Genomic DNA, 56,783 nt, shown 5'->3' with positions numbered 1-56,783 from the left:
CGCGTACCAGGAGGCGGCGCTCGCCGGGGCCGTGCACCGCGCGCTGGTGACGCTGACCCCGAGCCGGAAGGAGCAGCTCGACGCCACGCTCAAGGAGACCCTCGACGCGATCCCCGACGGCCCGGCCGAAGCGCGGGGCGTCACTGCCGGAGAGCGACAGGCGGACCTCGTCCTCGCGTCGAGGCAGGGCGACGGGCTCGACCCCGCCTCGGTCAACGCCCCCTATCCGGTGAAGCCCGCGGCGCCGGGGGTGTGGCAGCCGACGCCACCGGCCCATGCGCCGGCGATCCAGTACGGCAACCGTCTCGCCGAGCCGTTCCTGCTCAGGACGCAGAGCCAGTTCCGGCTCGGCCCGCCGCCCGCCCTGGACTCGCGGCGCTATGCCGCCGACCTCGCGGAGGTGCGGGCGTACGGCGCCGTCGACAGTACGGTGCGCAGCGCTCACCAGACCGGGACGGCCACCTTCTGGCTCGGCTCATCCCTGACCCTCTACACCGAGCCGCTGCGTGTGGCGCTCTCCCGCACGGACCAGGGGATCGCCGGGCAGGCGCGGCTGGTCGCGCTGTTCCACGTCGCGCTGGTGGACACGCAGATCGCCACCTCCGACAGCAAGTACGCCTACGAACGCTGGCGCCCCGTGACCGCGATCCGCACCGGCGGCATCGACCCCGATCCCGACTGGACGCCGCTGCACACCACTCCCGCGCACCCGGACTACCCGAGTGGCCACACCACCTACGCGGGCGCCGCGCAGACCGTCCTGTCGGCGCTCGTGGGCCCGCGAACCGCTCCGTTCGCCCTGACCAGCCCCACCGCGCCCGGGGTGACCCGGACCTACACCACGTGGAAGCAGCTCTCGGACGAGAACGTCGACGCCCGGGTCCTCTCCGGCATCCACACCCGGTCGGCCGACGAGGCGGGGATCGCGCTCGGCACGGACGTGGCACGGTACGTCCTGAAGAACCCGGGACGCCTCCTCGCTCCGCGCTGACCCGGCGCACACGCCCCGCTTTCCGGCGGCACACTCGCCCCCCCGGCGGCACACTCGCCCCCCCCCGGCGGCGCACCCGCACCGCCGGGGCACGCCGCCAACGGGCCGCGGGGGAGGGCGGCCCACGCCGTCCGTCCAGCCGTTCCACCTGCTGGACCGGCGTTGACATCCGTGCGTGCGGTTGTCTTGACTACCGCACGGAACGGTCATGAGCGTCAGCGAGAAGCCCTGGCTTGCTGACCGGCAACCCTCCCCCCGCGGTGGGGTGCCCCAGGTGACGACCCGGCCGATGATGTTCGGTAAGCGCGAGGCCCCTGGGGCCGGAACGGTGACGGTGACGCCATGGACGCAGCCCCCCGGACGGCGACGCGCCGCCCCCAGGGCCGCGTACAGCCGTACGCGAGCCCGCTGCCCCCGCTCGTCGCCGATCGTGCCGTCGACCTGCTCCGCGTGAACAGCGCGCTGTGTACCACGCCGGGCGGCCGCGCCCGCTGCCGAGGCTGACACCTCCCCGCGGCCCCGCACCTCCTGACGCACACCGCACCCGCGCGGTGTGCCGTCGCCCTCCCCGCCCCCGGTACCCCGCCGGCGTGTGCGCCGCCGCGCGCCGCCGTGCTTCCGGGGTGCTCCCACCCAGCCGGAGCCCACCATGAGTGAACCCCCTGGTGCCGCCGTCGCCCTCGCCGAGGCGCCGAGCACCGACGGACCGTCAAAACCCCTGCGAGCGCAGCGTGTTGTGCCGTTGCGGCGGCCAGGCCGCTGGATCGTCACCGCGGTCGTGCTCGTTCTCGTCGCCCAGTTCGCGCACGGACTGGCCACCAACCCCTTCTACCAGTGGGACCGCTGGAGCTACTGGTTCCTGCGCCCCAGCATCCTCGACGGTCTGCTGATCACCCTCGAAGTCACCGCCTACAGCGCGGTCCTCGGCCTCGCCGGCGGCATCGTCCTCGCCCTGGGCCGGCTGTCGAGGAGCCCGGTGCTCCGCGCGGTGAGCTGGACCTACATCTGGGCCCTGCGCTCCATCCCGCTCATCGTGGTGCTGCTCTTCCTCTACAACGTCAGCGCCCTGTACGAGACGCTGAGCGTCGGCATCCCCTTCGGCCCGGCCTTCTTCTCCTTCGACGGGTCGCGACTCGCCACCGACATGGCCGTCGCCGTCGTCGGCCTCAGCCTCAACGAGGCCGCCTACGCGGCCGAGGTGGTGCGCGGCGGCATCCTCTCCGTCGACCAGGGCCAGCACGAGGCGGCCGCGGCGCTCGGCCTGCCCAAGCGCTACCAGTTCCGCAGGATCGTCCTGCCGCAGGCGCTGCGCTCGATCGTCCCGAACTACGTCAACCAGCTCATCGGCCTGATCAAGGCCACCTCGCTGGTCTTCTACGTCTCCCTGCTCGACCTGTTCGGCTCCGCGCAGACCATGGGCTCCACCTACCCCGGCGACATCGTGCCGCTGCTGCTGGTCGTCACCGTCTGGTACCTGATCCTGACCAGCGTCGTCTCCGTCATCCAGTTCTACGTCGAGCGGCACTACGCCCGCGGTGCCACCCGGGAGCTGCCGCCGACGCCGCTGCGGAGGCTCCGTACCGGCGTCACCGAGCTGCGGGCCCGCATCCGCCGGGAGGCCGCCGTATGACCGCCACGCCGCGCGAGGCCCCGGCGGACGCCCCGGCCGCCACCGTCGAGGTCCACGACGTGCACAAGTGGTACGGCACCCACCTGGTCCTCGGCGGCATCGACCTGACCGTCCGCCCCGGTGAGGTCACCGTCGTCCTGGGCCCCTCCGGCTCCGGCAAGTCCACCCTGCTGCGGATCATCAACCACCTGGAGAAGCCGGACATCGGTCACGTCAGCGTCAACGGCGAACTGATCGGCGTGAAGCGGCGGGGCGGCCGGAGGAGGACGGGGGTCCCCACGGCCGAGGACCGGGGGAGGCTGAAGGAGCTGAGCGAGCGGACCATCCTCACCCAGCGCGGCCGCATCGGCTTCGTCTTCCAGAACTTCCACCTCTTCCCCCACCTGACCGCCCTGGAGAATGTGGCCGCGGCCCCCGCCGCCACCGGCCGGCTCGGCAAGGCCGAGGCGCGGGAACTCGCCCGCGAACTCCTCGGCCGCGTCGGCCTCGCCGACAAGGCCGGTGCCTACCCCCGCCGGCTCTCCGGCGGGCAGCAGCAGCGCGTCGCCATCGCCCGCGCCCTCGCCCTGCGCCCCGGCGTCATCCTCTTCGACGAGCCCACCTCCGCCCTCGACCCGGAACTGGTGGGTGAGGTCCTCGCCGTCATCAAGGACCTGGCGGCCGGCGGCACCACGCTCGTCATCGTCACCCACGAGATCGGCTTCGCCCGCGAGATCGCCGACCGGGTCGTCTTCCTCGACGGCGGCAGGATCGTCGAGCAGGGCCCGCCCTCCGAGGTCCTCGACAGACCGCGGCACGAGCGGACCCGGGACTTCCTCAGCAAGGTCCTCTGACCACCCCACCCCAGTGACAAGGAACGGCCATGCGCACCCACCTCACCCGACACGGCCTGATACGCGGCCTCACCGCGGCGATCACCGTCGCCTCCCTCGCCACCGGGCTCGCCGCCTGCGGCGGTGACAGCGACGCGGCCACCTCCACCGACGCGGCCACGGCAGGGGAGGTGGTCATCGGACGGGTCTCCAACGGCGCCGCCACCCGGACCACCGTCAAGGTCTCCGAGGTCGAGTCCATCAGCGCCGCGCTGCCCGCCGACGTCAGGAAGAGCGGCAAGCTGGTGATCGGCGTGGGCGCCCTGCCCGACGGGTCCCCGCCGCTGGAGTACGTCGGCGACGACCAGAAGACCCTCACCGGCTCCGAGCCCGACCTCGGCCGCCTGGTGGCCGCGGTGTTCGGGCTCAAGACCGAGATCAGGAACTCCACCTGGGAGAACCTCTTCGTCGGCATCGACAGCGGCAAGGTCGACGTGGCCTTCTCCAACGTCACCGACACCGAGGAGCGCAAGAGGAAGTACGAGTTCGCCTCCTACCGGAAGGACGACCTCGCCTTCGTCGTGCCGAAGAAGAGCACCTGGAACTTCGACGGCGACCACGAGGACCTCGCCGGAAGGACGATCGCCGTCAGCTCCGGCACCAACCAGGAGAAGATCCTCCTGGAGTGGAAGGACAAGCTGGCCGAGGAAGGCAAGAAACTCACCGTCAAGTACTTCCAGGACAGCGCCAGTACCTACCTGGCCCTGAACAGCGGCAAGGTCGACGCCTCCTTCGGACCCCACCCCGGCGCCGCCTACCACAACCGCCAGACGGCCGGCACGCCCCACGCCACCCGCACCGCGGGCACCTACTCCGGTGCCGGCGCGAGCCTGCAGGGCCTGATCGCGGCGACGGCGAAGAAGGGCAGCGGCCTCGCCGAACCGCTGGCCGCCGCGATCAACCACCTGATCAAGAACGGACAGTACGCCCAGTGGCTCAAGGCGTACGACCTCACCAACGAGGCCGTCGCCACGTCCGAGGTGAACCCGCCCGGCCTGCCGCTCGACAACTCCTGACCGCCGTGTGGCGGGGCCGCACCGGCGCCCCGCGACGACGTCCCCGCCGCTCGGACACCCCGAGCCGCCCCCCCCGGAGACCGCCTGACCATGTCCGTCACCACCCTCGGCGATCCGAGCCGCCGTCCTGGAAGAAACGGCATCCCCGCGCCGTTGTGCTTGTCGAAGGCGATGACATGGAGGTGGGCCGGGTGACGACTGCCCCGCGTGCCGTGCGCCTCCACGGCCGGCCCCACATCGACCTCCAGCGCGTGGCCGGCGCCCTCTGTCGCTCCTGTTCCTGACCCGTTCCCAGCGCCGTGCGCCCCGTTCCCGCGGGCCGGCGATCCCCTACGGACCTCCAGGAAGGCACCCTCGTGTCCTCAACTCCCCCCGCCCAACTGCACCTCGCGGTCGCCCTGGACGGCACCGGCTGGCACCCCGCCTCCTGGCGCGAGCAGGCCGCCCGCCCCCGGGACCTGTTCACCGCCGGGTACTGGGCCGATCTGGTCGCCGAGGCCGAGCGCGGCCTGCTCGACTTCGTCACCTTCGAGGACGGCCTCGCCCTGCAGTCCTCCCGGTACGGCGAGCCGGACGGCCGTACGGACCAGGTGCGCGGCCGGCTCGACGCCGTACTGACCGCCTCCCGCGTCGCCCCCCTCACCCGTCACATCGGCCTGGTGCCGACGGTGACCGCCACGCACACGGAGCCGTTCCACATCTCCAAGGCGATCGCCACCCTCGACTACGTCAGCACCGGCCGCGCGGGCCTGCGGGTGCAGGTCTCCGCCCGCCCGCACGAGGCCGCCCACTTCGGCCGCCGCGCCTTCCCGCCCATCACCACGGCGGAACTCCAGGATCCCGCCGGACAGGAGCGCCTCACCGAGCTGTTCGACGAGGCCGCCGACTACATCGAGGTCGTACGGCGGCTGTGGGACAGTTGGGAGGACGACGCGGAGATACGCGACGTGGCCACCGGGCGCTTCATCGACCGGGACAAGCTGCACCACATCGACTTCGAGGGCAAGCACTTCAGCGTCAAGGGCCCGTCCATCACCCCGCGCCCGCCCCAGGGCCAGCCGCTGGTCACCGCCCTCGCCCACCAGGCCGTTCCGTACCGGCTCGTGGCCCGCCAGGCCGACGTCGGCTACGTCACCCCGCACGACGCCGACCAGGCCCGCGCCCTCGTCGCCGAGATCCGCACCGCGCAGGAGAGCGCCGGACGGGCGGACGACCCCCTCCACGTCTTCGGGGACGTGGTGGTCTTCCTGGACGACGAGCGGACCGCCGCGGAAGACCGCCGCGCTCGCCTCGACGCCCTCGCGGGGGAGCCGTACACCAGCGATGCCCGGATCTTCGCCGGTACGCCCGCGCAACTCGCCGACCTGCTCCAGGAGTTCGCCGAGGCGGGGCTCAGCGGCTTCCGGCTGCGGCCGGCCGTCGCCGGTCACGACCTGCCCGGCATCACCCGCGCCCTGGTCCCCGAACTCCAGCGCCGGGGTGTCTTCCGCACCGCCTACGAGGCCGGCACCCTGCGCGGCCTGCTGGGCCTCGCCCGCCCCGCCAACCGCTACGCCGCGACCGCCTGAGCCGGAAGGACCGCACCCGCCATGAGCAAGCCGCTGAAGCAGATCCATCTGGCCGCGCACTTCCCCGGCGTCAACAACACCACCGTGTGGAGCGACCCGAGGGCCGGCAGCCACATCGAGTTCAGCTCCTTCGCCTACTTCGCGCGGACCGCCGAACGCGCCAAGTTCGACTTCCTGTTCCTCGCCGAGGGCCTGCGGCTGCGCGAACAGGGCGGGGAGATCTACGACCTGGACGTCGTCGGCCGCCCCGACACCTTCACGGTCCTCGCCGCGCTCGCCGCCGTCACCGAGCACCTGGGCCTGACCGGCACCATCAACTCCACCTTCAACGAGCCGTACGAGGTGGCCCGCCAGTTCGCGAGCCTCGACCACCTCTCCGGCGGCCGCTCCGCCTGGAACGTCGTCACCTCGTGGGACGCCTTCACCGGCGAGAACTTCCGCCGCGGCGGCTTCCTCCCCCAGCAGGAGCGCTACTCCCGCGCCAAGGAGTTCCTGGCCACGGCGACCGAGCTGTTCGACTCCTGGGGCGCCGACGAGATCCTCGCCGACCAGGCCACCGGCGTCTTCCTGCGGGACGCGAAAGCCGGCTCCTTCGTCCACAGCGGGCGGCACTTCGACATCCACGGCCAGTTCGACGTCCCGCGCTCGCCGCAGGGCCGCCCCGTCGTCTTCCAGGCCGGCGACTCCGAGGAGGGCCGCGAGTTCGCCGCCTCGTCCGCCGACGCCATCTTCAGCCGGCACGCCACCCTGGAAGGCGGCAAGGCCTTCTACACGGACGTCAAGAGGCGCCTCGCCACGTACGGCCGCCGCCACGACGAGCTCCTGATCCTGCCCGCCGCCACCTTCGTCCTCGCCGACACGGACGAAGAGGCCGGGGAACTGGCCAAGGAGGTGCGCCGACAGCAGGTCAGCGGTGCCACCGCCATCAAGCACCTGGAGTTCGTCTGGAACCGGGACCTGTCCTCCTACGACCCCGAGGGCCCGCTGCCCGACATCGACCCGGACGTCGGCACCGACCACATCTCCCAGGGCCGCGCCCAGGTCCGGATGTACCGCGACCCCCTGGCCACCGCCCGCGAGTGGCGGGAACTGGCCACCGCGCACCACTGGTCCATCCGCGACCTCGTCATCAACACCGGCAACCGGCAGACCTTCGTCGGCTCCCCGGCCACCGTCGCGAGGACCATCAACGACCACGTCCAGGCCGATGCCAGCGACGGCTACATCCTCGTCCCGCACCTCACCCCCACCGGCCTGGACGCCTTCGCCGACAAGGTCGTCCCGCTCCTGCAGGAACAGGGCGTGTTCCGCACCGAGTACGCGGGCACGACGCTCCGCGACCACCTCGGCCTCGCGCACCCCGACTCCGTGGACGACCGGGTGGCATCGTGAAGTTCCTCGCGATCACCCTGATCGTCCACCGCCCGGACCCCGTCACCGGCGTGCCGAAGCCGACCCACGAACGCTTCCGCGAGGTGCTCGACAGCGCGCTGCTCGCCGAGGAGCTGGGCTTCGACGGCTTCGGCGTGGGGGAGCGCCACGAGCGGCCGTTCCTCTCCTCGTCCCCGACCGTCGTCCTCAGCCACGTGGCCGCCCTGACGCGGCGGATCCGCCTGTTCACGGCCGTCACGACGCTCAGCCTGCTGGACCCGGTGCGCGCGTACGAGGACTACGCCACCCTCGACCACCTGTCGGGCGGACGCCTCGACCTGATCATCGGCAAGGGCAACGGCGCCGCCCAGCGCGACCTGTTCCACGTCACGCCCGAGGACCAGTGGGACCGCAACGCCGAGAGCTACGAGGTCTTCCGGACCATCTGGCGCCAGGACAAGGTCACCGCCGACACCCGCTTCCGCCCCCCGCTGACGGACGCCGAGGTGTGGCCGCGGCCCTACCAGCGGCCGGTCCGGGTCTGGCACGGCAGCGCGACCAGCAAGGAGTCGGTCGACCTGGCCGCCCGCTACGGCGACCCGCTGTTCTCGGCGAACGTCACCCACCCCATCGAGCCGTACGCCGAGCTGATCCGCCACTACCGCGAGCGCTGGGAGCACCACGGCCACGACCCGGCACGGATCGCCGTCGGCGCGGGCACGGCGGGCGTCCACGTCGCCCCCACCTCCCAGCAGGCCCTCGCCGCGTACCGGCCGGTCTTCGAGGCCAACCTGGCCTTCTTCGAACAGGCGGGCCTGCCGGTCGTCTTCGAGACGCTGGAGGACTTCGTCGAGCGCAGCTCCGCGCTGATCGGCAGCCCGCAGCAGGTCGTCGACAAGGTGCACCGCTACCACGAACAGTTCGGCCACACCGTGCTGCATCTGCCCGCCGAGGCCGGCGGGCTGCCGGAGGACCGGCACCGTGCCTCCCTGGAGCTGTTCCAGTCCGAGGTCGCCCCCGTGCTGCGCCGCGAGATCCCCGACCCGCCGTTCGCCTGGGCACCCGTGCTCCCGGCGCCCCCGCTCATCCAGGAGTCCGCCCGTGTCTGACACCGCCCTCGGCGTCCTCGACCTGGTCCCGATCCCCTCCGGCGCGACGGCGGCCGATGCCCTGCGCAACTCCGTCGACCTCGCACAGCGGGCCGAGCGCCTCGGATACGCCCGCTACTGGTTCGCCGAGCACCACCTCAACCCCGGCGTGGCGGGCACGTCCCCGGCGGTCGTCCTGGCCCTGACCGCATCCGCCACCTCCACCATCCGGCTCGGTTCCGGCGCCGTGCAGCTCGGACACCGCACGGCGCTGTCCACCGTGGAGGAGTTCGGCCTGCTCGACGCGGCGCACCCGGGCCGCTTCGACCTGGGCCTCGGCCGCTCGGGCGGCCGCCCGCCGGAGCAGCCGGCCGCACCGCTGCCGACGGCGACCCCGGTCGTCGACGGCCGCACCCCGAACGGCCTGGTGATCCCGCCCCGCTTCTCCTTCGCGCACCTGCTCGCCTCACCCCGCGTCGCACTCCAGCGCAGGCTGCTCCTGCTGCCGGGCGCCGAGTCACCGGACTACGCCGAGCAGATCGACGACCTCCTCGCCCTGCTCGCCGGCACCTACCGCTCCCCGGAGGGCGTCGAGGCGCACGTCGTGCCGGGGGAGGGCGCCGACCTGCAGGTGTGGATCCTGGGCAGCAGCGGTGGTCAGAGCGCCGCCGTCGCGGGCCGCAACGGTCTGCGGTTCGCGGCGAACTACCACGTCAGCCCGGCCACGGTCCTGGAGGCGGTGGAAGGCTACCGGTCCTTCTTCCGGCCTTCCGCGTTCCTCGACAAGCCGTACGTCAGTGTCTCGGCGGACGTCGTCGTCGCCGAGGACGACGCCACCGCCCGCACCCTCGCCACCGGCTACGCCCTGTGGGTCCGCAGCATCCGCACCGCCGAGGGCGCCATCGCGTTCCCGACGCCGCAGGAAGCGCGCGCCCACCCGTGGACCGAGGAGGACCGGGCCCTCGTCCAGGACCGCCTCGACACCCAGTTCGTGGGCGCACCGGGCCGGGTGGCCGACCGGCTCGAACAGCTCCAGGAGGCCACCGGCGCCGACGAGCTGCTCATCACGACGATCACCCACGACCACGCGGACCGCGTCCGTTCGTACGAACTGCTCGCGGAGGAGTGGCGCCGACGCGGACACGCCCTCCAGCCGGGCTGACGCCCGGAACCACCCCCCGACCGGCCGCACGCGCCGCTCCGGCGCGGCCCGCCCCGCCGCCCGCGCCCGACCACGGCCCGCACACGAAACGACGAACCGAGAGGTCCTCCCATGGCCACTGTTCTGTCCGTCTCCGGTAGCCCCTCCGCCACCTCCCGCACCGCTCGGCTGCTGCGCCACCTGGACGCGCGGCTCGTCGCGCAGGGGCACGAGGTGACGGCTCTGGACGTCCGCACCCTGCCCGCCGAGGCGCTGCTCGGGGCCGACTTCGGCCACCCGGAGATCGTCCGGGCCACCGCCCTGTTCGAGCGGGCGGACGGAGTCGTGATCGGCACCCCCGTCTACAAGGCCGCCTACTCCGGGCTGCTGAAGTCCCTGCTCGACCTGCTCCCGCAGTACGGCCTGGCGGGCAAGACGGTCCTGCCGCTGGCCACCGGCGGCTCCCCCGCCCACGTCCTGGCCATCGACTACGCCCTGCGCCCGGTCCTCGCCTCCATGGGTCCCGCGCACATCACGCCGGGATGGTTCACGCTCGACAAGGACATCACGGTGGGGGAGGACGGCACACTGACCGTCGCGCCCGGCTCGGCGGAGGCCCTCGCCCAGGTGACGGACCAGTTCTCGGCCGCGCTGGGCGGCCGTACGACGCTGCTGGCGGCCGCCGGGTGAGCGGGGACGGGCGGCGCGGGCTCCCACCGCGACGTCGGAGCGGCCGCCGCCCGGGCCGGCCGCGAGCCGTGACCGTGCCCACGCGGGTCTCGGGCACGGTCTAGCCGACGAGCTCCCGCACGAGCGCGGCCACTTGCTCCACCTCGATGAGGAAGCCGTCGTGACCGTACGGGGACTCGACCACCCGCACGCGATCCGCCCCGGGTATCCCGGCCGCCAGCTCCGCCTGCTGGGACAGCGGGTAGAGGCGGTCCGAGTCGACGCCCGCCACGAGGGTCCTGGCCGTCACACGGCTCAGGGCGGCGCGCGTACCGCCTCGGCCGCGACCGACGTCGTGACGGTTCATGGCCTCCGCCAGCGTGACGTAGCTGCCCGCGTCGAAGCGGCGCACGAGCTTGGCGGCGTGGTGGTCGAGGTAGGACTCCACCTGGTACCGGCCGCCGCTCCAGGGGTCCTCCGTGCCCTGCGGCGCCCGGCCGAAGCGGACCTGGAGCTCCCGTTCGCTGCGGTAGGTGACGTGGGCGAGGCGACGAGCGAGGCCGAGTCCCGCGTGCGGGCCGCGTCCGGGGCCGGCGTCGTGGTAGTCGCCGCCGCGCCAGTGCGGGTCGCCGCGGATGGCATGGAGCTGGACGCTCGCCCAGGCGATCTGCTCGGCGCTCGCCGCGGCCGCCGTCGCGAGCAGCAGGAGCGCCCGCGTCCGCCCCGGGTGCGACACGGCCCACTCCAGCGCCCGCATCCCGCCCATCGACCCGCCGACGACCAGGGCCCAGCGGTCGATGCCCAGCGCGTCGGCCAGGCCCGCCTCGGCGGCCACCTGGTCACGCTGCGTCAGGCGGGGAAACCCACCACCCCAGCGGCGTCCGCTCGGGGAGAGGGACACCGGCCCGGTGCTGCCCTGGCAGCCGCCGAGCACGTTCGGGGCCACGACGAACCAGCGGCCCGTGTCGAGGGCGCGCCCCGGGCCGATGAGCCCGTCCCACCAGCCCGGGGTGGGGTGCCCAGGCTCGGCGGGCCCGGCGACGTGGCTGTCACCGGTCAGGGCGTGCAGGACGAGGACCGCGTTGGCACGGTCGGGAGCGAGCCGCCCCCACGTCTCGAACGCGAGCCGTACGCCCGGGAGTTCACCGCCGGCCTCCAAGGGAAGCGGCGCGTCACGCTCGTACCACTGGCGACGCCCGGGCGGGTCCCCCTCCCGCCAGGCCCCGGAGGCCGGCGGGAGGGGGACCTCGGACGGCGTCAGGACGGTGTTCAGGACGCGCCCTTCGCCGCGCGGAACCCCGCCTCCAGGTCGGCCTTGAGGTCGGCGAGGTGCTCGATGCCGACCGACAGGCGCACCAGGCCGGGGGAGGTGCCGGTGGCCGCGAGCTGCTCCTCGTCGAGCTGGCTGTGCGTGGTGGACGCCGGGTGGATGATGAGGCTGCGCACGTCACCGATGTTGGCGAGGTGGCTGAAGAGCTCCACGGCGTCCACGAACCGCTTGCCCGCCTCGACGCCGTCCCGCAGCTCGAAGGAGACCACGGCGCCGGCACCGTTCGGCAGGTACCTTTGCCCCGCCGCGTACCACTTGCTCGACGTGAGCCCCGGATAGTGCACGGCGGCGACCTCGTCCCGCTCCTCCAGCCACTCGGCCAGGGCCTGGGCGTTGGCGGAGTGGCGCTCGATGCGCAGGCTGAGTGTCTCGACGCCCTGCAGGAGCAGGAAGGCGGAGTGCGGGGAGAGGGCGGGACCGAGGTCGCGCAGCAACTGCACGCGGAGCTTGACGGCGAACGCGCCCGGTCCCAGCGCGGGCCAGTACCGCAGCCCGTGGTAGCTGGGGTCGGGCTCGGTGAAGTCCGGGAACCGCTCGGCGTGCGCCCCGAAGTCGAAGGTGCCCCCGTCGACGACCACGCCCGCGATGGCCGTGCCGTGCCCGCCGAGGAACTTCGTCGCCGAGTGGACGACGATGTCCGCGCCGTGCTCGACGGGCCGCAGCAGATAGGGGGTCGGGACCGTGTTGTCCACGATCAGCGGCAGCCCCGCCGTGTGCGCCACGTCCGCGACCCCCCGTACATCGAGCACGTTGCCCCGGGGATTGCCCAGCGTCTCCGCGAACAGGGCCTTGGTGTTCGGCCGGATCGCCGCCCGCCACGCCTCGAGGTCGTCCGGGTCGTCCACGAACGACACCGTGACGCCGAGCCTCGGCAGCGTGTGCCGGAACAGGTTGTACGTGCCGCCGTACAGCGACGTACTGGAGACGATGTGGTCGCCGGAACCCGCCAGCGTCAGGATCGCCAGGGTCTCCGCCGCCTGGCCGGAGGAGAGCGCCACGGCCGCGACACCGCCCTCCAGGGCCGCCACGCGCTGCTCGAAGACGTCCTGGGTGGGATTGTGGATACGGGTGTAGATGTTGCCGGGCTCGGCCAGTGCGAACAGGTCGGCGGCGTGCTGCGTGTCCCGGAAGACGAACGACGTCGTCTGGTAGATCGGTGTCGCCCGGGCCCCGGTCGTCGGGTCGGGCGCCGCCCCGGCATGGATCTGCTTGGTCTCGAACGACCAGGCCGAGGTGTCGGGCCCGGTGGGCGGCTCGTCGGGGGTGTGGCCGGCGGTGACGGAGTCGATGGGCTGGCTCATGGTGGTGCTCCCTTGCGCGGAAGGCGGGGTCGTCCCCTGGTGCGGGGGTGCGGGAAGGCGCGAAAGAACCACAGGGCTGTCCGTCACGCCCGGAGCGCGGGCGGCGGCTGACCCTGTGCGGAGGGAGGGAACTGGTCGGGACCGGAGCGCGGACTCAGCTCACGGCCGGACAACACGTGGTGGTGACACGCCCGTAGTCAACGTGGCGGCGGGTCACGAGCACGGTCATGGAGCCAGACAATCACATGAGGGCGGGCGCGCACCAGCGCCCCGAGGCCATCGGCGGGGACCCGGCCCGCGGCGGTGCCGCTGCGGGTGGTCCGCCGCGGGATGCGCTGATGCCGCCGCTCCCGCGCGGTAACCGGCGAAGGCGGCCCCGCCGGAGGGATTCCGGAAGGGCCGCCTCGTACGCGCTTGCCGCTCGCCGGCGGGCGTCGACCGCTCGTCAACGGACGTCGACGTAGTCCTCGCTCCCGTGGTCCGCGTAGTGGGTCGAGGCCGTGTCCGTGTACCGCATCTGCCAGGTGCCGTCCTGCTTCGCGGTGAACTTCTTGCTGAACGTGCCGTCGCTCAGCGTCGTGGTGCTGCCCAGCTCCTTCCACGCGGAACCGGCGGCCTTGGCCTTGAACCAGACGCGGACCTTGTGCCCGGCGTACGGCCGCCAGGTGGAGCCCGGCTTGTGCATCAGGCCGCCCTTGGCGGTGAGCGTCGCGCCCTTGCGCACGCCCTCGGGCGAGACGCCGTCGTTCCAGATCTTCGTGTACGTGCGCCCCAGCGTGACGCCCGTACCGGTCACGCCCGCGTTGACGAGGCGGAGCCGCCACCGGGCGCCGGAGTCCGCCTTCTTCGGCGAGGACGCCTTGAAGGAGGCGCCGTACGCGGCGTCGAAGGTGCCCGTGCTCGTCCAGGACCCGCCCGAGGAGCGGCGGTCGATGGAGATCTTCGCCTTGGTGCCCGCCGGGTACGAGCCCTCCGTGACGCCGAGCTCGCCGGTGAAGGTGACCTTGCGGTACTTGTCCACCGTGCCCTTGACCTTCGACAGCTTGCTCGTCCGGGAGGGCCCGGCCACCGTGAAGGAGTGCGGGGCCGGCGCGGTGAACCAGTTCGACTCGGTCGGCCGGACACTCACCCGCCCGCCCTGCACGACGGTGTACCCCGTGGCCAGGACGCCGTCCTCGCCGGTCGTCACGACGCTGTCGGCGCCGGAACCGGTGCCGATCCGCACCTCCGCGGCGAGGGGCTTCTCGGTGCCGTCGTCCGCGACACGGGTGAGCTTGCCCCGGACGGGGATCTCACTGCCGTACGGGGCGGTGACCGTGCCGGTGGGGGCGTCCACCGTGAACTTCAGTTCCTGCTTGCGGAAGGGCAGGCTCAGCGACGCGTACTGCTCGTCGAACATGTACTCGAACTTGGTGGTGGCGGGGCTGTTCTCGTCGTAGTACTCGGTGGTGGTGAAGCGCCCCGCGTCGTTCGTCCACACCCACCCCTGGGCACGGGTCTCCTGGGCGCGGTAGTAGATGCCCACATCGGTGAACGGCTTGACCTCGTGGGTGCGCGGGTCCTCGGCCACCAGCGATCCGGACACCTTGACGGTGCGGTGGTCGTAGGAGGCCCACGGGCGGTCGCTGCTGAGGGTCAGCCTGGGGTTGAGGCCGTAGTTGAGGTAGCCGGTCGACTGCTGGACGACCTCGTTCGCCTGTCCTTCCCTGGCCACGACGTCGATCACGTAGGAGCCCATGGCGGGCAGGGTGACGGGCTCGGACCGGAAGACGCTCTCGTAACAGTCGCTCGTCGCGGGGCACTTGTCGGTGCCTACGAGACGGACGCTGGCGAGGACCTCGGACTTGTTCTTCTCGTGGATCTTGAGCGTGACGTCCTCCGGGCGGAAGCCGGAGGACATGTGCTCGTAGGAGGCGTAGATCTTGCCGCCCTCCTGCACCGTCTCCGTCCGGCCGCGGGAGTCGCCGCCGCCCGCGTGCGCCGCGGGCACGGCGATCAGCGTGGCAGAGGAGGCCACGAGGCTCGTGGCCAGCACTGCCGTGAACTTCTTCAAAGCTCCCCCATCGGGTGTTGCCAGTGTGTCGCGCGTTCGACCCGTGGAGGGAGTGAATGGTTGTACGGACAACCACCCTCACGCGCGGGTCGACACCGCGGGCGTCTCGGCGCCGGTGCCGGTGCCGGTGCCTCTTTAATCGTGTTGACCGCTCCCGGTCGGCAGTGCTGGAGTCGAGGCGTGGACAGCATCCCCGCCAACCGGCGGTTCTGGAACCGGATCAGCAGCGCCTACCAGGACGAACACGACCCGCGCATCGGCGCCACACCCCGCCTGTGGGGCATGTACTCCCTCCCTGACGCGCACCTGCGGGCCCTGGGCGACGTCACCGGCAAGCGCGTCCTCGAACTCGGCTGCGGCGCAGGCCAGTGGTCCAGGGCGCTCGCCGCCGAGGGCGCCACCGTGGTCGGGCTCGACCTGTCCGAAGCCCAGCTCGCCGCGGCCGCGAGCGCGATGGGCGCGGCCCGCTACCCGCTGGTGCAGGGCGCCGCCGAACAACTCCCCTTCGCCGCCGACAGCTTCGACCTGGTGTTCTGCGACTTCGGCGGGCTGAGCTGGGCGCCCCCGCACCTGGCCGTCCCGCAGGCCGCCCGCGTCCTGGGCCGCGGCGGGCGCCTGGTGTTCAACGTCGCAAGCCCCTGGTTCGAAGCCTGCTACGACGAAGCCGCCAGCCGCGTGACCACGACGCTGCGGCAGGACTACTTCGGGCTGCACACCATCGCCGAGGATGACGGCGCGACCAGCTACCAGCTCACCTACGGCGACTGGGTCAGGGTCCTGCGCGGCGCGGGCCTCGTCATCGACGACCTCATCGAGCCGCGGCCCGGACCCGGAACCCCCAACGGCTACAACGAGACCGACCCACCCGACTGGGCACACCGCTGGCCGGCGGAACTTCTCTGGGTGACGCACAAGCCGTAGGTTCCGCCGCGCCGAAGACGCCCGGGACACTGTCGGCGACGCCGTGCACTGGCGCGAACTCGGTCCGGCGTGCCACGAGGGCGTGGCACGCGGCGACGAGCGGTGCCCGCTCCGCTCCGGCCTGCACACGAGCCTGGTACGCGCCCTTGCGCGGGCCACCTGAGTACGCGTGCTCACACCGAGGTGGTCACCGCGCCCATCCGCCACGCCACCGCCCCTTCCTAGGGTGCTCGTATGCCCGAAGAGACCACGCCCAGCCCTGCACCCGCCCCTGACGCGCCCGAGCCCGGGGCCCCCTCCGGCTCCTTCGGCGCGGGATGTGGCGGCGTCATACTCGTCGGGGTGCTCCTCGTGGCCGGCACGCTCGCATGGAATTCCTGGGCGGCGACGGACTTTCCCCGCGTGGCGCCCGCGGAGATGGCGGACCGTGCCGTCCAGCGTTCCCAGGAGGCCTACACCGTCATGGGCTTCAAGCGCACCATAGAGCCCGGGGTCAGGGACGCCGGCGTCAGCACGCAGAACACGCTCAGCTCCAACTTCTGCTACGACAACGGCCTGTTGGGGATCGAGGACAAGATCGTCGACGGCGCCTACTCGATGAGTCACACGTGGGCACTGGACCACGTCCCGGCGAGCCAGGCGGTCCCCGGCCTCCGCCGCCTGCACCGGTACCTCGGGGGCGAGGGCTGGCGGGTCACGTCCTACCGCGAGGGCGAGCGGGGCGGGTCCTGGGACCTGTTGGTCCAGCGGCACGACGGCGAGGAGCGGATGTCCTTCTCCTGGTACCCGGACCGCGAGTACTTCACCGGCGGCACCTCCGTGCCCTGCGCCTACGACCCCAAGTGGAAGGACGGCCACAGCGGCCCCGCCGGGGACGACGAGAGCCCACCCGCCCTCGGCCCCGCACAGCGAGACTGAGAACCCCCACCTCCCTGGCGCCGACCGCACCACACGATGCTGGGCGACGACCCGGCTCAGCGAGCGCCTGCCGGGACCGGGACCGCGTGCCACTGCGGCCGCCACCGCGCCGGTTCATCGCAGGAGCTGCCCTCCGACGAGCGCAGTCGGCCGTGGCGCACCGAGGATCAGCTCACGCGGCAGTGCCAGTTCGAAGCGCTGCTCGAGTACCGCGAGAGAGGCACGGTGCGCCGTGTCCCTCTCGGTTTCCTCCGGGATTCCGGCGGCGACGATGTCAGCGCGGACGAGGTCGGCGCCGGGGCCGGTGACCTCCTGCGACCAGGTGTGCATTTACATGTCGAAGCCGCACACATAGCGGTCGTCGTGGAAGTAGGCGAACTGGGGTGGCGGGACCTTCGGGTTCTGCTGAACTCACTGCGTGTCTCCGTTCTCCGGTGTGGCGCGCCCTGCGGTCGGTCGTGTGATCGGCCCTGAGCCGCACGTGCTGGGTGCGTCAGTATCGTGCTACCGGTGTCGCCCCCGATCGTCGGCTTCCGGGCGTTGCATCCCTGGCCGGCCCCGGCGGCCCGGCCGCCCTCTCCCTGCTCCTCCGGACCTGGAGGACCGCGAGGCTCCTCCGGATCTGGGAGACCGTGAGCTCGTCGGCGGGACCGGCGCTTCGCCGTAGGGGCCAGTGCCCTCGCATCGACGACGGCTCGGTTACCGCCGCCGCGTGCTTCGTGCGGGTTCTCCTCTCCTGAGGTCTTGACAACTCGATTGGTCTGGACCAACTTTGCGCGGAGCGGCGGTGGCCACCGTCGTCGCTTGTGTGCTCCACCTCTTCCCCCCAGGAGGCACCCCGTGAGCCGTGTACGTCAGGACAGACCCGGCGTCCGCCGGAGGATCAGCGCGGCAATGGCCGTCGGCGCGGCCGCCGCGCTCGCCGTCACCGCGCTCGCCGCGCCCGCGCAGTCGGCGGACACCGGCGCGGCCGGCGCCAAGGCCGCGAGCACCAAGGCCGCCGGTGCCGTGGCGGCGGACGTCAACGTCGCCAAGAACGCCGGGTTCGAGGCGGACCTGAGCAACTGGACCTGCGCCGCGAACAGCGGAGCCGCCGTCACGTCCCCCGTGCACGGCGGCGCGAAGGCGCTCAAGGCCACCCCGTCCGGCCAGGGCACCGCCGAGTGTTCGCAGATCGTCGCGGTGAAGCCGAACTCGACGTACAAGCTCAGCAGTTGGGTCCAGGGCAGCTACGCCTACCTCGGCGCCCGCGGCACCGGCACCACCGACGTGTCGACCTGGACGCCGGGCACCTCCTCCTGGCAGCAGCTCTCCACCAGCTTCACCACCGGCGCGAACACCACCTCGGTCACCGTGTACACCCACGGCTGGTACGGGCAGAGCGCGTACTACGTGGACGACGTGAGCGTCTTCGGGCCCGACGGGGGCGGCGGCCCCGACCCGGTCGAGATACCGCCCGTCCCGGCCGGGCTCGCGGCGGGCACGACGACGCCCACGTCGGTGGAGCTGTCCTGGACGCCGTCGTCCACGGCGACGGGGTACACCGTCTACCGCGACGGCACGAAGGTCGCCTCGGCCGGCGGGGCCTCGGCGACCGTCACCGGGCTCACGCCGGAGACCACGTACAGCTTCCAGGTGAGCGCCTCGAACGCGGCGGGCGAGTCGGCGAAGTCGGCCCCGGTGTCCGTACGGACCCCCAAGGGCGACGGCGGCGGTGACGGCACCGTGCCCCGGCACGCGCTGACCGGCTACTGGCAGAACTTCGACAACGGCGCGACCGTGCAGAAGCTGCGGGACGTGTCCTCGCAGTACGACATCATCGCCGTGTCGTTCGCCGACGCCACCAACACGCCGGGCCAGATCACCTTCAACCTGGACCCGGCCGTCGGCTACGCCTCCACCGCCGACTTCAAGGCGGACATCGCCGCGAAGAAGGCCGCGGGCAAGTCCGTGATCCTCTCGGTCGGCGGCGAGAAGGGCACCATCTCCGTCAACAGCGACGCCTCCGCGACCGCGTTCGCCAACAGCGCCTACGCGCTGATGCAGGAGTACGGGTTCAACGGCGTCGACATCGACCTGGAGAACGGGATCAACCCCACCTACATGACGAAGGCGCTGCGCCAGCTCTCCGCTAAGGCCGGCCCGAAGCTGGTGCTCACGATGGCGCCGCAGACCATCGACATGCAGTCCACGTCCGGGGGGTACTTCCAGACGGCGCTGAACGTGAAGGACATCCTCACGGTCGTCAACATGCAGTACTACAACAGCGGTTCGATGCTCGGCTGCGACGGCAAGGTCTACAGCCAGGGCAGCGTGGACTTCCTGACCGCGCTCGCCTGCATCCAACTGGAGGGCGGCCTCGACCCCTCGCAGGTCGGGATCGGCGTCCCGGCGTCGACGCGCGGCGCGGGCAGCGGCTACGTGGCCCCGTCGGTCGTGAACAACGCCCTCGACTGCCTGACCCGCGGCACCGGCTGCGGCTCCTTCAAGCCGTCGAAGACGTACCCGTCGCTGCGCGGCGCCATGACGTGGTCGACGAACTGGGACGCGACGGCGGGCCACGTGTGGTCGAACGCCGTCGGCCCGAAGGTGCACAGCCTTCCGTAGCGGAGGAAGTGAACGAAGCCCCGGAGGGGCCGACGGGCCGGGTCTCGGTCCGTCGGCCCCTCCGGGCGCATGCGGGCCGGGCCGCCCCCGGACCCTAGGGCGAGGGCCGCCCGGCCCGGGCGGGTGTCAGTGCTCGCGTACCCGCACCACCCTCAGGCCCGGCGCCTCGCGGATGTCCTTCTCGCAGAACCGCCAGGTCACCCAGCGCTCGGCGGAGAACAGGCGCGTCTGGTCCGCGTGGTGCGGCGAGCCCGGGTCCGACGACTGGGAGTACGTGAGGAGGGTGCGGGCCCGCGGACAGGGGGAGGCGTCCCAGCCGACGGCCTGGATGTGGCTGGAGCCGTGTCTGACCTCGGTGTAGCCGCCGGCCCGCGGCTGCCACGTGGCCTCGATCATGTTCCACACGCCGAGCGTGTTCGGGCCGCCGTGCACGGGCAGCCGCTCGCCCCCACGTACCAGGAACTGGTGGTCACCGAGGCGGGCGTCCAACGGGATGCCCGCCGCGCGCAGCTCCGCCACGGCGTCCGCGAGCGCGGTGGCGAAGCCCGGCGCGCCGGTGTCGAGCGTTCGCGGTGTGCGGACCGGGTCGGCGGCGCTGAACGGCACCTTCCACCGCTGCGCGCCCGGCACCCTCGCGGTGAACGCGCGCCAGAACCGGTCGAAGAGCAGCGCGCCCCGCGAGACCGTGTCCATCGTGCGGTCCCATGCCTCGATCACGCCGCAGGCCTCGCGCACGTCGACCGGCCGGCCGTCGCTGCCCGGCGCCGAGCCCCCGGGCAGCGCCGCGCAGGCCCGCGCGACGTCGGCCGCGGCCAGGTGCCCCGCGGGCACCCGGTTCGCGAACTGCTGCCGCTGGAGGTCCGCCACCGTCAGCCCGCCCCTGCGCGCCATCGCGGACACGTCCTCGACGGCCCCGCGGGTACGCAGCGAGCGCTCCGTGCCGACGGTCCCGAAGATCCGCTCGTACCCGGTCAGCGGCCGGTCGGCGTTGGCCAGCCACGGGCTGTCGTTGGAGTTCTCCGCGTACGGCGCGTCCGTGAGCGTGGGCATCCGCGACGGGCCGAAGACACCGGGCTGGAGGGCGTCCTTGTCCCTGCCGAGCGCGCACGCGCGCCGCGCGCCGTCGAGGACGGCCACCCCGGACGCCGGGTACGTCTGCTTGCCCAACGGCGTGGAACAGCGCGCCGCGAGGCCGTCGGTGACACGCGGCAGGACCTGCGACTGGGTGTACAGCGTGCGCCCGTCGCGGTCGGCGGCGACCGTGTTGACCCACGGCAGGCCCTGCCGCTCCCGCAGCACGCGCCGCACGTCCCGGACGGAACGGGCCGCGCCGAGGCGCAGGCCGACGTCACCGGCGCGCAACTGCGCCGCGTTGGGGTCGTTCAGGGCGTACGCCGTACGCGCCGTCCAGTCCAGCGCGAGCTGCGAGCCGAGCGAGGTGACGACCGGGCCGTAGCGGGTCCACCACTGGGTGCGGGTCACCGGGGCGCCGCCCCGCACCGGCACGGTCACCGTGCGCCGCGTCATCCGCTCCCGCTCGCCGTCGACGAGGTACGCGGTCGGGTCGGCGGGGTCGAGCGTCAGCTCGTGCAGGGTGAAGGGGACGCCGGTGGACACGGTGTGGCTCCACGCCACGTGCCGGGTGAAGCCCACGTTGACGACGGGGGTGCCGAGCAGCGCGGCGCCCGAGACGTTCAGCTCGCCCGGGATGGTCTGCTGCGCCTGCCAGAAGCGGCGGCTGCCGTGCCAGGGGTAGTGCGGGTTGCCGAGCAGCAGACCGCGGCCGGACGCGGTGGTCCGCCCGCTGAACGCCACCGCGTTCGAGCCCATGTCGGCGCCGTCCGCCCCGGCGGCGAGCAGCCGATGCGCCGCCTGGGCGGCCCGCCGCGGGTCGGGCGCGCGGCGCGTGTCCGCGACGGCCGGGGGACGGGCCGCGGTGATGCCGTCCGAGAAGCGGCCCTGCCCGCCGAGGACCGACACCGCGTAGGCGAGGCGGGCCGCGTCCAGCGCGGACACCGGCCGCACCCAGTCGGCCCGCGCGCAGGCCGGATCGGTGACCCGGTGCTGCCGCAGCCACGCGTTGTACCCCGCGGCGTAGCCCCGCGTCAGCTCCTTGAGGGCGCGGCTCGGACCGCGCGGCGCGGGCTGCCGCATGAGCTTCTCCACGGTGCCCGCCTGCCGTACGCCCCGGAAGTACAGGTCGCTGGAGAGGTTCGTGGCCGCCGACGACAGCTCGCCACCCGGGTCGCCGTCAGGACCGAAGTGGCGCGAGCGCTCCCCGCGGACGGTGACGAAGCCCCGCGCGAGCACGCACACCTGGTCGGCGGCCTGCGCCCAGCCGGTGCCGAAGCCGAGGTTCGCGTGGTCCTCGGCGAGGATGTGCGGGACGCCGTACTCGGTGTAGCGGATCGTGGCCGAAAGACCACCACCGGAGGGCCGCTCGGCCCGGTCCGGCGCGGCCGCCGCGATGGCCGGAAGCAGTGCCGACACCGTGAGGAACGCCGTGCCGACCGCCACGGCGGATCTGGTACGCAAGCGCATCGTGCCTCCCAACTGGCGTGAGGGAAGGGGCGGTTGGAGCGTACAAGTGGCAGGCGGACGTGTCTGGAGGGGTGCGTGGGGGAGTGGCCGGAAGGCGAGGGTGGCGAGGGCGGTGCGCGGGAGGTGGCACCGACGCGGACGGCGCGGGCGGTGCGGACGTCCGGAACAGGCAAAGAAGGGTGTCCCGTACGGGACAGACAGGACAGGCGTCGCGGGATTGACTTCCCGCCAACCACCCGATGAACGAGCCGAGGGAGTCCGTGCCATGCCTGAGCAGCCGAAGAACGAGTTCTGGAAGAACCTCAAGCCGATCGAGAACTCGTTCAAGCCGGACGCGCTGCCGGAGGTCTACCTCTCCGACGCCGCCACCGACGACGACCGCTACTACGCGCCCTTCACCGACACCGTCAGCTCCCGCCCGCTGTGGATCAACGTGAAGGACAACACCTGGTCCGACATCCTGCGGGCCAAGGAGGCGGGCCTGGTCAACCGCCACTACCACCCGCACGAGGTGTTCGCGTACACCATCTCCGGCAAGTGGGGCTACCTGGAGCGGCCCTGGACGGCCGGTGCCGGTGACTTCGTGTACGAGGCCCCGGGCGAGGGCCACACCCTGGTCGCGTACGAGAGCGAGGAGCCGATGAAGGCGCTGTTCATCGTCAAGGGCCCGCTCATCTGGCTGGACGAGGACGGCGAGCCCACCGGCTTCTTCGACGTGCACGACTACATCGAGATGTGCCGCCGCCACTACGACGAGGTCGGCATCGGCGCCGACTACGTCAACTCCCTGTTCCGCTGACCGGCAGCGTCCGGAACCCGAGTCCCGAACCCGACATGAGGTCGCCATGACCAGAACACCTTCCCGGTCCGGCGCCGCGGCGCCGGACCCGGTGGCGGCACCCGGGGACGCCGAGGCCCGCCGCTACGAGCACCGTCTGCTGCTCGTCCTCTTCGCGGCCTTCGGCTTCGTCTTCTTCGACCGCCAGGCGCTGACCTTCCTCGCCCCGTTCATCTCCGACGACTTCCACCTCTCGCACACGGCCCTGGGCGTCCTGTCCGGCGTGCTGGCGCTCACGTGGGCGCTGTCGGGCCTCGTCTGCGGCAGGCTGGCGGACCGGTACGGCCGCCGCCCGGTCCTGATCGCCGCCGTCGTGCTGTTCTCCTGCTTCTCCGCCGCGGGCGGCCTGATGACCGGCTTCGCCGGTCTGCTGATCGCCAGGGCCCTGATGGGCCTGGCGGAGGGCGCGGTCCTCCCGCTGGCGCAGTCGCTGATGGTGGAGGCCTCGCGGGAGCACCGGCGGGGCCTGAACATGGGCCTGCTCCAGGGCTCGTCGGCGGGGCTGCTCGGCGGCGTCGTCGCCCCGCTGGTCGTGGTCTGGATCGCCGAGCACCACGACTGGCGGACGGCGTTCCTGGTGACCATCGTCCCCGGGCTGCTGATCGCCGTGTGGATCGCGCGCTCGGTGCGCGAGCGCCCGCCCGTACCGGTGCTCCCCGGCGTGCCGGACGCCACCGCGCGGGAGGAGGCCGCACCCCCGCTGCGCGAGGTGCTGCGGGAGGTGCTCGCGCACCGCAACATCGTGCTGTGCGTCCTGGCGGCCTGCTTCTACCTGACCTGGTTCACGGTCATCATCACCTTCACGCCCACCTACCTGGAGGACGAGAAGGGCTTCTCCTCCGGCACGATGAGCCACGTCATGACCTGCTTCGGCGTGGCCTGGGTGCTGTGGGGCTTCCTGACCCCGGCGGTGTCCGACCGGATCGGCCGGCGGAGCGCGCTCATCGCCTTCACCGTCGTGGCGGCGCTGTGCCCGCTGGCCGTGGTGTACGTCGACGACCCGGTGCTGCTCGGCGGCGTCGTGGTGCTCAGCTACACCGGCCTGGGCTGCTTCACGCTGATCATGGCGACCATTCCCGCCGAGACCGTGCCGCGCCGGACGCTGACCGTCGCCCTCGGCCTGGTCATGGGCGTCGGTGAGCTGGCGGGCGGGTTCATCGGCCCCCTGGTCGCCGGTCTCGCCTCGGACGTCTGGGGTCTGGACGCGGCGATGTTCATCTCCTCCGGCGGCGCCGTCGCCGTGGTGCTGCTCGCCCTCGGGCTGCGGGAGACCGCTCCCGCGGTGCTGCGCCGCAGGGGCGCCGCCGACGCCGGGCCCGCACACGACGCCACACCGGTTCCCACCTCGGGGGGTGCGCTGTGAAGGCCGCGGTCTGGTACGGAGCGCGCGACGTACGCGTCACCGAGCGGGAGGTGCGGCCCCCGGGCCCGGACGAGGTGCTGCTGTCGGTGGCGTACTGCGGGATCTGCGGCAGCGACCTGCACGAGTACGCCGACGGCCCGCACTCGGTGCCGGTCGGCGAGGCCCACCCGGCCTCGGGCGCCCGCGCCCCCCTCGTCCTCGGGCACGAGTTCTGCGGCACGGTCACCGCCGTGGGATCAGCCGTGCGGGGCCTCGCGGCGGGTGACCGCGTCGCGGTCGAACCGCACTACCGCTGCGGCGCCTGCCCGCGCTGCCGGGCGGGCGAGTACAACATCTGCCGCCACTTCGGCTTCGCCGGCCTCATGGGCCACGGCGGGCTCGCCGAGTACGCCACGGTGCCCGCGTACATGGCGCACCGGCTGCCCGACGAGGTGCCGCTGGAGCAGGCGGCCCTCTTCGAACCGGCCTCGGTCGCGCTGCACGCGCTGCGGCGCGGCGGGGCCGCCGACAGCGTGGCCGTCGTGGGCCTGGGCCCGGTCGGACTCCTCACCGTGCTGCTCGCCGCGCGGCGGGGAGTCCGGCGGATCGTCGCCGCCGACGTCAACCCGGCCCGGCTCGCCCTCGCCGCGCGCCTCGGCGCGACCGAGGTGGTGGACGCCCGGGACGCCCGGGACGGGGACGCGGGGCTGCGGGTGCGGGCCGCCTGCGGCGGTGAGGGCGCCGACGTGGCCTTCGAGGTGGTCGGCTCCCAGGCGGCCCTGGACACCTGCCTGGCGGCGACCCGCAGGGGCGGGCGGACGGTCCTTGTGGGCCTCGGGCGCCGCCTCAGCTTCGACTCCGCCGCGCTGGTGGACAACGAGCACTCGATCGTGGCGAGCGTCGGCTACCGGGACACCTACCCGGAGCTGATCCGGCTCGTCGGGACGGAGGGCCTGGACCTCCGCCCCGTGGTGACGTCCGTCATCGCCCTCGACGACGTGGTGGGCGAGGGGTTCTCGGCGCTGCTGAACGGGGGCGGCGATCAGATCAAGATCCTGGTGTCGCCCTCGGCCCCCGCCCAGGCCTCGTATCCGGCGTCGGATCCGGCCTCGCAGGAGCACACCCCGACGGCCCCGGCGCACGCCGGACGGGAAGGAGACAGCCGATGACCACCGGCGCACCGACCGGGCCCGTACCGCCCGCCACGGGCACCGCCCCCGCCGCCCCGCCGTTCCCCGGCCCCGACGCCTTCGCGGGCCGTACCGCGCTGGTCACCGGCGGCACCTCGGGCATCGGGGCCGCCACCGCCGAACTCCTCGCGGAGCTGGGCGCGCGGGTGTACGCCCTGGGCCTGCCGCCCGCGCCCGGCGGTGAACCGCCCCGGCACGCGCGGGTGCGCGTCGTCGAACAGGACGTGACCGACCGGGAGGGGCTGGCCCGCCGCATCGCGGAGACCGGCACCCTGGACCACTTGGTGGTCTGCGCGGGCATGAGCGCGGACCGCGCCGAGTACGAGCCCGCGACCTGGGACCGCGTGCTCGCGGTCAACCTGGGCGCGGCGATGACGGCGTGCGAGGCGGCCCGGCCGCTGCTGGCCCGCCGGGGCGGCTCCGTCGGCTCCATCGTCACCGTGTCGTCCATGTTCGCCCTTTTCGGCAGCCGGGACCGGCCCGCCTACAGCGCGAGCAAGGGCGGCGTCTCCCAGCTCACCCGGTCCCTGGCGGCCGAGTACGCGTCCGACGGCATCCGGGTGAACGCGGTGGCGCCGGGCTTCGTCGTCACCCCGCTGGCACGCGGCGTGCTCGACGACCCGGCGGCGGCCGGTGCCGTGCTCGCCCGCGTCCCGATGGGGCGCCTGGGGCTGCCCCGGGAGGTCGCCTCGGTCATCGCGTTCCTGTGCGGCCCGGCGGCGGCGTACGTCAACGGAGCGGTGATCCCCGTCGACGGCGGCTACTCGGCGGTCTGAGCCCCGCCCCCGGCCGGCCCGGGCCGTCGGACGGGTCCGCCGTCGGGCCGTGACCGCAGCCGCGTCGCCGAGTACCCTTCGCGGACGGGCACGGCGCGCGCGGGAACACCGGCCGGGCCCGCTCCCGGCGCAACCGCTCCGGCGGGGCCCGCCCGGTGCCTTCGGCCCGGCGGCGCCGGCTGCGAAGGCGCACTCCCCGGGGCGCGCAGGACACTGGCTCACGGCACGGCAGCAAGGAGGCCGAGTTGACCGGACACCCCGCCACCGTGTTCTCCCGGGTGTCGACGCGGTCGGTCGACCAGGCGGACCGCGTGGACCTGTGGGAGGACTACAACCGGCAGGCCCTGGTCGGCCTGACCTGCTCCCCGTACTCCGACGACGGGCTGCTCGCCACCCAGGCCAACGTCAGCCTCGGCAGCCTGCGCCTGGCCGACATCGCCGGGAACGAGCACGTCATCGAGCGCAACGCGCGGTTGTGCCGGGAGACGCCCAAGGACTCCGTCTTCGCGACCCTGCTGGTCTCGGGGCAGGCGGTGTTCTTCCACAGCGGCGGCTGCCTCAGCCTCGGCGCGGGCGACCTGGTGCTGTACGACACCCGCCGCTCCTACCTGCTCGGCTTCCCCACCACCATGCGCCAGCTCCTGGTGGACATCCCCCGGGAGGTCTTCGCCGAGCGCTGCCTGTCCGCCGAGCTTCCGGTGCCGCTGGTCTTCGGGCGGCGGTCGTCGGCCGACGCCCCGGCGGTGCGGGCCCTGGAGTCCGTGCTGTCCGGCTGGTTCGCCCAGCGGGAGCCCGGCGACGTGGCGGGCACCGAGGGCACCGTGCTCGGCCTGGTGCGCTCGCTCGCGGCGTCCCAGGTGGGGGGCGGGCGGCCCGGGGACGACCAGGGCACCCGGCTGCTGCTCGCCAAGGAGTACATCGACCAGCACCTGTCCGACCCCCGGCTGTGCGCGGAGCACGTCGCCGACGCGGTGGGCGTCTCCACCCGGCAGTTGAGCCGCGTCTTCCGGCAGGCCGGGCTCAGCCCCTCCCGCCACATCCTGGAAAGCCGCCTGACACGGGCCCACGAGCAGCTCACCGACCCCGGCTCGGCGCGGCTGACGGTGGCGGACATCGCCCATGTGTGGGGCTTCGCCAGCCAGTCGCACTTCACCCGCGTCTTCCGCGAGCGGTACGGGCGGACCCCGGGCGAGCTGCGCCCGGCCCCGCCCGGCCGCCCGGACTGACCACGGCGACGGCGCCGGGGCGGCCGATGGCCGGCGGCCGGTGGCCGCTCCAGGCCCAAGGCACAACAAAAGGCGCCTGACACGGCCTTCTCCCTGTCAGGCGCCATCCCACGGCTTCCGCGCGGCGGTCACCGCACAATGATGGTGGTGTGCGGCACGGCGGCCGCCGTCACCGGCCGGTGTCGTCCTCCGCCAGCACGCGCTGGGCCACGGCGAACGCGGAGTTGGCTGCCGGGACACCGCAGTAGACCGCCGTCTGCAGCAGTGCCGCGCCGATCTCGTCGTCCGAGAGGCCGTTGCGCCGCGCCGCCCGGATGTGCAGGGCGAGTTCCTCGTACTGGCCCTGCGCCACGAGGGCCGTCATGGTGATCAGGCTGCGTTCGCGGCGGGAGAGCGTACCGTCGGCCCAGATCTCCCCCCAGGCGTAGCGGGAGATGAAGTCCTGGAACGGAGCGGTGAAGCCGCTCTGCCGCTCCTGCGCACGGTCGACGTGCGCGTCCCCGAGCACCTGGCGGCGCACCGCCGTCCCGCGCTTCGGGGCCCCCGAGAAGTGGGAGCGGAGCGCGGCGAGGACGGCTTCGGGCCGCTCGCACGGTGCGAGGTGGGAGGCGTCCGGAATCTCCGTGAGCGCGGCACCGGGTACCGCGTCGGCGATCTCCCGCAGGTGCGCGGGCGGCGTCGCGGGGTCCTCGCGCCCCGCGAGGAGCACGGTGGGAGCGGTGATCGAGGAGAGCCCGTCCCGGATGTCGAACGCGGCGAGCGCGTCGCAGCACGCCGCGTAGGCGGCAGGGTCGGCCGCGCGGTGGTCGGCCACGAGGCCGGGCACGGTGAAACCGGGCGTGAACCATCTGGACGGCGCGCTGTCGGCGAGCGCGGCCAGGCCCTCGCGGCGTACGCGGGCGGCCCGCTCCTCCCACGGGGCGGAGCCGCCGAAGTGCGCGGACGAGCAGATGACGGCGAGGCTCTCCACACGTTCCGGGTGGTGCACGGCGAGGTGCAGGCCGACGGCCCCGCCGAGCGAGACGCCGGCGTAGGCGAACCGGTGGATGCCGAGCGAGTCGGCGAGCGCGAGCACCAGGCCGGCCAGCTCGCCGACGGTCGCGCCCGGACCGATGAGGTCGGCGGGGGAGTGGCCGTGGCCGGGGAGGTCCCAGCGTACGACCCGGTGCGTGACGGACAGTTCGGGCGCGACGGCGTCCCACAGGGCGGTGGAGGTGCCGAGCGACGGGCCGAGGAGCAGGGGAGGGGCGGTGGACGGGCCTTCCGCGCGGTGGTGGAGCAGCCCGCGGTCCGGGGTGGTGCTCGGTGTGCTGGTCAAGGTCGCTCCAGGGCACGGTCGGTGAGGATTCCGGCGGCGCCGGTGTAGCGCGTCGGGTCGGTGAGGTCGTCGATGTCGAGGGCCAGGCCGTCCAGTTCGGGCTGTGCGGCGAGGAGCTCGGCGAGCGTCCTGCCCTCGGTCCGGGCGCGGGCGGCGAGATCCGTGAGGAGCGCCTTGGCCCGGGCCCGGCCCAGGGCCGGGGCGAGGGCGGCGGCCAGCCGCTCGGAGACGATCAGCCCGGCCGTCAGGTGCAGATGCCCGCGCATGGCGTCCGGGTGGACTTGCAAACCCTCGGCCAGCTCGGCGCCGTCCCGGGCGGCCCCGCCGACCAGCCGCAGCAGGTCGCGCAGGGGCTCCCACTCCGCGTGCCAGGCTCCGGCGGGGCGTTCGTCCTCCGCGACCATCGAGGCGTACAGGGTGGCGGCGAGGCCCGGGGCGCGGCGGGCGGCCGCGGCGATGAGCGTGGCGCGCACCGGGTTCCTCTTGTGGGGCATGGCCGAGGAGTCTCCGCCGGTGCCCTCCGACAGCTCGGCGATCTCGGTGCGGGACAGGGTGAGGACGTCGGCCGCCGTCTTGCCGAGGGCCCCCGCGGCGAACGCGAGGGCGCCCGCCAGGTCCGCGACGGGCGCCCGGAGGGTGTGCCAGGGCAGGTCCGGCGGAGCGAGACCGGTCTCACGGGCGTAGGCGGCGGTGAGCCGTAGCGGGGTGTCCGGGTCGCCCGCGTCGCCGTCACGGCCGAAGGCCGCCAGGGTGCCGGCGGCGCCACCGAGCTGGACGGGGAGCCCGGCGCGTACTCCGCGCAGCCGGTCCCGTGCGTCGAGGACCAGCGAGCGCCAGCCGGCCGCCTTGAGGCCGAAGGTCGTCGGTACCGCGTGCTGGGTCAGGGTGCGGCCGGGCATCACCGTGTCCCGGTGGGCTGCGGCGAGGCGGGACAGCGCCCGCTCGGTGCGCCGCAGGTCTGCGAGGACGAGGTCCACGGTGCGGGCCGCGACCAGCATGGTGGCGGTGTCCAGGATGTCCTGGCTGGTCGCCCCGCGGTGCACGTACGGGCCGAACTCGTCGGGGACCGCTGCCGTCAGGTCCGCCACCAACGGGATGACGGGGTTGCCGCCGCCTCGGGCGCGGTGGGCGAGGTCACCGGCGTCGAAGCGGGCCGAGGCGGTCGCGGCCGTGACCGCCCGGGCGGCCTCGGCCGGGGCGTGGCCGAGGCTCGCCTGGGCGCGGGTGAGGGCCGCCTCGGCGTCGAGCAGCGCCCGCAGGAACGCGGTGTCGGACGTCGCGGCCTCGGCGGGGGAGCCCGCCCGCCCGGGGGCGAGGAGGCCGTGGTCGATGGTGGCGTTGCCGCCGCTGTAGGTGTCGGTGTCAATGCCGGTGCCGGTGCCGGTGCCGGTCCCGGTCTCGGTCTCGGTCTCGGGGGATGTCACGTGAACTCCAGGAACACTGTCTCGCCCTCACCCTGAAGGCGGATGTCGAAACGGTAGGAGCGGTTCTCACCGGGCCGCGCGAGCAGCGTGGCCCGGCGCTCCCGCTCCACCGAGTCGAGCAGCGGGTCGGCGCCGTCCGCGAGGTAGGCGCGGGTGAAGAGGTGGTGCAGCAGGCCGCGCGCGAAGACGCAGACGCTGATGTACGGCGGTCCGGCGTTCCCGGGCTGAAGGGTGTGGAGGGCGTAGTGGCCGTCGGCGTCCGTGGCGACCCGGCCGAAGCCGGTGAAGTCGGTGCCGTTGCGGCCGAGGTGGCCGCCGGTCACCGGGTCGCGGCGGAGCGACCCGGGTGCGCCGGTGAGGGAGCCGTCCGGGGCCGCCTGCCAGAACTCCAGGAGGGCGTCGGGCACCGGGTCGCCGTGGCCGTCGAGGACGTAGCCGTGCAGCACGATCGTGTCGGGGTGGCCTTTCGGCGCTATCTGCTCGCCCTCGGGGAAGGGGAGCGCGTACCCGTAGAAGGGGCCGACGGTGTGGGACGGTGTGGGCAGGAACGTTTCCGCCATGTCACTCAGCGCCCTTCTTCGATCCAGGTGGCGGCGGGACCGTCGAGGACGATGTCCCACTCGTAGCCGAGGGAGAACTCGGGCCGCGACAGCTCGTGGCGGTAGGTGGCGACCAGGCGTTCGCGGGCGGCCCGGTCGGTGACCGAGCGCAGGATCGGGTCGTGGGGGAACAGCGGGTCGTTCGGGAAGTACATCTGCGTCACGAGCCGTTGGGTGAACGCGGTGCCGAAGACGGAGAAGTGGATGTGGGCGGGGCGCCAGGCGTTGGTGTGGTTGCGCCACGGGTAGGCGCCCGGCTTGATCGTGGTGAACGTGTACCGGCCCTCGTCGTCCGTCAGCGTGCGTCCGGCACCGGTGAAGTGGGGGTCGAGCGGCGCCGGGTGCTGGTCGCGCAGGTGCGCGTAGCGGCCGGAGGCGTTGGCCTGCCAGAGCTCGATGAGCTGCCCGCGCACCGGGCGCCCGGCGCGGTCGAGCAGCCGCCCCGACACGGTGATGCGCTCGCCGAGCGGCTCACCGCCGTGCTGGACGGTGAGGTCGTTGTCGGTCTCCGTGACGTCGGTCGGGCCGAACACCGGACCGGACAGCTCGACCGTCTCGGGGTCGCCGCCGGTCACGGGGACGAGCGGCCGCTTGGGGTGGCGAAGCAGCGAGCTGCGGTAGGGCGCGTAGTCGCGCCGCGGGTGGTGGCGCGCGGGCGCGCCCGCCGCCAGCGCCTCGTCGTAGGCGTGCTGGAGTTCGTCCATCGCGGTGTCGATGTCCGACTGGGCATGAGTCATGAGGTGTCCCGGAATTCCTGGTACGTGCGTACGCGAGTCCATGAGGTGCCGGTGCGCGGGCGGTGCGCGGGGGAGCGGACGGTCCGCGCCCGGCGCGGGTGCTCAGCGTTCGAGGACGAGGGCGAGTCCTTGGCCGACGCCGACGCAGAGGGTGGCGACGCCGGTGCCGGAGCCGCTGCGGGCGAGCTGGTGGGCCACGGTGCCGGCCAGGCGGGCGCCGGAGGCCCCCAGCGGGTGGCCGAGGGCGATGGCGCCGCCGTACGGGTTGAGGATCGCCGGGTCGAACTCGGGCCATTCGGCGACACAGCCCAGGACCTGGGCGGCGAACGCCTCGTTCAGCTCCAGCGTCGTCAGGTTGCCGAAGGACCGGCCCGCCCTGGCGAGGGCGCGGTGGACGGCTTCGACGGGACCGAGGCCGAAGTGGTGCGGGTCGACCGCGGCCACGCCGGTGGCCGCGATGCGGGCCAGCGGTTCGCGCCCGGTGGCCCGCAGCCCCTCTTCGTCGACGAGGAGCAGTGCCGCGGCGCCGTCGTTGAGCGGGGACGCGTTACCCGGCGTGACGGTGCCCCCGTCCGTGCGGAAGGACGGCTTCAGCGTGGCCATCGCCTCCAGGGAGGCGTTCTCCCGTACGCACTCGTCGCGGTCGAGGAGGACCGGGTCGCCCTTGCGCCGCGGGACCGGCACCGGCACCACCTCGGCGTCGAAAAGACCGCCGTGCCACGCGGCGGACGCCTTGCGGTGGGACGCCAGGGCCAGGGCGTCCTGTTGCTCGCGGGTGATGCCGTGCTTGTCGGCGATCAGTTCGGCCGACTCGCCGAGCGGTACGGTCCACTGCGGCTCCATCCGCGGATTGACCATGCGCCAGCCCAGGGTGGTCGAGTACAGCTCGGTGTGGCCCGCGGGGAACGCCCGGTCGCTCTTGGGCAGGACGTAGGGCGCGCGGGTCATCGACTCGACCCCGCCGGCCAGCACGACGGAGGCGTCGCCGACCGCGACGGCCCGCGCCGCCTGGATGACCGCTTCGAGGCCGGAGGCGCACAGCCGGTTGACGGTGACCCCCGGCACGGAGGTCGGCAGTCCCGCGAGCAGGCCGGCCATCCGGCCGACGTTGCGGTTCTCCTCGCCCGCTCCGTTGGCGTTGCCGAAGTAGACGTCGCCTATGCGGGCGGGGTCCAGGTCCGGTGTCCGGGCGAGGAGTTCGCGGATGGCATGGGCGGCCAGGTCGTCGGGGCGTACGCCCGCGAGGCCGCCGCCGTACTTGCCGATCGGGGTCCGGAGGGCGTCCAGGACGTAGACGTCGCGCAGGCTCATGACGGTGTCTCCGAAGCGGGAGGGATACGGATGTCCGCGGCCGTCTGCCGCACGACGTCCCCGGCGGTCACGCCCGGGGCGGTCTCGACCAGTTCGAGGCCGTCGCCGGTGACGTCGAGGACGCCGAGGTCGGTGACGATCCGGTTGACGCAGGCCCTGCCGGTCAGGGGCAGGGAGCACTCCTGAACGATCTTCGCGGAGCCGTCCTTGGCCGTGTGGTTCATGACCACGACGACCGTCCGGGCACCGTGCACCAGGTCCATGGCCCCGCCGATCCCGGTGATCATCTTCCCGGGGACGGCCCAGTTGGCGAGGTCGCCCCGCGCGGACACCTGCATGGCACCGAGCACGGCCACGTCGATGTGCCCGCCGCGGATCATCCCGAAGGAGAGGGAGGAGTCGAAGGAGGAGGCGCCGGGCACCACCGTGACCGTCTCCTTGCCGGCGTTGATCAGGTCCGGGTCGACCTCGTCCTCGCCGGGGTAGGGCCCCACGCCGAGGATGCCGTTCTCCGAGTGGAGCACGACTTCGACGTCGTCCGGGAGGTGGTTGGGGATCAGCGTCGGCAGCCCGATGCCGAGGTTCACGTACTGTCCGTCCGCCAGCTCACGCGCCGCGCGCGCCGCCATCTGCTCGCGTGTCCAGGCCATCAGGCGCCCACCGTCCCGGTCCCGCGCGCCGACGGCGCGGAGACCGTGCGCCGCTCGATGCCCTTGGCCGCCGCCTGCTCGGGGGTGAGCGCGACGACGCGCTGGACGAAGACGCCGGGCAGGTGCACCTGGTCGGGGTCGATCCCGCCGGGCTCCACCAACTCCTCCACCTCGGCCACCGTCACTCTCCCGGCCATCGCGGCCAGCGGGTTGAAGTTCCGGCTCGACTTGTTGAACACCAGGTTCCCGTGCCGGTCGCCCTTGGCCGCGCGCACCAGCGCGAAGTCGGTGCGGATGCCGTGCTCCAGGACGTACTCGGTACCGTCGAAGACGCGTACTTCCTTGGGCGGTGACGCCACCGCGACGCCCCCCTGGCCGTCGTACCGCCAGGGGAGCCCGCCGTCGGCTACCTGGGTGCCGACCCCCGCCGGGGTGTAGAAGGCCGGGATGCCGAGCCCCCCGGCCCGCAGCCTCTCGGCCAGCGTGCCCTGCGGAATCATCTCCACCTCCAGTTCGCCGCCGAGGTACTGGCGGGCGAACTCCTTGTTCGCACCGATGTAGGACCCGGTCACCCGCGCGATGCGGCCCGCGGAGAGCAGGACCGCGAGCCCGGAGTCCAGCGCGCCGCAGTTGTTGGACACCACGCCGAGATCCTTCACGCCCAGGTCGTACAGGGCCTCGATCAGTACGTTGGGTACACCGCTCAGGCCGAAGCCGCCCACCGCGAGTGTCGCCCCGTCCCGGGCATCGGCCACCGCCTCAGCGGCGGTGGCGACCACTTTGTCCATACCAGAGCCTCCGCTCTCCTGGGGGCTTCCCGAGGGCTTCCCGAGGGTTCGAGCCCCGAGTTACTCAGTGCACTGACTATTGTGTCGGGCCCCGCCATGCTGGCATCAGGCGTACCGGCCGTCAATAGATCGCGTGTACCAGCAGGTCAATCAGCAGATCGACGCCTTGCCGAAAGGCGAAGCGGCAAGGCGGCCGGACGGTACCCTCAGTGCACCAACAGAAGCGAAGAGGAGGGACGCCATGTCCGCGGTCGACCTGACCACCCACCCTGGGCACCTGGCCCGGCGACTGCAGCAGGCGCACCACCTGCTGTGGACGACGATGGTCTCCGAGGAGATCACCTCCCCCCAGTTCGGCGTGCTCAACGCGCTCACGGCCGAGCCCGGCCTCGATCAGAGGACGGTCGGCGAGCGGGTGGGGCTCGACCGCTCGACCATCGCCGAGGTCGTCAGCCGGCTCAGCCGCCGGGGGCTGCTCGACAAGGTCAGGGACCCCGGCGACGGCCGCCGGTTCCTGCTGCGGCTCACCGACGAGGGCGCCCGGACGCATCGCAAGCTCACGGTGCGCACGGCCCGGATGAACCAGGTCTTCCTCGCGCCGCTGTCCGCCGAGGAACAAGCACTCTTCCTGGCCTTGATCCGTCGCGTCTCGGACGCGGCGGAGGGGCTGCGGGCTCCGGAGGAGCCCGCGTCCACGGGGCCGTCGTGACCGCCGCCGCTCCGGTGCCTAGCCCATGACGAGCGGCGCGTACGCGAAGGCCGTCGCCAGCTCGGCCTCGATGCGGGAAGCGGTGTCCCGCAGGGCCGGGAGCACGCGCTCAAGGGTCTCCTGGGGCGTGCTCCGGCCGGCGTGCACCGCGACGTTCAGGGCGGCGACCGCACGCCCGTCCCGGTCGTGCAGCGGTACGGCCAGGGACCGCAGCCCCTCCTGCAGCTCCTGGTCGACCAGGGCGTAGCCGTCCCTGGCCGCCGCGCCGACCGCGGCGGTGAGGGCGCGCGGTGAGGTGAGGGTGCACGGGGTGAGGGGCCGCCGCTCGGTCCGGGCGATGCGGGCGGCCAGCTCGGCGGGTGGCAGCGCCGCGAGCAGGACGCGTCCCATGGAGGTCAGGTGGGCGGGCAGGCGGGTGCCCGATGTGATGTCCATGCGCAGGATGCGGGAGGTCGCGGCCCGGGCCAGATAGCGGATGTCGTCCTCGTCGAGGACGGCGACCGAGGCGGACTCGCCCAGCAGCGCGGCCAGTTCGGCCAGGTGCGGGCGGCTGATGTCGGTGAGGGTGAGGGAGGAGAGCCGGGCGTAGCCGAGGTCCAGGACACGGGGCAGCAGGTGGTACGTCGGCCCCTGGCTGTCCGCGTACCCGAGGTGTCGCAGGGTGAGCAGGGCGCGTCGTGCGGTGGCCCGGGACAGCCCGGTCGCCGCGGCGGCCGCGCTGATGGTCAGTCCGCCACCGGCGCCACGGAAGGCGGACAGCACGGCGAGGCCGCGCGCGAGCGACTCCAGGAACTCCATGCCCAGTTCGTCCTTGGACGCGCTCAGGTCCTGGGCGGTGGGCGTGGGGCGGCCGGCGGGCCGCGGCGCCTGGTGGAGCGCGGCCTCCATCCGGCCGACGGCCGCCCGAAGCCGGGGCATGACGTGTCCGGGGAAGTCGGCGGCGGAGTGCCGACTGGTGTGCGTGAGCACGCTGACCGCGGCCAGGACGCGGCCGGCCGGGTCCCGGACGGGGGCGGCGAGGGCCAGCAGGCCGGGCTCGACCCACTCCTCGTCCAGCGCCCAGCCGGCCCGGCGGGCCGCGGCCGCGCGGGAGCGGAGGAGGCGTTCCGACTCGTCCTCCGTCAGGGCCTCGGCGCGGTCGCGGGGAGGTACCGCGGGGAAGCCCGCGTCCAGGGGGTCCGCACGCCGCCGGGCACGCCAGGCCTGGAACTCCGCTTCCTCCCACCCGCCGGCCAGGACCACCCCGGCGGCGCTGCGCTCGGCCGGCAGCAGGTCGCCGATGTGGAAGGCCAGGTACATCGCGCGGCGCCGGACGGCCTGCGCGATCAGCCGGGCGCCGTCGCGGTCCGGAACGGCCAGGGACACGGATGCGTCGAGTCCGTCGGCCAGGTCCACGACGTACGGCTCCAGGGCGTCGACGAGGCCGCAGGAGGCGAGGTACGCGTTGCCGAGCTCCATCACACGCGGGGCCAGGAGCACGTCCCGCCCCTCCGCGCGGACGTAACCGAGCCGCAGCAGCGTGGCGATGATCCGGTCGACGGGGGAGCGGAGCAGGCCGGTGGCGGCGGTGAGATCGCTGCGCCGCATCCGCGAAGTGGGGTTCGCCGCCATGGCGCGGAGGACGGCGAGGCCGCGCTCCAGAGGGCCGACGGCCTCTCCCGACATGCCTGACCTCCTTCGCTCCATGTCCTGATCACCGCGTGTGTGGAAGATACCCGGCCGCCCATTGACGGTCGCGACCGCGGTGCCGCACACTCGGCTCAACCCGCCAGCGAAAGAAGTTTCGTTGAGCGAACACATGGGACGAGGTGCCCGGGCACGGACGGCCTCACCCCCTCACCTCGCACCGCGCATCCCTCACCCCCTGTCCAGCGGACCCGGCACGGCGTCCGACAGAACCGTTCAGGAGTTTCCCCATGACCTCCCTCACCCGTGGGCTGATCATCGGAGGCCGGGAGATCCCCGCCTCCTCCGGCCGCACCACCCCCGACACCAACCCCTGGACCGGCACCCCGTACGCGCACGTCGCCGCGGGCACCCCTGAGGACGTCACCCGCGCGGTCGACGCCGCCGACGCGGCCGCCGCTGACTGGGCGGCCCTGGCCCCCACCCGTCGGCGTGCGATCTTCCTGCGCGCCGCCGAACTCCTCGAAGCCCGCACGCCCGAGGCCGTCGCGCTGATGGCCGCCGAGGTCGGCGGCGCCGCCCCCTGGGCCGGTTTCAACGCCGCGCTCGCCGCCGGGATCCTGCGCGAGGCCGCCGCCGCGATCACCCAGCCCACCGGGCAGCTCCTCGCCACCGACACCCCCGGCGCGTACTCGATGCTCGTACGGGTGCCGGTCGGCGTCGTCGCGGCGATCGCGCCCTGGAACGCCCCGCTGATCCTCGGCATCCGCGCCGTGGCCATGCCGCTGGTCATGGGCAACACCGTCGTGCTCAAGCCCAGCGAGGACGCCCCGCTGGCCTGCGGCCTCTTCCTCGCCGACGTCCTGCACGAAGCAGGGCTGCCCGCGGGCGTCCTCAACGTCGTCACCAACGACCTCGCCGACGCCCCCCAGGTCGTCGCCACCCTGATCGCCGATCCCCGCGTCCGGCTCGTCAACTTCACCGGCTCCACCGCCGTCGGCCGCCGCGTCGGTGTGCTGGCGGCCGAGCACCTCAAGCCCGCCGTCCTCGAACTCGGCGGCAAGAACGCCCTGGTGGTGCTCGCCGACGCCGATGTGGACCACGCGGTGAACGCCGCCGCCTTCGGCTCCTTCATGAACTCCGGCCAGATCTGCATGTCCGCCGACCGCGTCATCGTCCCTCGCGACCGCGCCGAGGAGTTCACCCGCAAGCTCGCCGCGAAGGTCGAGTCCCTGCCCTACGGCGACCCGTCCGATCCGGCCACCGTCGTCGGCCCGGTCGTCAGCGCCCGTGCCGCCCGGCGCATCGCCGCGCTGATCCAGGACGCCACCGGCAAGGGCGCACGGCTCCTGGCCGGCACCGGCCAGGTCGAGGGCGACGCCGGGACGCTCCTGGCCCCCGTGGTCCTGACCGGTGTCACCAAGGACATGGACATCTACTACGGGGAGATCTTCGGCCCGGCGACCGTCGTGCACGTCGTCGACTCGGTCGACGAGGCCGTCGACCTGGCCAACGACACCCCCTACGGCCTGACCGCCGGTGTGATCACCGAGGACTTCGCCGCCGGCATCGCGGTGGCCCGCCGACTGCGCACCGGCATCGTCCACGTCAACGACCAGACCGTCGCCGACGAGCCGCAGGCCCCCTTCGGCGGCGTCAAGGACTCCGGCTACGGCCGGTTCGGCGGCCAGGCGGGCGTCGACGCCTTCACCGACACCCGCTGGGTCACCGTCCAGGCACACGGCCACGCCCACTACCCGTTCTGAGCGGCGTCGTCTCCCTCGGCCGGGCCGAAAGCGCCCCGCCGCCGCGTCCGTTGCGCGCGTCCGCCGGCAGGCACCGCACCCGCGCCTGCCCGACGCCCCTTCCCGCCAGTGCCATGCGGGCGCCTCGGGGCGGGCCCCCTCGACGACGCCCCGGCGGCACGGCCCGCCTCGCTCGAAAGCCGCTCGAGGAGCAGGTGAGGGCGGCCGTCCGGGTCAGGCCGCCCGCCGCACGTGTCTTGACCCCCCGTCCCCGGTCCCCGCAGGATCACGCCATGGCAGATGTCCGCAGCAGCACCGTCGACGGAGTCCTGCGGCGCAGCGCGCGCCGCACCCCGGACCGCACCGCCGTGCGCTACGGCGACCGCGCGTGGACGTACGCCGAACTCGACGACGCCGTCTCGCGGGCGGCCCGCGTGCTGCGGGAGAGCGGGCTCGCCCCCGGCGACCGCGTCGGCGCGTACGCCCACAACTCCGACGCCTACCTCATCGGCTTCCTCGCCTGCGCCCGCGCGGGCCTCGTCCACGTGCCGGTCAACCAGAACCTCACCGGCGACGACCTGGCCTACATCGTCCGGCAGTCCGGCAGCGGGCTCGTCCTCGCCGACCCCGGCCTCGCGCCCCGCCTGCCGGACGGCGTCCGCGTGCTGCCCCTGCGCGACACGGCCGACTCCCTGCTCACCCGGCTCGCCACCGCCCCGCCGTACGACGGCGCGGGGCCCGCCACGCACGACCTCGCGCAGCTCCTGTACACCTCGGGCACCACGGCGCTGCCGCGCGGCGCGATGATGACCCACAGCGCCCTGGTCCACGAGTACGTCAGCGCCGTCCACGCCCTGGACCTGAAGGAGGGCGACCGGCCGCTGCACTCGCTGCCGCTGTACCACTCCGCGCAGATGCACGTGTTCCTGCTGCCGTACCTGGCGGTGGGCGCCGAGAACACGATCCTCGACGCGCCGGACGCCACCCGGATCCTCGACCTCGTGGCGGCGGGCCGCGCCGACAGCCTGTTCGCGCCGCCCACCGTGTGGATCGGCCTCTCCCAGCACCCGGAGTTCGCCACCCGCGACCTGGGCGCGCTGCGCAAGGCCTACTACGGCGCGTCGATCATGCCGGTGCCGGTCCTGGAGCGGCTGCGGGCGCGGCTGCCGGGACTCGCCTTCTACAACTGCTTCGGCCAGAGCGAGATCGGCCCGCTCGCCACGGTCCTCGGCCCCGACGAGCACGAGGGGCGGATGGACTCCTGCGGGCGGCCCGTGCTGTTCGTGGAGGCGAAGGTCGTCGACGACTCCGGCAAGGAGGTGCCCGACGGCACGCAGGGCGAAGTCGTCTACCGCTCCCCGCAGTTGTGCGAGGGCTACTGGGACAAGCCCGAGGAGACCGCGGAGGCGTTCCGCGGCGGCTGGTTCCACTCCGGCGACCTCGCCGTGCGCGACGCCGAGGGCTACTTCACCGTCGTCGACCGGGTGAAGGACGTCATCAACTCCGGCGGTGTGCTGGTCGCGTCGCGCCAGGTCGAGGACGCCCTCTACACCCACCCCGGGGTGGCCGAGGCGGCGGTGATCGGCCTGCCCGACCCCCGCTGGATCGAGGCCGTCACCGCCGTGGTGGTGCGCGGCGCGGCGGCCCCGGACGTCACCGAGGCCGACCTCGTCGCCCACGCCCGCGCGCGCCTGGCCGCCTTCAAGGCCCCTAAACGCATCCTGTTCGTCGACGAGCTGCCCCGCAACGCCAGCGGCAAGATCCTCAAGAGAGAGCTGCGGGACCGCTTCGCGAACACCTGACGCCCGCCCCCCTGATGCCCTCAATGACCTCGCTACCCGGCCTTCACGCCGCTCCCGCCCACGTCCGTGTGCCTCTCGCTCCCGGCCACGTCCTCCCTGTGCCCCCCCGCCCCGCCGACGCCCCTGTGACCCCTGCTCCCGCCCACGTCCGCGTGCCCCTCGCCGACGGCAGGCGCCTGTACTGCCGCGATCACGGCGGCCCCGGCCCGGCCCTGCTCGCCCTGCACGGCCACTTCGCCGCCGGGCAGGCGCGGGCCATGGCCGGGCGGCGGCCGGGGACCCGGCTGGTGGAGCTGGACACCGGGCACACCGTGCACGAGACCGACCCGGAGGGCTTCGCCGCGGCCGTCCTGGCGTTCCTGGCGCGGCGGTGACCCGGGGCGCGGGGCAGATCAGGCCGGGTCGTTCCGCAGGTCCACGATGCGCTTGATCTTGCCGACGGACCGCTCCAGCGTCTCCGGCGCCACGACCTCGGCCGTGACGGAGACGCCGATGCTGTCCTTCACCGCGCACTCGATCTCCCGGGCTGCGGTGACGCGGCGGCCCGGCGGCGTGTCCGGGCGGGACTCGACGCGCACCGTGAGGGCGTCCATGCGCCCCTGGCGGGTGAGCCGGAGCTGGAAGTGCGGGGCCAGGCCCGGGGTGCGCAGGACGATCTCCTCGATCTGCGTGGGGAAGAGGTTCACCCCGCGCACGATCACCATGTCGTCGCAGCGGCCCGTGACCTTCTCCATGCGGCGGAAGACCCGGGCCGTACCGGGCAGCAGCCGCGTCAGGTCCCGGGTGCGGTACCGGATGACGGGCATGGCCTCCTTGGTGAGGGAGGTCAGGACCAGCTCGCCGAGCTCGCCGTCGGGCAGCACCTCCCCGGTGACGGGGTCCACCACCTCGGGGTAGAAGTGGTCCTCCCAGATGTGCAGGCCGTCCTTGGTCTCCACGCACTCCTGCGCGACGCCGGGGCCGATCACCTCGGAGAGGCCGTAGATGTCGACGGCGTCGATCGCGAACCGCTCCTCGATCTCGTGCCGCATCTCCTCCGTCCACGGCTCCGCGCCGAAGATCCCCACCTGGAGCGAGGTGGTGCGCGGATCGATGCCCTGCCGCTCGAACTCCTCCAGGAGCGTCAGCATGTACGAGGGCGTCACCATGATGATCTCGGGGCGCAGGTCCAGGATGAGCTGCACCTGGCGCGCGGTCATGCCACCGGAGGCGGGGATCACCGTGCAGCCGAGCCGCTCCGCGCCGTAGTGCGCGCCGAGCCCGCCCGTGAACAGGCCGTACCCGTACGCGACGTGGACCTTGTGCCCGGGCCGTCCGCCCGCCGCGCGGATCGAGCGGGCGACGACGTCCGCCCACATCGACAGGTCCTGCTCGGTGTAGCCGACGACGGTGGGGCGTCCGGTGGTGCCGCTGGAGGCGTGCAGCCGCCGCAGCTCCGACTGCTCCACGGCGAACATCCCGAAGGGGTAGTTGGCCCGCAGGTCCGCCTTCGTCGTGAACGGGAAGCGGGCCAGGTCGGCGAGCGTATGGCAGTCGTCGGGGCCGAGCCCCGTCGCGTCGAACGCGGCGCGGTAGAAGGGAACGTTCTCGTACGCGTGCAGCAACGTGTCCTGGAGGCGCTCGAGCTGCAGCGCTGCGAGTTCCTCCCGACCGAGCCGCTCCGCGGCGTCCAGGAGTGCCGGTGTACGCGCCATGGGCGATACCCCCCGTCCGAGCCGGGCGGCCGAGCAATCGGCCGATCTTGTGTCCGGGTCAGTGATTCAATGTTTCATGGCTTGTGGCAAGGGTCTCGTACCAGGTGCCGTGGCCGCAGCCACGGCCCCCTCACGACGGGCCGGACCCTATGGTTTCCGGGCGGGCCACGACGGGCCGGACCCTACGGTTTGCGGGCGACCGCGCCGTACATGGCGATGTCCGAATCCTTGATGTCCGCGCTGTCCGTGGTGTTCTGCGCCATTCCACTCCCCGTGGCGTCCGGGCGCCACTTGTGGACCTGGACGATCCCGGGCTCGACCAGGTCGAGGCCCTCGAAGAACCGTCCCGCCTCGGCGTGGGTGCGCAGCCGCATGGGCATGTCCCGGGCCGCGTACTCACGCGCCACCCGCGCCACCTCGTCCGGCGCGAAGTCGGCGGTGCCGATCGACATCGCCAGGTAGCTGCCCGACGGCAGCGGCTCCAGGAGCCGGCTGACGATGCCGGGCGCGTCGTGCTCGTCGAGGAGGAAGTGCACGATTGCGATGACGGTGAGGGCGACCGGCTTGCCCAGGTCGAGGGTCTCCCGCAGCTCCGGGGCGCCCAGGATGGTGTCCGGGTCGAGCATGTCGGCCTCGATGTACGAGGTCATGCCCTGCGGCGTGCTGGCGAGCAGGCCCTGGGACAGGGTGAGGACGATGGGGTCGTTGTCCACGTAGACGACCCGCGAGTCGGGGGCGACCGCCTGGGCGATCTCGTGCAGGTTCGGCGACGTCGGGATGCCGGTGCCGATGTCCAGGAACTGGCGTATCCCCGCCTCCTGCGCGAGGTACCGGACGGCACGGTTCATGAAGTCGCGGTTGGCCCGCATGTGGATCGGCAGCGCGGGCCACTCCTGCGCCATCGCGTCCCCGGCCTCCTTGTCCGCCGGGTAGTAGTCCTTGCCGCCGAGGATGTAGTCGTAGATGCGCGCGGAGTGCGCGTTCTCGGTGTCGATCCGGTCGGCCGGCCAGCCGTCGTCGTGGGACACGGCTCCTCCTGTCAGGTCGTGGCTTGCGTTTCGGTGGACCGCTCCGGTCACGGCCGCGCCGTGCGCGGAACGGTCGGGCCCCGGGCCCCGCGGCCCGGGGCCGTGGCTAACAGAGGAAGTCCGCGTCCCCCGCCTTCACGCCCGCGAGGAAACGGGCCATCTCGCCCCGGGTGAGGATCAGCGCGGGGCCGCCGGGATCGGTCGACTGGCGCAGCGCGATCCGCCCGTCACGCAGCTTCTTCGCCTCGACGCAGGCGCCGCCCGCGTCGTCGCTCCACGGCTTGCGCCAGCCGCGGGCGCCGAGGTCCCGGGACGGCATGCCGTTGCGTATCGGGTGGTCCACTCACAGCTCCTTGCGAATCGCGCCGAGCAGCGCCTCGGTCTTCCTGACGGGCGCCGCCTGGGCGCCCAGCCGGTCCAGCGCCTCGCGGTAGACCACGACGTCGTCGCCCTTGTCCAGATAGACGGCCCCGACCAGGCCGTTGAGGTAGACGATGTCCGGCAGCTCGGGGGCGCGGAACCGGAAGATGTGGAACGCCCCGGCCCGCATGGCCGGATGCGGACCGTTCCTGAACGGCATGATCTGCACGGTCACATGGGGCAGCGAGGTGACGGCGATCAGATGGTCGATCTGGGCCCGCATCACGGCGGGCCCGCCCACCGGCCAGCGCAGGACGGTCTCGTCCATCACCACCCACAGGTGCGGGGGAGAGGCGCGGCTCAACAGCTCCTGGCGCTCCATGCGCAGGGCGACCCGGCGCTCCGTGGCGTCGGCCGGTGCGTGCGGGTTCCCTGCGGTGAGCAGGGCGCGGGCGTAGTCCTCCGTCTGCAGCAGGCCGTGCACGAACTGCGCCTCGTACGCCCGGATCTGGTGCGCCGCCTGCTCCAGGCTCAGATACGCCGCGAACCAGTCCGGCATCACGTCACGGTACGTGTGCCACCAGCCGCGCTTGTTCGCCTCGCGCGCCGACTGCAGGAAGGTGTCGATCTCGTGCTGGTCCGTGACGCCGTACGTGCGCAGCAGCTTCTCGACGTCGGGCAGGCGCAGGCGGGCCACCTTGGCGGCCTCCAGGCGGCGGATGGTCGAGTGGCTGACGCCGATCGCCTCGCCCGCCTGCTCGTACGTCAGGCCCGCACGCGTGCGCAGCTCCTCGAGCTGTTTGCCGAGGATCATGCGCAGGACCGAGGGAGCCCCGCCCCACGCGGTGTCCGCTGTCACGCCCCGCCTCCCCGCACCCGTACCACGTTCACGCCCGCACCGGGGCCTGCCTCGATCGCAGTCTGTCACGATCATCGTCTGTTGAGAGCAGCATGCGCCTGTCGAGTTGAAATTTTCAACTGGGCTGTTGCAGTGCGCTCTTCACAGGTGTCACAGTGGGCGCACGGTGATCGTGACGAACGGCTGGCCGACGGCACGGAGTTGACAGACCGTCATGGCCGGGTACGGGCCCCTGGAAGGGCCGTGGCCGTGACGCGCCGTGAGCCGCGGTGCATGACCGGCACCGGCGGTGTGGTGACGGCAGACGAAAGGCGACCCACGTGGTTTCCCCCACCCACCCCACGCCTTCGGATCTTCTGCGCGGAGCCCTGTCCGGGCACCGGGCCACCGTGTTCCGTTTACCGGCCGTCCCCGCGTCGGTGCGCGCGGCCCGCGGGCACGTACGGGACACGACGGCCGCGTGGGGCATCGACCCCGAGGTGGGCGACGACGCGACGCTCGTGGTCTCCGAACTCGTCACCAACGCGGTCGCGCACGCCTTCGGCGACCAGGTCCTGTGCCGCGTGCGCGTGACCGGCCACCGGCTCCGGATCGAGGTCGAGGACCAGGCCCGCGGCCGGACGGTCCCCGTCCGCCGCGCACCGGACCCCGCCCGCGAGAGCGGCCGCGGCCTCGCCCTGGTCGCCGCGCTGGCCCTCGACTGGGGCGTGACGCCCGCCCACGACGGCTCCGGCCACGTCGTCTGGGCGGAACTCCCGCTGACCGCACCGGAGACAGGGCCCTGAACTCCTCGGGACACGTCGAGCGCGGCGGGGGCGAGCGGTGGGGCGACGCGGCGCCGGCCTCGGGGGAGGTCCCCGGCGCCGAGCCGCCGGACACCGGCTGGGGGAGACGGGCGCCGTACGCCACGGGGGCCGGGGCGCCGAGGGCCGGGGCGCGCGCCGGTGACCGCGTGACGGTGACCGCGTGACGACGAACGCCGCGTGGTGGCGGGTCCGGGCGCCTGCCCGCGCCGGAGCGCGCCGACGGCGGACGCGACGTGGTGGGGGCCAGGGCCGTGCGCGACCTCGTCCGGCGCCGGGCCACGCGGGACGTCGTGTGGGGCCGGGGCGGCCAGGACGTGGTGTGGGCCGGAGCGGTGCGGGACGTCGTGTGGGGCGCGGCCGCGCCGGTCACCGCGGGAAGCGGGAGCGGGGGACGGCTGCCGCTGTCGTCGGCGGGGCGCCGCCCGAGGGCCCCCTCCGAAAGGTGCCGGTCGGCGCCCGCTTAGGGTGCTGACGTCGGTCGCCTCCCGGAGCGAGGCGGCCGGGGGAGGGGAACGATGCACGAGGCGACAGACGCGTTCCGGCCGTTGCAGGCGGACGATCCGCCCGTCGTGGCCGGTTACCGCCTCGCCGCCCGGATCGGTGCCGGCGGCATGGGACGGGTGTACCTGTCGCACACGCGGGGCGGCAGGCCGGTGGCCATCAAGGTGGTGCGGCCGGAGCTGGCCGACGACCCGGGCTTCCGGCGGCGGTTCCGCCGGGAGGTCGAGGCGGCCAGGCGGGTGCGGGGCGCCTACACCGCCGAGCTGGTCGACGCCGACGCGGACGGCACGCCGCCGTGGCTGACCACCCTCTACGTGCCCGGCCCCTCCCTGGCCCAGGCGGTGGCGCGGCGCGGGCCGCTGCCGGTGCCCGCGGTGCTGTGGCTGATGGCGGGGGTGGCCGAGGCGCTGGAGGCCGTCCACGGCGCGGGCATCGTGCACCGGGACCTCAAGCCGTCGAACGTGCTGCTCGCCGCCGACGGGCCGCGCGTCATCGACTTCGGCATCTCGCTGGCCGCCGAGTTCAGCTCGTACACCGCCACGGGCTCCGCCGTCGGCACGCCCCAGTTCATGGCGCCCGAGCAGGCCTCCGGGGGCGAGGTCACGGCGGCGACGGACGTCTTCGCGCTGGGGCAGACGGCGGCCTTCGCCGCGCTCGGCGAGCCGCTGTACGGGGAGGGCTCCGCGGTCGGCGTGCTGTACCGGATCGTGCACGACGCGCCCGACCTGTCCCGGCTGCCCGCGCCGCTGCGGCCGTTGATCACCCGGTGCCTCGCCGCCGCCCCCACGGAGCGGGCCACCCCGGCGGAGATCGTCGCGTGGTGCCGCCAGGAGCTGGGGCGCGACGCCGACGCGGGCGCCGGACCGGCCGTCTGGCGGGACGTCATGGGCCCGGAGGTCGCCGTTCCGGGACCGCTCCCCGAGCCCCCCGCGGCGCCCACGGCGCTGTGGCCCACCCGGCCCGCGCCCGTGGGCCCGGACGGGGGCCGGGCGCGCCGACGGCGTACCGGGCTCGTCGCGACCGCGGCCGTGACGGCCGGGCTGCTGGTCCTCGGCGGCTTGACCTGGCGCGTCATGGAGGCGGACGGGTCCCGCGAGCGCCGCGCGGCCACTTCCCCGACCGCCGGGACCGGCGCCTCTGATCCGGCGTCCGGTGGTACGGGGGCCGCGGGCGAGGCGGCGCCGACAGCGGCAACCGAGCGCGAACAGGAGGATGGGGCCCACGGGTCGGGCGGGCCTGACCGGTCCACGCGGGACTCCGGGAAGCCGCGGCCCCTCCCGTACCCCCAGGTGTGGCTGGACGCGAAGAAGTCCGTGAGCTTCGCGGAGCCGGTCGAGCGCAAGAATCACAAGGGGGACATCCGCTTCGGCTGCGAGGGGGACAACTGCTACCTGGACAGCCGCACCAGCGTGATCACCATGCTGTACGGCAAGCCCGGCGCCGACCTCGAAGCCTGCCGGATCGCGCTCGACGGCGCCGACAGCCGCAGGCTGCCGCTGGCCGGGGTGGCCGCCGGCAGCGAGATCTGCGTCAAGCACCGCTCGGGGGACATCGCGCTGCTCGTGGTGCAGGTGAAGTCGACGGCGCTGCCGCGCGGCGGGTTCAGCTTCCTGACGGCGGACATGACGATCTGGCGGAAGCCTTAGGCCCTGTCCGACGGGCCGGGGCGGCGCCCCGGCTGCTCCAGGGGCCCCGGCCGCCCCACGAGCCCCGGCCGCCCCGGCCGTATGCCCGGACGCGCTGATCGTAAGATCAACTTCCGGTCATGGGCATACGGCATTCCGGTGAGGGGCAGTGCGATACCCGATGAGGCACGACGGGACGACACGCCCGGGCAGCGGCGGCAGACGGGCGGTGGCAGCGCGCTGCCGCGCCCTCACCGAGGCCCGCTGGTTCGGCCTCACGGTCTTCGCCCTCATCCTCGCCAACGCGGCGGTGCTGGGCGTGGAGACGTACACCGGCGTCGTGCACCGCTGGCAGGGGGAGCTCAAGCTCGTCGAGCACGGGTTCCTGGTGCTCTTCACCGGCGAGGTGCTGCTGCGCCTCGGGGCGTACGCCGACCGGCCCCGCGCCTTCTTCCGCGACCCGTGGAACGTCTTCGACCTGGCCGTGGTCCTGTGCGCCTTCCTGCCGTTCGCGCGGGAGAACACCACCGTGCTGCGGCTGCTGCGCCTGGCGCGCGTGCTGCGCACCGCCCGCTTCCTGCCCCAACTGCGCATCGTGCTGGTCGCGGTGGGCCGCAGCCTGCCAGGCACGGTGAGCTTCCTGCTCGTGGGCGCACTCGTGCTGTACGTGTACGCGATGGTCGGCTGGGTCTTCTTCGCCGCCCACGACCCCGGGCACTTCGGCTCCATCGGCCGGGCCGTGCTGACGCTGTTCCTCCTGATGACCCTCGACGGGCTCGGCGACGCGGTCCGGGCGGGCCTGGAGATCTCGCGCTGGAGCATCGTCTACTACGCCTCGTATGTGCTGATCGCGTCCTTCGTCCTGGTCAACGTACTGATCGGGGTGGTGATCACCTCGCTCGACGAGGCGCGCACCATGGAGGAGCGGTACGACGAGGACGCGCGACGGCGAGCGGGCGCGGACCCTCGCGCCGGCGCGGGCGCGCAATCCGGCGTGGGCCCTCGGGCGGAGGCGGAGACGGAAGCGGCGGCGCCGGAACCGGGTGCGCCGGACGGAGCCGAGCACGAGCTGCGCGCCCGGATCGCCACCGCGCGCCGGGCGTTGGACGAGCTGGAGGAGAGCCTTGCGCGGCTGCCGGGGGCGCGCCGCTGACCGCCACCCCAGGTGACGCGGCGTCACGTGCGCGGGGCCGACGGGCGGCTGCGGCACCGCGCGTCCGGGCGGCCCGGGCGCGGCCGCGCCGGAGCGGGGTCACGCCCGGGCGCGGCGGCGGTCCTCGGCCTCCGGGGGCGTGGCGCGGTGGGCCTCGTCCTGGACGAGCAGGGAGAGCAGGGAGGCCACCGCGAGGCCGGATTCGGCCGGGTGTCGCAGCACCTTGCCCCGGTCGACCCGGTACCTGTTGGTGCGGCCCTCCCGGGTGTGGGACAGATAGCCGTCCCGCTCCAGGTCGGCGATGATCTTCTGTACGGCACGCTCGGTGAGTCGGCAGTGCGCGGCGATGTCGCGGATGCGGGCGGTGCGGTTGTCCGCGATGGCTGCCAGCACCCGGGCGTGGTTGGTGAGGAACGTCCATCCGGTGTAGGGCTCGGGCACTCCATCCATGTGCCAACTCTAGGACGTGGCATACGCGCTTTCCAAAACACGTACTGTGTTTCCTGTATTGGTTGACGTGTGTGAAAGGGGGAAGGCGGCCTGGAACCGCGGTAGGCGGACGAGAGGGAGCAGCCATGCCGAAGCCCACGCACGCTGAACGCGGCCCCACGGGGGAGACGGGGAAGAGCGGCGGCGGGCTCGGCAATGCTCCTCGGGCGCCCCTGCCGGAAGGGCTCGGCGACGCCGCGCCGTATGACTTCCTGCCGCGCGAGGGGGCCCTGCGTGGCGCCCTGCCGCGTGATGCCCGCGCGCGCGTGCCCCTGGCGGGGGAGCTCGACCTCGACGCCGCCCAGCGGCTCCGGGTCGGCCTGTTCCGCGCCCTCAAGGGCTCGGCCGACGGCGTGGACCTGGACCTGGGCGGAGTGGACTTCTGCGACTGCTCCGGGCTCAACCTTCTGCTGAGCCTGCGTCAGGAAGCCGTGCGGCAGGGCAAGACCGTCGCCGTCCGCACCGGCAGCCGGGCGGTCGACCGACTGCTCGACCTGACCGGCACCCGCCCGCTGTTCGCGCCGCCGGGCCCGGAGGACGGGGACCCGGGGGGCGAGCCGTTCCCGCCCGCGGCGCGCGAGGGCGGCGTGCGCGAGGACTCCGACGAGGAGTTGCGGGTGGTGGTGGCCCAGTTGCGGCGCGCCATGCGGACCCGGCCGACCATCGACCTGGCCCGCGGCATCCTGATGTCCTCCTTCGGGCTCAGTCCGGAGGCGGCCTGGGACGTCCTGGTCGCCGCGTCGCAGAACACCAACACGAAGCTGCACCGCCTTGCGGGCGACCTGGTCGGCACCGTGCGGGGGGAGGCCCTGCCCGAGGCGGTGCACCAGCAACTCGTGGCCGCCGTCGTCAAGACGAGCGCGGCCCGCTCCTCCTCGGCGACGTAGGGGAGTCTGATACCGCGGCCCCGACCCGCGATCCAGTCCCCCGACCCGCGATCCAGTCCTGCGCCCCGCGATCCAGGCCTGGGTCCCTAGGCGCGCCGGTCGCCACCTGAGCAGGCGGGCGGAATCCGGGCCCCAGCCTGGGCTGCGGGTCATTTCCTGACGTGACGTCACGTCGCGGCCCGGCGGAGGTTCGACCCCTGCCCCACCCGCCGTGCGCGGCCATCTGGCCTGAAGATCGCTTGCACGGCGACCCCGTCATTAGTTAGGTTAGCCTTACCTAGCCAAGCGGCCGGTACGCCGGGTGCACCCCCTATCCGCACGCCACGCCGAGGCGCGCGCACGGCGCGCCGCGTCCCGGCACGCCCCGCGCCGGGGCGTCGTGACCACCGCCGCCGCCGTGCCCGCCGCGCGCCCGGCGCCGATCCCCGCAGGAGCCAACCCGATGAACCAGACCCTCTCGCCCGAACGGATACGCGCCGACGTCGCGGAACTCCTCGACTGCGACCCGTCCGAGATCGAGCCCGAGGAGAACCTGATCGACCTCGGCCTGGACTCCGTACGGATCATGACGCTGATCGAGCGCTGGCGCGCCGCCGGGGCCGCCGCCGTGGAGTTCCCCGACCTGGCCGAGCGGCCCGAACTGGCACACTGGACAGCCCTGTTGACGGGCGGCGCCGCATGACGCGGGAAGACCACAGGCACCGGCACCTGGAGCGGATCGCGGAGGTCCGGGCGGGCCGCCACGCCGAGAAGGTGGGCTACCCGATCCGCGTCCGGCGGACCGAGGTCGTCCGCACCGCCATGGTCGGCGGCGGTCTGCTGCGGGTGACCCTGGGCGGGCCCGGCGCCCAGGGGTTCGAGGCCCACGCGCCGGACGAGCACGTGAAGCTGCTCTTCCCCGAGCCGGACGGCTCGCTGCGGCTGCCCGAGCAGGACGGGACGATGCTGCGCTGGCCGCGCCCCGCGCCCACGTCCCGCGAGTACACCGTGCGCCGCTACGACCCGGCCGCGGCCGAGATCGACATCGACTTCGCCCTGCACGACGGCGGCCTCGCCTCCGACTGGGCGCGCGCGGTCGCACCGGGCGCCGTCGTCCACGTCGCCGGGCCGCCCGGCGGCCTCGTCGTGCCGCACGCCTACGACCGCTACCTGCTGGCCGGCGACCTCACGGCGCTGCCCGCGATCGCCCGCTGGCTTGAGGAGCTGCCCCGTACCGCCCGTGGCTGGGCGTTCGTCGAAGTCGCCGACGCCGCGGAGGAGATCGAGCTGTCCGCGCCCGGCGGTGTCGAGGTGCGCTGGTTGCACCGCGGTGACCGCCCGGCCGGCACCGGCGACGCCCTGGCGGACGCCGTGACCGCGGTGACGGTGCCCGAGGGCGAGCGGCTGTACGTGTGGGCCGCAGGTGAGGCGGGCCGGCTCAAGCCGCTGCGCCGGTGGGTCCGCGACGAACTCCGCCTGGACAAGGCCGACTACGACATCACCGGCTACTGGAAGCGCGGCGTCGCCGACTTCGACGACGACCACTGACAGCGGCCGATCGCGTACAGCGGCCGCCCCGTACAGCGGCCGACCGGGCAGCGGCTGACACCGTGCAGCGGCCTGCCCCGTACGGCGGCCGCCGAGCCGTCGGCCGGCGAACGCGAACCTGCATCAACCACCCCCAGCAACCAGCATCATGGAGCATCACATGTCCCTGCGCAGATCGTCGGCTCTCGTCGGCGCCGTGGCCCTCGCCCTGGCCGTGACCGGGTGCGGATCGTCGGACGGCGACAAGGCGGACTCGGGGAAGGGCGGGACCCGGGTGTTCGCCGCCGACAACGGCAAGATCAAGATCCCCGCCGACCCGAAGCGCGTGGTAGCCACCGGCTACGCCGTGCCCGCCATGATCGAGGCCGAGGCCCCGCTCGTCGGCATCTCGTCGTGGAAGCGCGGCGAGCCGATGATGAGCAAGAAGGACCTGGCCACGTACAAGAAGCTGCCCAAGGTGGCGGGCGAGGCGGCGTCGGAGACCAACTACGAGGCGGTCGCCGAGGCCGAGCCGGACCTCATCGTCATCGGCGTGCCCGCGCCGGTGCTCGGCGACATCGACGTCAAGCGCCTGGAGTCCATCGCCCCCGTCGTGGCGATCGGCCCGACCGTGCCGTCCGCGTGGCGCGACCTCTCCCGCAAGCAGGCCGACGCCGCCGGTTCCCTGAAGACGTTCGACACGGTCAAGGAGAAGTACGACGCCAAGGCCGCCGGGCTCGCCAAGAAGTACGAGAAGGCGCTGTCCGGGATCGAGTTCGGCCACCTCGGCGCGTACGGCGAGGTCGCCAAGGGCACCTTCCAGCGCGAGTTCGGCCGCTCCTGGGGCACCAACATCGCCGAGGACGTCGGCGCGACGTACTACGGCAAGGTCAAGAAGCCCGGCCCCGGCTCCCGCGCCGTCAGCGAGTACCCCTCGATCGAGGAGCTGCCCGCCTCCCTGCGCGAGGCCGACGCCATCACGTACACCGTCAACGCCGACGGCAGCGTGCCGCCGTCCGTGAAGTACGTCATGGACTCCAAGTTGTGGAAGAACCTGCCCGCCGTCAAGGCGAAGAAGACCTTCCCCATCCGCTACACCGAGGCCGCGACCTACGGGCAGGCCATGCAGACGCTGGACGCGATCGACACGTCGTTCGCGCCGCTGTTGAAGCGGTGACCGCCGGGAGCCGCACGGCCGAGGCGGCGGGAACCCGGCGGGCCGTGCCGCGCGCCGGCCTGCTCGCCGGCGGCCTGGTGCTCCTCGCGGCCGTCGCCGTGGTCAGCATCGGCGTCGGGGCCCGCCCGATCCCGCCCGCCGAGGTCGTGCGCGCGCTGCTGCACTTCCAGGGCACCGACGACCACGTCATCGTGCGGGACGTCCGGGCGCCCCGCGCGCTCCTCGCCGTCGCCGTGGGCGCCGCCCTGGCGGTGGCGGGCGCGCTCATCCAGACACTGGCCCGCAACCCGCTGGCCGAACCGGGCATCCTCGGCGTCACCGCGGGCGCCGGGTTCGCCATCACCCTCGGCTCCGGCGTCGGCCTGGCCGCCGGGCAGACGGGCCAGCTCGGCTGCGCGCTCGTCGGCTCGGTGCTCGCGGCGCTCCTGGTCGCCGCGGTCGGGCGCCGCTCCCCGCTGCGCCTGGTGCTCACCGGCGTGGCCCTGACCGCGGTGCTCAACGGCGTCGCGCTCGGCATGCGGATGATGCTCCCGGACGTGTTCGACGCGTACCGGTTCTGGTCGGTCGGCTCGCTCGCGGCCCGCGAACAGGCGCCGCTGGCCCTGCCGTTGACGGCGATCGCGGTCTCCCTGGCCGGCGCGCTGCTGCTGAGCCGGGCGCTCAACGCCCTGGCGCTGGGCGAGAACGTGGCCCACAGCCTGGGCGCGGGCGTGGGCCGGGTGCGGGGTGCCGCGCTCGTCCTCATCACCGTGCTCAGCGGGGCGGCCACCGCGGTGGCCGGGCCGATCCTGTTCGTCGGCCTGATGGTGCCGCACCTGGTCCGCAGGCCCGCGGCGGGCTCGGTGCCGTGGCTGATCCTCTACTCGATGGTGCTCGGCCCCGTCCTGCTGCTGATCGCCGACATGGGGTCGCGGGTGCTGCTGCCCACCGGCGAGGTGCCGGTGGCCATCGTGACCGCGTTCCTCGGCGGCCCCATGCTGATCTGGGCGGTACGCCGCCACGGGGCGGGGGCGCTGTGACCACACAGGACACCAACACCCCACAGGGCACCAACGCCACACCGCAGACCAACAACACACAGGACACCAACACGACACCGGGTACGGCCACCACACCGGGTACGGCCACCACACCGGGTACGGCCACCACTCCGGGCACGGCCACCACACCGGGCACGGCCACCACTCCGAACACGGCCACGGTCACCGCCGAAGCCGCCGCCCCCGCCTTGCGCGGCAGCGCCGTCACCCTGCGCGGGCTGCGCGTCGAACGCCGCACCCTGCTGCTCGTCGCCGCGCTGGTCCCCCTGATCCTCGCCCTCGGCCTGCTCGGGCTCTGCTACGGCGCGTCCTGGGCCACGCCGCGCGAGGTGTTCGACGTCCTCACCGGCGCCGAGCCCTCGGTGGTGATCTGGGACTGGCGGATGCCGCGGGTGCTCGCCGGACTCGTCTTCGGCGCCGCCCTCGGCGTGGCCGGGGCGCTCTTCCAGAACCTCACCCGCAACCCGATGGGCAGCCCCGACGTCATCGGCCTCGACGCGGGCGCCTACACCGGCGCCCTGGTCGCCCTCACCGTCCTGTCGGGCACGTCCGCCCAACTCGCCGTGGGCTCGGTGCTCGGCGGCCTCGCCGTCGCCGCCGCCATCTACCTGCTCGCGTACGACCGGGGGTTCTCCGGGCTGCGCCTGGTGGTGATCGGCATCGCGATCAACGCGATGGTGACCGCGCTCAACTCGTGGATCGTGCTCCGCGCCGAACTGGAGGTGGCCATCGCCGCCGTCGGCTGGAGCGCGGGCTCGCTCAACGGCGTCGGCTGGGACGACCTCGGCATCCCGTTCACGGTGATCGCGGTGCTGTTCGCCCTGATGGCCACCCAGGCGCACGCCATGCACCAGGCGTCCCTGGGCGACGCGGTCGCGGCGGCCACCGGGGTCGGGCTCGACCGGCTGCGCCTCCTGATGGTCCTGGTCGGCGTCGGCTGCACGGCCACGGTGACCGCCGTCGCCGGACCGATCGCGTTCATCGCCCTGGCCGCCCCGCAGATCGGCCGCCGGCTCGCGGGCGCGGCCGGAGTGCCGCTGCTCCCGGCCGCGCTCACCGGTGCGGTGCTGCTCCAAGGCGCCGACCTGCTCGCCCAGATGCTGCTCGCGCCCGTCGCGCTGCCCGTCGGCGTGGTGAGCACCGCGATCGGCGGCTGTTACCTGATCTGGCTGCTGACCAAGGAGGTGAGGCGCGCGTGACCGCACGCCTGACCGCGCGGGACCTCACCCTGCGCTACGGAGACCGGGTGGTCTCCACCCGGCTGAGCCTCGACGTCCCCGACGGCAGGTTCACCGCCGTCGTCGGGCCCAACGCCTGCGGCAAGTCGACGCTGCTGCGCGCCCTCGTCCGGCTGCTGAAGCCCGAGAGCGGGCGCGTGGAGTTCGACGACCGCGAGGTCGGCTCCTACCCGCCCAAGCAGCTCGCCAAGCAGCTCGGCTTCCTGCCCCAGGACCCGCTGGCCCCCGACGACATCAAGGTCCGCCAGCTCGTGGGCCGGGGGCGCTTCCCCCACCAGTCGCTGCTGGCCCTGTGGTCGCCGCACGACGAGGAGGCCGTCACCACGGCGATGGCCGCCGCCGGCGTCGCCGACCTCGCCGACCGGCCCGTGCGGGAGCTGTCCGGTGGCCAGCGGCAGCGGGTGTGGATGGCGATGGTGCTCGCCCAGCAGACCCCCTGCCTGCTGCTCGACGAGCCGACGTCCTTCCTGGACATCACCCACCAGTACCAGTTGCTCGGCCTGCTGGCCCGGCTGCGCGACGAGGGCCGCACGGTCATCGCCGTCCTGCACGACATCAACCAGGCCTGCCGCTTCGCCGACCACCTGATCGCCATGAGGGACGGCCGGGTGGTCGCCGAGGGCGACCCCACGGACATCGTCGACGCCGCGCTGATCAAGGACGTGTTCGACCTGCCGAGCGTCATCGTCCCCGACCCGGTGACGGATACGCCGATGGTCGTCCCCACACTGCAAGGAGAGTGAGTTGAACACCACAAGCGCGTCCTCGGAGGGGCTGCCGGGACCGTCCGGTGCCGCCGACGCGTCGCCGGAGGGGCAGCCCGTACCGGCGGGTGCCGCCGGTACCGCCGGTGCCGCTGATGCCGCCGGTGCGGCCGCCGCGGCCGGGTCGCTCCCGCTGACCAGCGCCCAGGAGGGCATCTGGAACGCGCAGCGCCTGGAGCCGGACTCGCCGTACTACCTGGTCGGCGACGTGGTGGAGATATCCGGCGCCGAACCGGTCGACGTCGACGCGCTGGTGGAGGCGGTGCGGGCGACCACCGAGGAGGCCGAGACGCTGCGCCTGCGGGTGTACGAGACCCCGGACGGGCCGCGCCAGCGCGTCGCCGACGACCCCGTCGAGCCGCCCCGGGTGGTCGACGTCAGCGGCGAGGCCGACCCCGCCGCCGCGGCGGAGGCGCTCGTCACCGCCGAGCGGGCGCGCGCCGCCGAGGCCTGCCGCGGCATGGTCGACCGGCCGCTGTACGCCCGGACCGTCATCAAGCTCTCCGACCGCGATGTCTGGTACACCCAGCTCGGCCACCACCTGGTCTTCGACGGCTACACCGCCGCCATGCTCGCCCGCCGCACCGCCGCCCGCTACACCGCCCTGGTCCGCGGGACCGAGCCGCCGAAGGCGACGTTCGGCGCCTTCGCCGACCTCGTCGCCGCCGACCGGGCCTACCGCGACAGCGAGCGGTTCGCCGAGGACCGCGCGTACTGGGTCGAGCGGTTCACCCCGCTGCCCGACCTGGGCGAGACCGACACCGCCGCGGGGCCGCCGGAGCGCACCCTGACCGCCCGCGCCGCCCTCACCCCCGAGGAGACCGCCCGGCTGCGCGCCTTCGCCGACCGCGAGGGCATCACCTGGGGCGAGGCGCTCATCGCCGGGTACGCCGCGTTCCTGCACCGCGTCCTCGGCCGCACCGACGTGGTGTTCGCGCTGCCGCTGATGTGCCGCACCGGCTCGACCGAGCTGCGCACCCCCGCCATGGCCGTCAACGTGCTGCCGCTGCGGGTGGCCGTACGCGCCGACGACGGGTTCGGCGCGCTCGGCCGCCGGGTCGCCGCCGCCATGAAGGAGATGCGCGACCACCAGCGCTACCGCGGCGAGGACCTGCCCCGCGACCTCGGCGTGCCCGGCGCGGGCGCGCTCCTGCACGGCCGCGGCATCAACCTCAAGGCGTTCGACCTGGCCATCGACTTCGCCGGGGCCACCGGCGTGCTGCGCAACGTCGCGGGCGGCCCTCCCGAGGACATGGGACTGAGCGTCCTGCCCACCCGCGACGGCGGGCTGCTGCTCGGCTTCGAGGTCGACGGCCGCACCAACGACCAGGCCATGGTCGACAGCAAGCTGGCCGGGCTCCGCGCCCTGCTGTCCGGCCTCACCGACGGCCTCCCCGTGGGCCGGGCGCCCCTGACCGCCGACGTGGATCGGGTCCTCGCCGACTGGGCGCCGCCCGCCGTGCCCGGCACCCCGCCGGACGTGCCCACCGCCTTCGCCGCCATGGCCGCGGCCGGCCCGGACCGCACCGCCCTGGTGTGCGGCGCCGACCGGCTGACC

Annotated in this window: 52 protein-coding genes and 1 riboswitch (1 of these 53 running past the window's edge); of the genes, 34 read left to right on the top strand and 18 right to left on the bottom strand. The window is 73.6% G+C overall.

All coding sequences use genetic code 11. The annotated features are described in order from the left end of the window. The 11 genes from IE330_RS11775 to ssuE all read left to right on the top strand — a co-directional run. Positions 1 to 991, top strand: the 3' portion of a protein-coding gene (locus tag IE330_RS11775; RefSeq protein WP_190135874.1) for a vanadium-dependent haloperoxidase. 251 nt of this gene lie to the left of the window's left edge; the window shows 991 of its 1,242 coding nt (coding positions 252-1,242); its start codon lies beyond the left edge, outside the window; its stop codon occupies positions 989 to 991. 204 nt (positions 992 to 1,195) lie between these two features. Continuing rightward, positions 1,196 to 1,303: riboswitch (SAM riboswitch) on the top strand. 30 nt (positions 1,304 to 1,333) lie between these two features. Then, a complete protein-coding gene (locus IE330_RS11770) occupies positions 1,334 to 1,495 on the top strand; it encodes a hypothetical protein (protein WP_190135873.1) in 162 nt (53 codons plus the stop codon). Positions 1,496 to 1,640: 145 nt separating this feature from the next. Further along, positions 1,641 to 2,621, top strand: a complete 981-nt coding sequence (locus tag IE330_RS11765; protein ID WP_190135872.1) for an amino acid ABC transporter permease — start codon at positions 1,641 to 1,643, stop codon at positions 2,619 to 2,621. Further along, entirely contained in the window at positions 2,618 to 3,454 is an 837-nt protein-coding gene (locus IE330_RS11760; protein ID WP_190135871.1) for an amino acid ABC transporter ATP-binding protein, read from the top strand. Before IE330_RS11765 ends, IE330_RS11760 begins: the two co-directional genes overlap by 4 nt. Positions 3,455 to 3,483: 29 nt before the next feature. After that, positions 3,484 to 4,509, top strand: coding sequence for an ABC transporter substrate-binding protein (locus tag IE330_RS11755; protein WP_190135870.1), 1,026 nt, complete (start codon positions 3,484 to 3,486; stop codon positions 4,507 to 4,509). A 176-nt stretch (positions 4,510 to 4,685) separates the two neighbouring features. Then, complete coding sequence (locus IE330_RS40025; RefSeq protein WP_373314625.1) at positions 4,686 to 4,793, top strand: putative leader peptide; 108 nt, start codon at positions 4,686 to 4,688, stop codon at positions 4,791 to 4,793. A 72-nt stretch (positions 4,794 to 4,865) separates the two neighbouring features. After that, positions 4,866 to 6,077, top strand: coding sequence for an LLM class flavin-dependent oxidoreductase (locus IE330_RS11750; RefSeq protein WP_190135869.1), 1,212 nt, complete (start codon positions 4,866 to 4,868; stop codon positions 6,075 to 6,077). 21 nt (positions 6,078 to 6,098) lie between these two features. Continuing rightward, positions 6,099 to 7,469 carry an NtaA/DmoA family FMN-dependent monooxygenase gene (locus IE330_RS11745; RefSeq protein ID WP_190135868.1) on the top strand — a complete coding sequence of 457 codons (1,371 nt, stop codon included), beginning with the start codon at positions 6,099 to 6,101 and terminating at the stop codon, positions 7,467 to 7,469. Further along, positions 7,466 to 8,557, top strand: coding sequence for an LLM class flavin-dependent oxidoreductase (locus IE330_RS11740; protein WP_190135867.1), 1,092 nt, complete (start codon positions 7,466 to 7,468; stop codon positions 8,555 to 8,557). Before IE330_RS11745 ends, IE330_RS11740 begins: the two co-directional genes overlap by 4 nt. Further along, complete coding sequence (locus tag IE330_RS11735; RefSeq protein ID WP_190135866.1) at positions 8,550 to 9,698, top strand: LLM class flavin-dependent oxidoreductase; 1,149 nt, start codon at positions 8,550 to 8,552, stop codon at positions 9,696 to 9,698. Before IE330_RS11740 ends, IE330_RS11735 begins: the two co-directional genes overlap by 8 nt. 111 nt (positions 9,699 to 9,809) lie before the next feature. Continuing rightward, a complete protein-coding gene (gene ssuE / locus IE330_RS11730) occupies positions 9,810 to 10,367 on the top strand; it encodes an NADPH-dependent FMN reductase (RefSeq protein ID WP_190135865.1) in 558 nt (185 codons plus the stop codon). A gap of 100 nt (positions 10,368 to 10,467) precedes the next feature. On the opposite strand, the gene metX is transcribed toward ssuE, so the two are convergent. The 3 genes from metX to IE330_RS11715 form a co-directional block, all read right to left on the bottom strand. Further along, on the bottom strand, positions 10,468 to 11,619 hold the full coding sequence (gene metX / locus IE330_RS11725) for a homoserine O-acetyltransferase MetX (RefSeq protein WP_190135888.1): 1,152 nt from the start codon (positions 11,617 to 11,619) through the stop codon (positions 10,468 to 10,470). Next, positions 11,616 to 12,977, bottom strand: coding sequence for a bifunctional o-acetylhomoserine/o-acetylserine sulfhydrylase (locus IE330_RS11720; RefSeq protein ID WP_190135864.1), 1,362 nt, complete (start codon positions 12,975 to 12,977; stop codon positions 11,616 to 11,618). The genes metX and IE330_RS11720 overlap by 4 nt, the downstream gene beginning before the upstream one ends. A gap of 445 nt (positions 12,978 to 13,422) precedes the next feature. After that, positions 13,423 to 15,012: a hypothetical protein gene (locus IE330_RS11715; protein WP_190135863.1), complete on the bottom strand. Its 1,590-nt coding sequence runs from the start codon at positions 15,010 to 15,012 to the stop codon at positions 13,423 to 13,425. Positions 15,013 to 15,210: 198 nt separating this feature from the next. On the opposite strand from IE330_RS11715, the gene IE330_RS11710 reads away from it, so the two are divergent. Beyond that, complete coding sequence (locus tag IE330_RS11710) at positions 15,211 to 15,951, top strand: class I SAM-dependent methyltransferase (protein WP_190135862.1); 741 nt, start codon at positions 15,211 to 15,213, stop codon at positions 15,949 to 15,951. A 234-nt stretch (positions 15,952 to 16,185) separates the two neighbouring features. Beyond that, complete coding sequence (locus tag IE330_RS11705; RefSeq protein WP_229925573.1) at positions 16,186 to 16,869, top strand: hypothetical protein; 684 nt, start codon at positions 16,186 to 16,188, stop codon at positions 16,867 to 16,869. Positions 16,870 to 16,983: 114 nt separating this feature from the next. On the opposite strand, the gene IE330_RS11700 is transcribed toward IE330_RS11705, so the two are convergent. Then, entirely contained in the window at positions 16,984 to 17,199 is a 216-nt protein-coding gene (locus tag IE330_RS11700) for a hypothetical protein (RefSeq protein ID WP_229925572.1), read from the bottom strand. 564 nt (positions 17,200 to 17,763) lie between these two features. On the opposite strand from IE330_RS11700, the gene IE330_RS11695 reads away from it, so the two are divergent. Beyond that, positions 17,764 to 19,476 carry a chitinase gene (locus tag IE330_RS11695; RefSeq protein WP_190135861.1) on the top strand — a complete coding sequence of 571 codons (1,713 nt, stop codon included), beginning with the start codon at positions 17,764 to 17,766 and terminating at the stop codon, positions 19,474 to 19,476. 126 nt (positions 19,477 to 19,602) lie between these two features. Here IE330_RS11695 and IE330_RS11690 read toward each other — a convergent pair whose 3' ends face one another. Next, the gene (locus IE330_RS11690) at positions 19,603 to 22,017 is read right to left on the bottom strand and encodes a penicillin acylase family protein (RefSeq protein WP_190135860.1); all 2,415 of its coding nucleotides are present in this window, start codon (positions 22,015 to 22,017) and stop codon (positions 19,603 to 19,605) included. Between the two features lie 265 nt (positions 22,018 to 22,282). Here IE330_RS11690 and IE330_RS11685 point away from each other — a divergent pair, with 265 nt between their 5' ends. From IE330_RS11685 to IE330_RS11665, 5 genes are all read left to right on the top strand, one after another. Then, the gene (locus IE330_RS11685) at positions 22,283 to 22,816 is read left to right on the top strand and encodes a 2,4'-dihydroxyacetophenone dioxygenase family protein (protein WP_190135859.1); all 534 of its coding nucleotides are present in this window, start codon (positions 22,283 to 22,285) and stop codon (positions 22,814 to 22,816) included. 46 nt (positions 22,817 to 22,862) lie between these two features. Further along, positions 22,863 to 24,218, top strand: coding sequence for an MFS transporter (locus tag IE330_RS11680; protein WP_190135858.1), 1,356 nt, complete (start codon positions 22,863 to 22,865; stop codon positions 24,216 to 24,218). After that, entirely contained in the window at positions 24,215 to 25,366 is a 1,152-nt protein-coding gene (locus tag IE330_RS11675) for a 2,3-butanediol dehydrogenase (protein WP_190135857.1), read from the top strand. Before IE330_RS11680 ends, IE330_RS11675 begins: the two co-directional genes overlap by 4 nt. Further along, positions 25,363 to 26,163 carry an SDR family NAD(P)-dependent oxidoreductase gene (locus IE330_RS11670; RefSeq protein WP_190135856.1) on the top strand — a complete coding sequence of 267 codons (801 nt, stop codon included), beginning with the start codon at positions 25,363 to 25,365 and terminating at the stop codon, positions 26,161 to 26,163. Before IE330_RS11675 ends, IE330_RS11670 begins: the two co-directional genes overlap by 4 nt. 245 nt (positions 26,164 to 26,408) lie before the next feature. Further along, positions 26,409 to 27,389, top strand: a complete 981-nt coding sequence (locus tag IE330_RS11665) for a helix-turn-helix domain-containing protein (protein ID WP_190135855.1) — start codon at positions 26,409 to 26,411, stop codon at positions 27,387 to 27,389. Positions 27,390 to 27,558: 169 nt separating this feature from the next. Here IE330_RS11665 and pcaDC read toward each other — a convergent pair whose 3' ends face one another. From pcaDC to IE330_RS11630, 7 genes are all read right to left on the bottom strand, one after another. After that, entirely contained in the window at positions 27,559 to 28,707 is a 1,149-nt protein-coding gene (gene pcaDC / locus IE330_RS11660) for a bifunctional 3-oxoadipate enol-lactonase/4-carboxymuconolactone decarboxylase PcaDC (protein ID WP_229925571.1), read from the bottom strand. Continuing rightward, a complete protein-coding gene (gene pcaB / locus IE330_RS11655) occupies positions 28,704 to 30,074 on the bottom strand; it encodes a 3-carboxy-cis,cis-muconate cycloisomerase (protein WP_190135886.1) in 1,371 nt (456 codons plus the stop codon). The genes pcaDC and pcaB overlap by 4 nt, the downstream gene beginning before the upstream one ends. A 53-nt stretch (positions 30,075 to 30,127) precedes the next feature. Next, positions 30,128 to 30,691, bottom strand: a complete 564-nt coding sequence (gene pcaG / locus IE330_RS11650) for a protocatechuate 3,4-dioxygenase subunit alpha (RefSeq protein ID WP_190135854.1) — start codon at positions 30,689 to 30,691, stop codon at positions 30,128 to 30,130. A gap of 5 nt (positions 30,692 to 30,696) precedes the next feature. Next, positions 30,697 to 31,467, bottom strand: coding sequence for a protocatechuate 3,4-dioxygenase subunit beta (gene pcaH / locus IE330_RS11645; protein WP_190135853.1), 771 nt, complete (start codon positions 31,465 to 31,467; stop codon positions 30,697 to 30,699). 102 nt (positions 31,468 to 31,569) lie between these two features. Then, positions 31,570 to 32,772 (bottom strand): thiolase family protein, encoded by a 1,203-nt coding sequence (locus tag IE330_RS11640; RefSeq protein ID WP_190135885.1) that lies wholly within the window; start codon positions 32,770 to 32,772, stop codon positions 31,570 to 31,572. A 2-nt stretch (positions 32,773 to 32,774) separates the two neighbouring features. After that, positions 32,775 to 33,428, bottom strand: coding sequence for a CoA transferase subunit B (locus IE330_RS11635; protein WP_190135852.1), 654 nt, complete (start codon positions 33,426 to 33,428; stop codon positions 32,775 to 32,777). Continuing rightward, a complete protein-coding gene (locus IE330_RS11630; RefSeq protein ID WP_190135851.1) occupies positions 33,428 to 34,216 on the bottom strand; it encodes a CoA transferase subunit A in 789 nt (262 codons plus the stop codon). Before IE330_RS11630 ends, IE330_RS11635 begins: the two co-directional genes overlap by 1 nt. Positions 34,217 to 34,457: 241 nt before the next feature. Here IE330_RS11630 and IE330_RS11625 point away from each other — a divergent pair, with 241 nt between their 5' ends. Then, positions 34,458 to 34,925, top strand: coding sequence for a MarR family winged helix-turn-helix transcriptional regulator (locus IE330_RS11625; RefSeq protein WP_190135850.1), 468 nt, complete (start codon positions 34,458 to 34,460; stop codon positions 34,923 to 34,925). A gap of 18 nt (positions 34,926 to 34,943) precedes the next feature. Here IE330_RS11625 and IE330_RS11620 read toward each other — a convergent pair whose 3' ends face one another. After that, entirely contained in the window at positions 34,944 to 36,590 is a 1,647-nt protein-coding gene (locus IE330_RS11620; protein ID WP_190135849.1) for an IclR family transcriptional regulator domain-containing protein, read from the bottom strand. A 251-nt stretch (positions 36,591 to 36,841) separates the two neighbouring features. Between IE330_RS11620 and IE330_RS11615 the strand changes: the two genes are divergently transcribed. The 3 genes from IE330_RS11615 (at position 36,842) to IE330_RS11605 (ending at position 40,472) form a co-directional block, all read left to right on the top strand. Beyond that, positions 36,842 to 38,317, top strand: coding sequence for an aldehyde dehydrogenase family protein (locus IE330_RS11615; protein WP_190135848.1), 1,476 nt, complete (start codon positions 36,842 to 36,844; stop codon positions 38,315 to 38,317). A 272-nt stretch (positions 38,318 to 38,589) separates the two neighbouring features. Further along, positions 38,590 to 40,098, top strand: a complete 1,509-nt coding sequence (locus IE330_RS11610; RefSeq protein ID WP_190135847.1) for an acyl-CoA synthetase — start codon at positions 38,590 to 38,592, stop codon at positions 40,096 to 40,098. Positions 40,099 to 40,223: 125 nt separating this feature from the next. Beyond that, on the top strand, positions 40,224 to 40,472 hold the full coding sequence (locus IE330_RS11605) for a hypothetical protein (protein ID WP_190135846.1): 249 nt from the start codon (positions 40,224 to 40,226) through the stop codon (positions 40,470 to 40,472). A gap of 18 nt (positions 40,473 to 40,490) precedes the next feature. Here IE330_RS11605 and paaK read toward each other — a convergent pair whose 3' ends face one another. The 4 genes from paaK to IE330_RS11585 form a co-directional block, all read right to left on the bottom strand. Then, on the bottom strand, positions 40,491 to 41,792 hold the full coding sequence (paaK, locus tag IE330_RS11600) for a phenylacetate--CoA ligase PaaK (RefSeq protein WP_190135845.1): 1,302 nt from the start codon (positions 41,790 to 41,792) through the stop codon (positions 40,491 to 40,493). A gap of 182 nt (positions 41,793 to 41,974) precedes the next feature. Further along, positions 41,975 to 42,820 carry an SAM-dependent methyltransferase gene (locus IE330_RS11595; RefSeq protein WP_190135844.1) on the bottom strand — a complete coding sequence of 282 codons (846 nt, stop codon included), beginning with the start codon at positions 42,818 to 42,820 and terminating at the stop codon, positions 41,975 to 41,977. A 106-nt stretch (positions 42,821 to 42,926) separates the two neighbouring features. Then, entirely contained in the window at positions 42,927 to 43,139 is a 213-nt protein-coding gene (locus IE330_RS11590; RefSeq protein ID WP_190135884.1) for a DUF397 domain-containing protein, read from the bottom strand. A gap of 24 nt (positions 43,140 to 43,163) precedes the next feature. Further along, positions 43,164 to 44,039: a Sco1979 family transcriptional regulator gene (locus IE330_RS11585; RefSeq protein WP_190135843.1), complete on the bottom strand. Its 876-nt coding sequence runs from the start codon at positions 44,037 to 44,039 to the stop codon at positions 43,164 to 43,166. 389 nt (positions 44,040 to 44,428) lie between these two features. Here IE330_RS11585 and IE330_RS11580 point away from each other — a divergent pair, with 389 nt between their 5' ends. From IE330_RS11580 to IE330_RS11570, 3 genes are all read left to right on the top strand, one after another. Next, positions 44,429 to 44,824, top strand: a complete 396-nt coding sequence (locus IE330_RS11580; protein ID WP_190135842.1) for an ATP-binding protein — start codon at positions 44,429 to 44,431, stop codon at positions 44,822 to 44,824. 536 nt (positions 44,825 to 45,360) lie between these two features. Then, positions 45,361 to 46,992 carry a serine/threonine-protein kinase gene (locus tag IE330_RS11575; RefSeq protein ID WP_190135841.1) on the top strand — a complete coding sequence of 544 codons (1,632 nt, stop codon included), beginning with the start codon at positions 45,361 to 45,363 and terminating at the stop codon, positions 46,990 to 46,992. Between the two features lie 160 nt (positions 46,993 to 47,152). Then, positions 47,153 to 48,124, top strand: a complete 972-nt coding sequence (locus tag IE330_RS11570) for an ion transporter (RefSeq protein WP_190135840.1) — start codon at positions 47,153 to 47,155, stop codon at positions 48,122 to 48,124. A gap of 99 nt (positions 48,125 to 48,223) precedes the next feature. On the opposite strand, the gene IE330_RS11565 is transcribed toward IE330_RS11570, so the two are convergent. Continuing rightward, complete coding sequence (locus IE330_RS11565; RefSeq protein ID WP_190135839.1) at positions 48,224 to 48,574, bottom strand: helix-turn-helix transcriptional regulator; 351 nt, start codon at positions 48,572 to 48,574, stop codon at positions 48,224 to 48,226. A gap of 125 nt (positions 48,575 to 48,699) precedes the next feature. On the opposite strand from IE330_RS11565, the gene IE330_RS11560 reads away from it, so the two are divergent. From IE330_RS11560 to IE330_RS11525, 8 genes are all read left to right on the top strand, one after another. Next, positions 48,700 to 49,500, top strand: a complete 801-nt coding sequence (locus IE330_RS11560; protein WP_190135838.1) for an ANTAR domain-containing protein — start codon at positions 48,700 to 48,702, stop codon at positions 49,498 to 49,500. Positions 49,501 to 49,942: 442 nt separating this feature from the next. Beyond that, a complete protein-coding gene (locus IE330_RS11555) occupies positions 49,943 to 50,182 on the top strand; it encodes a phosphopantetheine-binding protein (protein ID WP_190135837.1) in 240 nt (79 codons plus the stop codon). Further along, positions 50,179 to 51,027: a siderophore-interacting protein gene (locus IE330_RS11550; RefSeq protein ID WP_190135836.1), complete on the top strand. Its 849-nt coding sequence runs from the start codon at positions 50,179 to 50,181 to the stop codon at positions 51,025 to 51,027. The genes IE330_RS11555 and IE330_RS11550 overlap by 4 nt, the downstream gene beginning before the upstream one ends. A gap of 160 nt (positions 51,028 to 51,187) precedes the next feature. Continuing rightward, on the top strand, positions 51,188 to 52,183 hold the full coding sequence (locus IE330_RS11545; protein WP_190135835.1) for an ABC transporter substrate-binding protein: 996 nt from the start codon (positions 51,188 to 51,190) through the stop codon (positions 52,181 to 52,183). Then, on the top strand, positions 52,180 to 53,202 hold the full coding sequence (locus IE330_RS11540; protein ID WP_190135834.1) for a FecCD family ABC transporter permease: 1,023 nt from the start codon (positions 52,180 to 52,182) through the stop codon (positions 53,200 to 53,202). The genes IE330_RS11545 and IE330_RS11540 overlap by 4 nt, the downstream gene beginning before the upstream one ends. Positions 53,203 to 53,432: 230 nt before the next feature. Further along, entirely contained in the window at positions 53,433 to 54,422 is a 990-nt protein-coding gene (locus IE330_RS11535; RefSeq protein WP_190135883.1) for a FecCD family ABC transporter permease, read from the top strand. After that, positions 54,419 to 55,204, top strand: coding sequence for an ABC transporter ATP-binding protein (locus IE330_RS11530; RefSeq protein WP_190135833.1), 786 nt, complete (start codon positions 54,419 to 54,421; stop codon positions 55,202 to 55,204). The genes IE330_RS11535 and IE330_RS11530 overlap by 4 nt, the downstream gene beginning before the upstream one ends. Positions 55,205 to 55,358: 154 nt before the next feature. Beyond that, the coding region (locus tag IE330_RS11525; RefSeq protein ID WP_308438998.1) for a condensation domain-containing protein at positions 55,359 to 56,783 on the top strand (1,425 nt) is incomplete at its 3' end.

Source organism: Streptomyces longispororuber, assembly GCF_014656095.1.
Taxonomy (GTDB): Bacteria; Actinomycetota; Actinomycetes; order Streptomycetales; family Streptomycetaceae; genus Streptomyces; species Streptomyces longispororuber.
The sequence above is the reverse complement of the archived record's forward strand: the minus strand, read 5'-3'. Positions and strand labels throughout refer to the sequence as shown.

Bases quoted from the DNA above. Each gene is read 5' to 3' on its own strand.
- IE330_RS11700 (WP_229925572.1), bottom strand. From the start codon at position 17,199: ATGCACACCTGGTCGCAGGAGGTCACCGGCCCCGGCGCCGACCTCGTC.
- IE330_RS11590 (WP_190135884.1), bottom strand. From the start codon at position 43,139: ATGCCGTCCCGGGACCTCGGCGCCCGCGGCTGGCGCAAGCCGTGGAGC.
- IE330_RS11570 (WP_190135840.1), top strand. From the start codon at position 47,153: ATGAGGCACGACGGGACGACACGCCCGGGCAGCGGCGGCAGACGGGCG.
- IE330_RS11560 (WP_190135838.1), top strand. From the start codon at position 48,700: ATGCCGAAGCCCACGCACGCTGAACGCGGCCCCACGGGGGAGACGGGG.
- IE330_RS11545 (WP_190135835.1), top strand. From the start codon at position 51,188: ATGTCCCTGCGCAGATCGTCGGCTCTCGTCGGCGCCGTGGCCCTCGCC.
- IE330_RS11555 (WP_190135837.1), top strand. From the start codon at position 49,943: ATGAACCAGACCCTCTCGCCCGAACGGATACGCGCCGACGTCGCGGAA.
- IE330_RS11720 (WP_190135864.1), bottom strand. From the start codon at position 12,977: ATGAGCCAGCCCATCGACTCCGTCACCGCCGGCCACACCCCCGACGAG.
- IE330_RS11630 (WP_190135851.1), bottom strand. From the start codon at position 34,216: ATGGACAAAGTGGTCGCCACCGCCGCTGAGGCGGTGGCCGATGCCCGG.
- IE330_RS11625 (WP_190135850.1), top strand. From the start codon at position 34,458: ATGTCCGCGGTCGACCTGACCACCCACCCTGGGCACCTGGCCCGGCGA.
- IE330_RS11550 (WP_190135836.1), top strand. From the start codon at position 50,179: ATGACGCGGGAAGACCACAGGCACCGGCACCTGGAGCGGATCGCGGAG.
- IE330_RS11690 (WP_190135860.1), bottom strand. From the start codon at position 22,017: ATGCGCTTGCGTACCAGATCCGCCGTGGCGGTCGGCACGGCGTTCCTC.
- IE330_RS11620 (WP_190135849.1), bottom strand. From the start codon at position 36,590: ATGTCGGGAGAGGCCGTCGGCCCTCTGGAGCGCGGCCTCGCCGTCCTC.
- IE330_RS11755 (WP_190135870.1), top strand. From the start codon at position 3,484: ATGCGCACCCACCTCACCCGACACGGCCTGATACGCGGCCTCACCGCG.
- IE330_RS11680 (WP_190135858.1), top strand. From the start codon at position 22,863: ATGACCAGAACACCTTCCCGGTCCGGCGCCGCGGCGCCGGACCCGGTG.
- IE330_RS11615 (WP_190135848.1), top strand. From the start codon at position 36,842: ATGACCTCCCTCACCCGTGGGCTGATCATCGGAGGCCGGGAGATCCCC.
- IE330_RS11635 (WP_190135852.1), bottom strand. From the start codon at position 33,428: ATGGCCTGGACACGCGAGCAGATGGCGGCGCGCGCGGCGCGTGAGCTG.
- IE330_RS11765 (WP_190135872.1), top strand. From the start codon at position 1,641: ATGAGTGAACCCCCTGGTGCCGCCGTCGCCCTCGCCGAGGCGCCGAGC.
- IE330_RS11745 (WP_190135868.1), top strand. From the start codon at position 6,099: ATGAGCAAGCCGCTGAAGCAGATCCATCTGGCCGCGCACTTCCCCGGC.
- IE330_RS11575 (WP_190135841.1), top strand. From the start codon at position 45,361: ATGCACGAGGCGACAGACGCGTTCCGGCCGTTGCAGGCGGACGATCCG.
- pcaH (WP_190135853.1), bottom strand. From the start codon at position 31,467: ATGACTCATGCCCAGTCGGACATCGACACCGCGATGGACGAACTCCAG.
- IE330_RS11705 (WP_229925573.1), top strand. From the start codon at position 16,186: ATGCCCGAAGAGACCACGCCCAGCCCTGCACCCGCCCCTGACGCGCCC.
- IE330_RS11685 (WP_190135859.1), top strand. From the start codon at position 22,283: ATGCCTGAGCAGCCGAAGAACGAGTTCTGGAAGAACCTCAAGCCGATC.
- pcaG (WP_190135854.1), bottom strand. From the start codon at position 30,691: ATGGCGGAAACGTTCCTGCCCACACCGTCCCACACCGTCGGCCCCTTC.
- IE330_RS11760 (WP_190135871.1), top strand. From the start codon at position 2,618: ATGACCGCCACGCCGCGCGAGGCCCCGGCGGACGCCCCGGCCGCCACC.
- IE330_RS11670 (WP_190135856.1), top strand. From the start codon at position 25,363: ATGACCACCGGCGCACCGACCGGGCCCGTACCGCCCGCCACGGGCACC.
- paaK (WP_190135845.1), bottom strand. From the start codon at position 41,792: ATGGCGCGTACACCGGCACTCCTGGACGCCGCGGAGCGGCTCGGTCGG.
- IE330_RS40025 (WP_373314625.1), top strand. From the start codon at position 4,686: ATGGAGGTGGGCCGGGTGACGACTGCCCCGCGTGCCGTGCGCCTCCAC.
- IE330_RS11695 (WP_190135861.1), top strand. From the start codon at position 17,764: ATGGCCGTCGGCGCGGCCGCCGCGCTCGCCGTCACCGCGCTCGCCGCG.
- IE330_RS11565 (WP_190135839.1), bottom strand. From the start codon at position 48,574: ATGGATGGAGTGCCCGAGCCCTACACCGGATGGACGTTCCTCACCAAC.
- IE330_RS11610 (WP_190135847.1), top strand. From the start codon at position 38,590: ATGGCAGATGTCCGCAGCAGCACCGTCGACGGAGTCCTGCGGCGCAGC.
- ssuE (WP_190135865.1), top strand. From the start codon at position 9,810: ATGGCCACTGTTCTGTCCGTCTCCGGTAGCCCCTCCGCCACCTCCCGC.
- IE330_RS11770 (WP_190135873.1), top strand. From the start codon at position 1,334: ATGGACGCAGCCCCCCGGACGGCGACGCGCCGCCCCCAGGGCCGCGTA.